Origin of the sequence: Enterobacter sp. Ag1 (assembly GCA_000277545.1) — a bacterium.
Lineage (GTDB): Bacteria > Pseudomonadota > Gammaproteobacteria > Enterobacterales > Enterobacteriaceae > Cedecea.
The window spans coordinates 173,014-219,833 of record AKXM01000005.1 but is presented as its reverse complement, the minus strand read 5'-3'; the positions used below and the strand labels follow the sequence as shown (position 1 = coordinate 219,833).

Annotated in this window: 46 protein-coding genes and 1 other RNA gene (1 of these 47 running past the window's edge); 17 read left to right on the top strand and 30 right to left on the bottom strand. The window is 55.5% G+C overall.

Features of this window, described 5'->3' with window-relative positions; translation table 11 throughout:
- The 3 genes from A936_RS03565 to A936_RS03555 form a co-directional block, all read left to right on the top strand.
- On the top strand, positions 1-695 hold a 695-nt coding region (locus A936_RS03565; RefSeq protein WP_008454707.1), incomplete at its 5' end, for an MbnB/TglH/ChrH family RiPP precursor modification enzyme.
- Complete coding sequence (locus tag A936_RS03560; protein ID WP_008454706.1) at positions 692-1,438, top strand: HvfC/BufC N-terminal domain-containing protein; 747 nt, start codon at positions 692-694, stop codon at positions 1,436-1,438. The genes A936_RS03565 and A936_RS03560, both read left to right, overlap by 4 nt.
- 19 nt (positions 1,439-1,457) lie before the next feature.
- Positions 1,458-1,928, top strand: coding sequence for a DoxX family protein (locus A936_RS03555; RefSeq protein WP_034807620.1), 471 nt, complete (start codon positions 1,458-1,460; stop codon positions 1,926-1,928).
- A 251-nt stretch (positions 1,929-2,179) separates the two neighbouring features.
- Here the strand turns inward: A936_RS03555 and A936_RS03550 are convergent, their stop codons facing one another.
- Positions 2,180-3,073, bottom strand: coding sequence for a LysR family transcriptional regulator (locus A936_RS03550; protein WP_008454704.1), 894 nt, complete (start codon positions 3,071-3,073; stop codon positions 2,180-2,182).
- Positions 3,074-3,230: 157 nt separating this feature from the next.
- Between A936_RS03550 and A936_RS03545 the strand changes: the two genes are divergently transcribed.
- The 4 genes from A936_RS03545 (at position 3,231) to lldD (ending at position 7,463) form a co-directional block, all read left to right on the top strand.
- On the top strand, positions 3,231-3,626 hold the full coding sequence (locus A936_RS03545; RefSeq protein ID WP_008454703.1) for a (R)-mandelonitrile lyase: 396 nt from the start codon (positions 3,231-3,233) through the stop codon (positions 3,624-3,626).
- Positions 3,627-3,883: 257 nt separating this feature from the next.
- Positions 3,884-5,539 carry an L-lactate permease gene (gene lldP / locus A936_RS03540; protein WP_008454702.1) on the top strand — a complete coding sequence of 552 codons (1,656 nt, stop codon included), beginning with the start codon at positions 3,884-3,886 and terminating at the stop codon, positions 5,537-5,539.
- A complete protein-coding gene (lldR, locus tag A936_RS03535; protein WP_008454701.1) occupies positions 5,536-6,324 on the top strand; it encodes a transcriptional regulator LldR in 789 nt (262 codons plus the stop codon). Before lldP ends, lldR begins: the two co-directional genes overlap by 4 nt.
- Positions 6,321-7,463 carry an FMN-dependent L-lactate dehydrogenase LldD gene (lldD, locus tag A936_RS03530; RefSeq protein ID WP_008454700.1) on the top strand — a complete coding sequence of 381 codons (1,143 nt, stop codon included), beginning with the start codon at positions 6,321-6,323 and terminating at the stop codon, positions 7,461-7,463. The genes lldR and lldD overlap by 4 nt, the downstream gene beginning before the upstream one ends.
- Positions 7,464-7,470: 7 nt before the next feature.
- On the opposite strand, the gene A936_RS03525 is transcribed toward lldD, so the two are convergent.
- From A936_RS03525 to cstA, 7 genes are all read right to left on the bottom strand, one after another.
- Complete coding sequence (locus A936_RS03525; RefSeq protein WP_008454699.1) at positions 7,471-7,773, bottom strand: addiction module antidote protein; 303 nt, start codon at positions 7,771-7,773, stop codon at positions 7,471-7,473.
- Positions 7,763-8,092 (bottom strand): type II toxin-antitoxin system RelE/ParE family toxin, encoded by a 330-nt coding sequence (locus tag A936_RS03520; protein ID WP_008454698.1) that lies wholly within the window; start codon positions 8,090-8,092, stop codon positions 7,763-7,765. Before A936_RS03520 ends, A936_RS03525 begins: the two co-directional genes overlap by 11 nt.
- A gap of 208 nt (positions 8,093-8,300) precedes the next feature.
- Positions 8,301-8,597, bottom strand: coding sequence for an acetolactate synthase small subunit (ilvN, locus tag A936_RS03515; RefSeq protein ID WP_008454697.1), 297 nt, complete (start codon positions 8,595-8,597; stop codon positions 8,301-8,303).
- 3 nt (positions 8,598-8,600) lie between these two features.
- Positions 8,601-10,289, bottom strand: coding sequence for an acetolactate synthase large subunit (gene ilvB, locus A936_RS03510; protein WP_008454696.1), 1,689 nt, complete (start codon positions 10,287-10,289; stop codon positions 8,601-8,603).
- Positions 10,290-10,397: 108 nt separating this feature from the next.
- A complete protein-coding gene (gene ivbL, locus A936_RS23385; protein ID WP_157141368.1) occupies positions 10,398-10,496 on the bottom strand; it encodes an ilvB operon leader peptide IvbL in 99 nt (32 codons plus the stop codon).
- Positions 10,497-10,621: 125 nt separating this feature from the next.
- Positions 10,622-10,819, bottom strand: coding sequence for a YbdD/YjiX family protein (locus tag A936_RS03505; RefSeq protein ID WP_008454694.1), 198 nt, complete (start codon positions 10,817-10,819; stop codon positions 10,622-10,624).
- Positions 10,820-10,972: 153 nt separating this feature from the next.
- Entirely contained in the window at positions 10,973-13,078 is a 2,106-nt protein-coding gene (gene cstA, locus A936_RS03500) for a pyruvate/proton symporter CstA (RefSeq protein WP_008454692.1), read from the bottom strand.
- A gap of 391 nt (positions 13,079-13,469) precedes the next feature.
- On the opposite strand from cstA, the gene A936_RS03495 reads away from it, so the two are divergent.
- Together A936_RS03495 and gdhA are read left to right on the top strand one after the other, a co-directional pair.
- Positions 13,470-15,698 carry a TonB-dependent siderophore receptor gene (locus tag A936_RS03495; RefSeq protein ID WP_008454682.1) on the top strand — a complete coding sequence of 743 codons (2,229 nt, stop codon included), beginning with the start codon at positions 13,470-13,472 and terminating at the stop codon, positions 15,696-15,698.
- A gap of 252 nt (positions 15,699-15,950) precedes the next feature.
- Positions 15,951-17,294 carry an NADP-specific glutamate dehydrogenase gene (gdhA, locus tag A936_RS03490; protein WP_008454680.1) on the top strand — a complete coding sequence of 448 codons (1,344 nt, stop codon included), beginning with the start codon at positions 15,951-15,953 and terminating at the stop codon, positions 17,292-17,294.
- 37 nt (positions 17,295-17,331) lie between these two features.
- Here gdhA and A936_RS03485 read toward each other — a convergent pair whose 3' ends face one another.
- The gene (locus tag A936_RS03485; RefSeq protein WP_008454677.1) at positions 17,332-18,150 is read right to left on the bottom strand and encodes a GNAT family N-acetyltransferase; all 819 of its coding nucleotides are present in this window, start codon (positions 18,148-18,150) and stop codon (positions 17,332-17,334) included.
- Between the two features lie 62 nt (positions 18,151-18,212).
- The gene (gene yczE, locus A936_RS03480; RefSeq protein ID WP_008454672.1) at positions 18,213-18,827 is read right to left on the bottom strand and encodes a membrane protein YczE; all 615 of its coding nucleotides are present in this window, start codon (positions 18,825-18,827) and stop codon (positions 18,213-18,215) included.
- A gap of 91 nt (positions 18,828-18,918) precedes the next feature.
- Here yczE and yczR point away from each other — a divergent pair, with 91 nt between their 5' ends.
- A complete protein-coding gene (yczR, locus tag A936_RS03475) occupies positions 18,919-20,346 on the top strand; it encodes a MocR-like transcription factor YczR (RefSeq protein WP_008454668.1) in 1,428 nt (475 codons plus the stop codon).
- A gap of 76 nt (positions 20,347-20,422) precedes the next feature.
- On the opposite strand, the gene A936_RS03470 is transcribed toward yczR, so the two are convergent.
- From A936_RS03470 to A936_RS03460, 3 genes are all read right to left on the bottom strand, one after another.
- Positions 20,423-20,647: a hypothetical protein gene (locus tag A936_RS03470; RefSeq protein WP_008454666.1), complete on the bottom strand. Its 225-nt coding sequence runs from the start codon at positions 20,645-20,647 to the stop codon at positions 20,423-20,425.
- Positions 20,644-20,898, bottom strand: coding sequence for a hypothetical protein (locus A936_RS03465; protein WP_008454659.1), 255 nt, complete (start codon positions 20,896-20,898; stop codon positions 20,644-20,646). Before A936_RS03465 ends, A936_RS03470 begins: the two co-directional genes overlap by 4 nt.
- Positions 20,899-21,029: 131 nt before the next feature.
- Positions 21,030-21,476, bottom strand: coding sequence for an Lrp/AsnC family transcriptional regulator (locus tag A936_RS03460; RefSeq protein ID WP_008454658.1), 447 nt, complete (start codon positions 21,474-21,476; stop codon positions 21,030-21,032).
- Positions 21,477-21,581: 105 nt separating this feature from the next.
- Here A936_RS03460 and A936_RS03455 point away from each other — a divergent pair, with 105 nt between their 5' ends.
- Positions 21,582-22,475: a DMT family transporter gene (locus A936_RS03455; RefSeq protein ID WP_008454657.1), complete on the top strand. Its 894-nt coding sequence runs from the start codon at positions 21,582-21,584 to the stop codon at positions 22,473-22,475.
- A 17-nt stretch (positions 22,476-22,492) separates the two neighbouring features.
- On the opposite strand, the gene ffs is transcribed toward A936_RS03455, so the two are convergent.
- Positions 22,493-22,589: signal recognition particle sRNA small type (ffs, locus tag A936_RS22555), an RNA gene on the bottom strand.
- Positions 22,590-22,760: 171 nt separating this feature from the next.
- Here ffs and A936_RS03450 point away from each other — a divergent pair.
- Positions 22,761-23,072, top strand: a complete 312-nt coding sequence (locus A936_RS03450) for an MGMT family protein (RefSeq protein WP_008454656.1) — start codon at positions 22,761-22,763, stop codon at positions 23,070-23,072.
- 28 nt (positions 23,073-23,100) lie between these two features.
- On the opposite strand, the gene A936_RS03445 is transcribed toward A936_RS03450, so the two are convergent.
- A complete protein-coding gene (locus A936_RS03445) occupies positions 23,101-23,673 on the bottom strand; it encodes a YbaY family lipoprotein (RefSeq protein ID WP_034807615.1) in 573 nt (190 codons plus the stop codon).
- 200 nt (positions 23,674-23,873) lie between these two features.
- On the opposite strand from A936_RS03445, the gene tesB reads away from it, so the two are divergent.
- The gene (gene tesB / locus A936_RS03440; protein ID WP_008454654.1) at positions 23,874-24,734 is read left to right on the top strand and encodes an acyl-CoA thioesterase II; all 861 of its coding nucleotides are present in this window, start codon (positions 23,874-23,876) and stop codon (positions 24,732-24,734) included.
- Between the two features lie 91 nt (positions 24,735-24,825).
- On the opposite strand, the gene amtB is transcribed toward tesB, so the two are convergent.
- From amtB to A936_RS03415, 5 genes are all read right to left on the bottom strand, one after another.
- The gene (gene amtB / locus A936_RS03435; protein WP_008454653.1) at positions 24,826-26,118 is read right to left on the bottom strand and encodes an ammonium transporter AmtB; all 1,293 of its coding nucleotides are present in this window, start codon (positions 26,116-26,118) and stop codon (positions 24,826-24,828) included.
- Between the two features lie 31 nt (positions 26,119-26,149).
- Positions 26,150-26,488, bottom strand: coding sequence for a P-II family nitrogen regulator (gene glnK / locus A936_RS03430; RefSeq protein ID WP_002891893.1), 339 nt, complete (start codon positions 26,486-26,488; stop codon positions 26,150-26,152).
- Between the two features lie 260 nt (positions 26,489-26,748).
- Positions 26,749-28,524: a SmdB family multidrug efflux ABC transporter permease/ATP-binding protein gene (locus A936_RS03425; RefSeq protein WP_008454652.1), complete on the bottom strand. Its 1,776-nt coding sequence runs from the start codon at positions 28,522-28,524 to the stop codon at positions 26,749-26,751.
- Complete coding sequence (locus A936_RS03420; protein WP_008454651.1) at positions 28,514-30,295, bottom strand: SmdA family multidrug ABC transporter permease/ATP-binding protein; 1,782 nt, start codon at positions 30,293-30,295, stop codon at positions 28,514-28,516. The genes A936_RS03425 and A936_RS03420 overlap by 11 nt, the downstream gene beginning before the upstream one ends.
- Positions 30,296-30,369: 74 nt before the next feature.
- On the bottom strand, positions 30,370-30,831 hold the full coding sequence (locus tag A936_RS03415; RefSeq protein ID WP_008454648.1) for an Lrp/AsnC family transcriptional regulator: 462 nt from the start codon (positions 30,829-30,831) through the stop codon (positions 30,370-30,372).
- A gap of 115 nt (positions 30,832-30,946) precedes the next feature.
- Here A936_RS03415 and A936_RS03410 point away from each other — a divergent pair, with 115 nt between their 5' ends.
- Positions 30,947-31,993, top strand: coding sequence for a PLP-dependent cysteine synthase family protein (locus A936_RS03410; RefSeq protein WP_008454645.1), 1,047 nt, complete (start codon positions 30,947-30,949; stop codon positions 31,991-31,993).
- 34 nt (positions 31,994-32,027) lie between these two features.
- Here the strand turns inward: A936_RS03410 and cof are convergent, their stop codons facing one another.
- The gene (gene cof / locus A936_RS03405; protein ID WP_008454644.1) at positions 32,028-32,852 is read right to left on the bottom strand and encodes an HMP-PP phosphatase; all 825 of its coding nucleotides are present in this window, start codon (positions 32,850-32,852) and stop codon (positions 32,028-32,030) included.
- 94 nt (positions 32,853-32,946) lie between these two features.
- Between cof and A936_RS03400 the strand changes: the two genes are divergently transcribed.
- Both A936_RS03400 and queC read left to right on the top strand, forming a co-directional pair.
- Entirely contained in the window at positions 32,947-34,650 is a 1,704-nt protein-coding gene (locus A936_RS03400) for an SgrR family transcriptional regulator (RefSeq protein ID WP_008454642.1), read from the top strand.
- A 74-nt stretch (positions 34,651-34,724) separates the two neighbouring features.
- Positions 34,725-35,420 (top strand): 7-cyano-7-deazaguanine synthase QueC, encoded by a 696-nt coding sequence (queC, locus tag A936_RS03395; protein ID WP_008454640.1) that lies wholly within the window; start codon positions 34,725-34,727, stop codon positions 35,418-35,420.
- A gap of 141 nt (positions 35,421-35,561) precedes the next feature.
- Here queC and A936_RS03390 read toward each other — a convergent pair whose 3' ends face one another.
- The 9 genes from A936_RS03390 to bolA all read right to left on the bottom strand — a co-directional run bounded on the left by A936_RS03390 (position 35,562) and on the right by bolA (position 46,004).
- On the bottom strand, positions 35,562-35,963 hold the full coding sequence (locus A936_RS03390; RefSeq protein WP_008454627.1) for a YbgC/FadM family acyl-CoA thioesterase: 402 nt from the start codon (positions 35,961-35,963) through the stop codon (positions 35,562-35,564).
- Between the two features lie 131 nt (positions 35,964-36,094).
- Entirely contained in the window at positions 36,095-36,451 is a 357-nt protein-coding gene (locus tag A936_RS03385) for a ComEA family DNA-binding protein (RefSeq protein ID WP_008454624.1), read from the bottom strand.
- A 139-nt stretch (positions 36,452-36,590) separates the two neighbouring features.
- Positions 36,591-38,465 carry a peptidylprolyl isomerase gene (gene ppiD / locus A936_RS03380; protein ID WP_008454622.1) on the bottom strand — a complete coding sequence of 625 codons (1,875 nt, stop codon included), beginning with the start codon at positions 38,463-38,465 and terminating at the stop codon, positions 36,591-36,593.
- 236 nt (positions 38,466-38,701) lie between these two features.
- Positions 38,702-38,974, bottom strand: coding sequence for a nucleoid-associated protein HU-beta (hupB, locus tag A936_RS03375; protein ID WP_008454620.1), 273 nt, complete (start codon positions 38,972-38,974; stop codon positions 38,702-38,704).
- A 209-nt stretch (positions 38,975-39,183) separates the two neighbouring features.
- Complete coding sequence (lon, locus tag A936_RS03370) at positions 39,184-41,538, bottom strand: endopeptidase La (RefSeq protein ID WP_008454618.1); 2,355 nt, start codon at positions 41,536-41,538, stop codon at positions 39,184-39,186.
- A 176-nt stretch (positions 41,539-41,714) separates the two neighbouring features.
- Positions 41,715-42,989, bottom strand: a complete 1,275-nt coding sequence (gene clpX, locus A936_RS03365; protein WP_008454617.1) for an ATP-dependent protease ATP-binding subunit ClpX — start codon at positions 42,987-42,989, stop codon at positions 41,715-41,717.
- Between the two features lie 132 nt (positions 42,990-43,121).
- Complete coding sequence (gene clpP / locus A936_RS03360) at positions 43,122-43,745, bottom strand: ATP-dependent Clp endopeptidase proteolytic subunit ClpP (protein ID WP_008454616.1); 624 nt, start codon at positions 43,743-43,745, stop codon at positions 43,122-43,124.
- A 294-nt stretch (positions 43,746-44,039) separates the two neighbouring features.
- On the bottom strand, positions 44,040-45,338 hold the full coding sequence (gene tig / locus A936_RS03355; RefSeq protein ID WP_008454615.1) for a trigger factor: 1,299 nt from the start codon (positions 45,336-45,338) through the stop codon (positions 44,040-44,042).
- Between the two features lie 348 nt (positions 45,339-45,686).
- Complete coding sequence (bolA, locus tag A936_RS03350) at positions 45,687-46,004, bottom strand: transcriptional regulator BolA (RefSeq protein ID WP_008454607.1); 318 nt, start codon at positions 46,002-46,004, stop codon at positions 45,687-45,689.
- 304 nt (positions 46,005-46,308) lie between these two features.
- Between bolA and A936_RS03345 the strand changes: the two genes are divergently transcribed.
- Positions 46,309-46,820 carry the 5' portion of a lipoprotein gene (locus tag A936_RS03345; protein WP_008454604.1) on the top strand. 67 nt of this gene lie beyond the right edge of the window, so the window shows 512 of its 579 coding nt (coding positions 1-512); the start codon lies at positions 46,309-46,311; its stop codon lies beyond the right edge, outside the window.

Genomic DNA, 46,820 nt, shown 5'->3' with positions numbered 1-46,820 from the left:
TGGCGGCCATCCGCCAGCAACACCCGATCTCGCTGCACGGCGTTTCGCTTTCACTGGCCGGTGACGAGCCACCGGACGCCCAACTGCTCGCGCAGCTAAAAGCGCTAGTGACTGACATCAAGCCAGCGCTTGTTTCCGAGCACCTCGCCTGGTCGCGCTGGAACGGGATTTATTATCCTGACCTGCTGCCGGTGCCGAGGACAACGCGGGTGATGCACCGCGTTATTGACAACATTAACCGCACGCAGGACACGCTGGGCTGCCAGATTTCACTGGAAAATCCCACGCACTATTTGCAGATGCCGGAACACGAATGGGATGAAATCGAATTTCTCGACGAAGTCAGCCGCCGGAGTGGGTGTGGCCTACTGCTGGATCTGAACAACGTCTGGCTCAGCGCCCACAACCTCGGCTTTGAGGCCGCAGCCTGGCTGAGCTGTTTCCCGGTCGAACGTGTGACTGAGATCCACCTGGCGGGCTTTAGCCCCGACGATGGGGGCAGCGATTTGCTGATCGACAGCCACGATCAGTCAATATCCGAGGAGGTCTGGCGGCTGTATACGCAACTGATTCAGCGGGCGGGAGCAAAACCCACGCTTATTGAACGGGATGACAACCTGCCTGTGTTTAACGTGTTGCTGGCCGAACAGCAGCGTGCCCAGCGCATCCTCGACACAATGGGAGCCGCCGTATGAGCACTCAGTTAAGCCGCTACCACGAGGCATTTATTGGCCTGTTATACGGTGAGGCTAGATCCGAGCTAAGCCATCTTCAGCATCAGCCCGGTATTGCCGTTTATCGCAACAGCGTGATCAAAGCCTGCGTTGACGCCCTGGACGCTAACTTCCCCAGCGTATCCAGGCTTACCGGAACCGATTTTTTCCGTGAAATGGCGCGCGGCTATGCGCTTGAACGCCCCCCATACGAAGGTGAACTGGTTCGCTATGGCGACGCCTTCCCCGCCTTTATTAGCGCTTATCCTCCGGCCAGAGAACTGACTTATTCAAGCGCCGTGGCCGAGCTGGACAAGCTGTGGCTGGAGGTGTTTTGTGCCCCGGCCTCGGCCCCGCTGGACGTGCATGCACTGGCAAGCACCACGGCGGATACCCTGGGCACCACATCATTACGGCTGCGGGACAGCGTTCGCTGGTACTGGCACCCCACGCTGCCGGTGTTCACGCTCTGGGCGTTCAACCGCGAACAAACCGCCGCGCCGGAGACGATTCACTGGCAGGGCGAAGGCGCTCTGCTGGTTCGCTGCCAGCAGCGCATTTTTGCCGAACCCTTAAGCCAGGGCGGATCGGTCTTCCTGACTGCCTGCCGCTTGGGGGCAACCCTCGATCAGGCTAGCGAACAGGCCCTGGCTGCCGAGCCAGCCCTCGCCCTCGGCCCTTTTTTCAGCAACCTGCTTAGTCGCGGCGTGTTCGCCGCATTTTAATCACACCTTTTGAGGCTAAATGATGAAAGTATCTGAACAACACCTGACAGAACAAGGCGTGAGAGCGCTATGGAATAGACTCTGGGATCGCATCGAGAGAGGCGTCGGCGACAACTTGCTGTTGCTGATAGCCCGCGTGGGCGTTGCCGCCGTGTTCTTCCTTTCTGGCCGCACAAAAGTCACGGGGTTTATGACGCTAAAACCGTCCACCTACGAGCTGTTCCGCACCGAATATGCGCTGCCGCTTATCCCCTATGATATCGCCGCGCACCTGGCCACGCTGGCCGAACATACTTTCCCTGTTCTGCTGGTGCTGGGATTATTTTCACGCTTCGCTGCAACGGGATTGCTGTTTATGACCCTGGTGATTGAAATTTTTGTCTACCCGGACGCATGGCCCACGCACCTGATCTGGGGCGGATTACTGCTGCTGGTTATCGCCCGTGGCGCTGGCCGCTGGTCGCTGGACAGGGTTCTGAGGCTGGTATGAGAAAAACAGGCGAGGCACTTCATCTATCGCGCCTCGCCTGCTGCCTGTACGGCAGTGAGCAAGAGCTTTTCACAGCTAACGCCTTGTTGAAACTGATAAAGCTGTCTCTTTTCTCCTTCCTGTCCTTTTTGGGACACGACTCTGCTGAATGGATAAATCAATGAGTTACGAAGTGGGCCAGGAAAAGGGTCTGCGCGTCTTCGGGCTTTGATGTCGCTGAACCAGAATAAAATCCGCTTATCACCAACGGCTCAGGAAGAGTATCTCAGCGCATCCACCAGCAGGGAGAACGCGGTCGTGTGCTGCTTACGGCTGGGGTAGTAAAGGTAATAACCTGGGAACGGTTTGCACCAGGACTCCAGAACCCGGACCAGCCGCCCTTCGGCAAGCTCATCGGAAACCGTGTCGCTCGGCACAAATGCCAGGCCGAGACCTTGCAGCGCGGCATCAATGCGCTGGCTCAGGCTGTTGAACGTTAGTTGCCCATCCACGCGAATTTTCAGCTCACGCCCGTCCTTTTCGAATTCCCACGCATACAGTCCTCCCAGGGTAGGCAGCCGCATATTGATGCAATTATGCTGCTGGAGATCCTGCGGCGTCGCCGGGTAGCCATGTTTCGCAAAATAGGTCGGAGAACCAATGACCGACATAGTAAGCTCCGGGCCAACGCGCACGGCCACCATATCTTTTGCCACCTGCTCGCCGAGACGAATCCCGGCGTCGAACTGCCCGCTGACAATATCGGTCAGGGCGTTATCCACGCTGATTTCTACATTGATGTCCGGGTAGTCGACCAGGAAAGTTTTCAACACCGGCCATAAAACCGACTGCAAGCTGTGTTCGGCCGCATTGAGTCGAATATTGCCCGCCGGCCGCGCACGCATTTCACTCAACGCAACCAGCTCGTTTTCAAGATCGGCAAAGCGAGGCGACAGGCTGGCAAGCAGCTTTTCACCGGCTTCAGTGGGCGCGACGCTGCGCGTGGTGCGGGTCAGTAAGCGCAGTTGAAGACGCTCCTCAAGACCACGAATCGCGTGGCTGAGCGCGGACTGGGACACGCCAAGCTTTGCCGCTGCTCGGGTAAAGCTGCGCTCGCGTGCCACTTCGATAAATGACATTAGATCGTTGAAGTTTTCTTTCAGCATGGCCGAAACAAGCCTCACTAAGGAACAGAATATTCCCAGTATAGCGAGATTAATGAACTGGATTCATAAGCTCTTGTACTTTTCCCTGGCTAGTTCTCTACAGCATTCGGGACTACCGTATGAGAACGAACGATGACCTTCTCGACTGGAGCATTTGATGAAAATTATCCACAGCGGTTCACAACCTTCACAGCAGGGCCCGGAAAGTTATTTCACCGGCACAGTACGCATTGATTCACCTTTTAGTGGCACTGAAAACGCCCGCGTTGGCGGAGCAATTGTCACCTTTGAGCCGGGGGCACGCACGGCCTGGCATACTCATCCCCTCGGCCAGACGCTGATAGTCACCCAGGGGCGAGGCTGGCTTCAGGCATGGGGCGAAGAAATTCAGGAGCTGAATCAGGGCGATATCGCATGGATACCTGAAGGCGTTAAACACTGGCATGGCGCATCGCCGGAGACGGCAATGACGCATATCGCCATAGCGGAGTCCTTAAACGGCAGCCCCGTTGAGTGGCTGGAAAAAGTCAGTGACGAGCAATACAAAAAATAAGCCGCAAAACCTGCGTTGTCATCCCCCCGGCAATCGCTTTCTCCCTTCACTGCTCTCCCGCCAGGAGAGCCGTTTTTTGGTCCTACCAATCTGACTAAAAACGTGCCCTTTTCTACAAAACGCTGATAAACACTCGTCGGGCCGTTGCCTTTCATTAACACAAGATTAACCATTAGCCATCATTTGCTCTACAAAGCAAAATTGGTCCTACCAATCTAATAAAAAACGATAAACGCCTCACCCTGGAGAACACCTGCATGCAAGTCTGGCCCCAACTCTACGACCCGCTCGGGAATATCTGGCTGTCGAGCCTGATTGCCGCGCTCCCTATTCTGTTTTTCTTCTTCGCGCTGATTAAGCTGCGGATGAAGGGCTACAAAGCGGCAACGATCACGGTATTTCTCGCCCTGCTGGTTGCCCTGTTTTTATACCGCATGCCGGTGGATCGCGCGCTTGCCTCGGTGGTGTACGGCTTCTTCTACGGCCTGTGGCCCATCGCCTGGATTATTGTGGCCGCGGTGTTTGTCTACAAAATTTCGGTCAAAACCGGGCAGTTCGACATTATTCGCTCCTCTATCCTGTCGATCACGCCGGACCAGCGCCTGCAAATGCTGATCGTCGGTTTCTCTTTCGGCGCCTTTCTGGAAGGGGCTGCCGGGTTTGGGGCGCCGGTTGCCATTACCGCAGCCTTGCTGGTCGGCCTCGGGTTTAAGCCGCTGTACGCCGCAGGTTTGTGCCTGATAGTGAACACCGCGCCGGTGGCCTTCGGCGCGATGGGGATCCCCATTATCGTTGCCGGGCAGGTTACCGGCCTGGACAGCTTCGAAATCGGCCAGATGGTAGGCCGCCAGCTGCCGTTCCTGACGATCATTGTGCTGTTCTGGATCATGGCGATTATGGACGGCTGGCGCGGAATCAAAGAGACCTGGCCGGCGGTAATCGTAGCAGGCGGCTCGTTTGCTATCGCCCAGTATCTCAGCTCTAACTTTATCGGCCCCGAGCTGCCGGACATTATCTCTTCGCTGGTGTCGCTGGTGTGCCTGACGGCGTTCCTGCGGGTCTGGAAGCCGGTGCGCATTTTCCGCTTTGATAGCGAGAACGCGGCTGCAACCGTGCAGGCGCAGACTGCGCAGAAATACACGACCGGGCAGATTGTCAAAGCCTGGATGCCGTTCCTGTTTTTAACGGCCACGGTTACGCTGTGGAGCATTCCGCCGTTTAAAGCGCTGTTCGCCAAAGGCGGCACGATGGCGGACTGGGTCTATAATTTCTCCGTGCCGTTCCTGGATAACCTTGTCGCCAAAATGCCGCCGGTCGTTACCGCCAGTGCGCCTTACGCCGCGGTGTTTAAGTTCGACTGGCTGTCAGCCACCGGCACGGCAATCCTGGTCGCGGCGCTGATCTCAATTGTTTACCTGCGCATGAAACCGAAAGCGGCGCTGGTTACTTTCGGTGAAACGCTCAAGGAGCTGGCGCTGCCGATTTACTCCATTGGCATGGTGCTGGCGTTTGCTTTTATCTCCAACTATTCCGGGCTGTCGGCGACGCTGGCCCTGGCGCTGGCGCATACCGGCCACGCCTTTACTTTCTTCTCGCCGTTCCTTGGCTGGCTGGGCGTGTTCCTCACCGGGTCGGACACCTCGTCTAACGCGCTGTTTGCCGCGCTGCAGGCCACGACCGCCCAGCAGATTGGCGTGTCGGACCTTCTGCTGGTGGCGGCCAATACTACCGGCGGCGTGACCGGGAAGATGATTTCACCGCAGTCGATAGCCATTGCCTGTGCGGCGGTGGGGCTGGTCGGGAAAGAGTCAGACCTGTTCCGCTTCACCGTGAAGCACAGCCTGATTTTCACCTGCATGGTGGGAGTGATTACCACGCTGCAGGCCTATGTTTTAACCTGGATGATCCCATGACCCAAGCTGTGCCGCGCCTTGCCGACCAGATGGTTGAGCGTGTTAAGGCGCTGATTGAAGAACGTAATCTGGAGGCGGGCATGCGGTTGCCCGCCGAACGCCAGCTGGCCGCCGAACTGGGCTGTTCGCGCTCGATTTTACGCGAGGCGATTCAAAAGCTGATTGGCGAAGGCGTGCTGGCCAGCCGGCGCGGCGGCGGCACTTATCTGCGCTACCAGACCGAACAATGGTCGGAACAGCGCATCGTACAGCCGCTGAAAACGCTGGTTGAGGGCGATCCCAATTACCAGTTGGATATCCTCGAAGCGAGGCACTCCATTGAAGGCAGTACGGCCTGGTACGCCGCCATGCGGGCGACGCAGGCCGACAAAGAAAAGCTGATCGCCTGCTTCGATGCCACGCTCAAATTTAAAGAGAGCGATGACCCGGATTTAGCCGCCCAGGCCGACGTCAGGTTTCACCTGGCGATTGCCGAAGCCTCCCACAATATCGTGCTGCTGCAGACCATGCGCGGGTTCTTCGACCTGCTGCAATCTTCGGTGCTGCACAGCCGCCAGCACATGTACACCGTCCCGGCCATTTTTGCCGGGCTAACCGAGCAGCATGACGAATTATTGCAGGCGATTCTGGCCGGAGACGCCGAGCGCGCAAGGCGAGCCGCCCAGTCGCACCTCGGCTACGTCCACACCACTATCAAAACTCTGCAGGAAGACGAAGCCCGTCAGGCACGCATTACCCGCCTCCCGGACGAAGCAAGTGATGAAATAAGGGAAAAGAAACGATGATTATTTCCGCAGCAACCGACTACCGTGCCGCCGCCGAGCGCATTCTGCCGCCTTTTTTATTCCACTACATTGACGGAGGAGCCTATGCCGAGCATACGCTGAAGCGCAACGTGGAAGATCTGGCGCAGGTGGCGCTGAAGCAGCGCGTGCTGAAAAACATGTCAGCGCTGAGCCTGGAAACCCGGTTGTTTAACGAAACGCTGTCTATGCCCGTCGCCCTCGGCCCTGTGGGGCTTTGCGGGATGTACGCCCGCCGGGGAGAAGTTCAGGCCGCAAAAGCTGCCGCAGCAAAAGGCATTCCTTTTACCCTGTCGACGGTGTCCGTTTGCCCGATTGAAGAAGTCGCACCGGCGATTAACCGCCCGATGTGGTTCCAGCTTTATGTTTTGAAAGATCGCGGTTTTATGCGCAACGCGCTGGAGAGAGCGAAAGCCGCTGGGTGCTCCACGCTGGTATTTACCGTCGATATGCCGACCCCTGGGGCGCGCTATCGTGACGCTCACTCAGGCATGAGCGGCCCTAATGCCGCGATGCGCCGCTATTTCCAGGCGATGACGCACCCGCAGTGGGCATGGGACGTTGGCCTAAATGGCCGCCCTCACGATTTGGGCAATATTTCCACCTATCTCGGTAAACCAACCGGGCTGGAGGATTATATTGGCTGGCTGGCCAATAACTTCGATCCGTCCATTTCATGGAAAGATCTGGAGTGGATCCGCGAATTCTGGGACGGCCCGATGGTGATTAAAGGGATCCTCGACCCGGAAGATGCTCGCGATGCGGTGCGCTTCGGCGCCGACGGGATCGTGGTGTCTAACCACGGTGGCCGCCAGTTGGACGGCGTGCTCTCTTCCGCCCGCGCCCTGCCCGCCATTGCCGACGCGGTAAAAGGCGATCTTACCATTCTGGCGGACAGCGGCATCCGCAATGGCCTGGACGTGGTACGTATGATTGCGCTTGGCGCTGACACTGTGCTGCTGGGGCGCGCTTTCCTGTATGCACTCGCCACTCATGGTGAGGCTGGCGTTAGCAATCTGCTGAACTTAATGGAGAAAGAGATGCGCGTGGCGATGACGCTCACCGGCGCGAAGTCCATTGCCGAAATCACCCCTGACCTGCTGGTTCGCCAGGGTTTATAGCGTACGGTCAGCCCGCAATCTCTGAAAAATGAATCCCCACCGCGTGCAGAACCTTTTTGGTGGTTTTGATGGTGGGGTTTCCACGCTCCGACAGCGTGCGGTACAGCGTTTCACGGTTTAGGTTTGCCGCTCTGGCAATCTCCGTAAAGCCACCTCTGGCTTCTACCAGCCGACGCATGGCAATGAGAAACACCGCTTCGCCGTCGTCACCGTCCAGCCCAATAAAAGCTTCTTTCAGGTACTCCACGGCGAAGGCACGATCGTCGCGGAGCATATCAATAACCGTTTGATCAAATTCGCTAAATTTCATTTTTTCTCCCTTGATGTTCAAGCCACCATTCTTTTGCACGTTCGATATCCGCCTGTTGATTGCGTTTATCTCCTCCCGCCAGTAGCAGCCAGACTGCTTTGCCGTCCTGGGCGTAGTACACCCTATAGCCAGGCCCTTCATCGATGCGCATTTCCCATACGCCCTGTCCACAGGGTTTATGATCGCCAGGGTTACCAAAGGAAAGTCGGTCGATCCTCATGACTATTTTGGTTTTTGCCCTCGCATCTTTTAACGCCTTTAGCCAGGCTTTGAACGGCGTTTTTCCTTCTGTCGTTTTGAAGAACGTAATCATGTACATCCTTGACTCCCTGAGTGTAGCTTTAAAGCAACGGGCAAGCACGAACAAAATTTAATCGCGCTTATTTTTCTCAGGGCAGGCTAACGAATTCTTGCTTGAGGTTGGTTGAAATCGTTCTTTGGTATGCAGGGTTTGCGGCACGGCTTCCGGGGAGTTATTCATCCTGGCGCGGGGCTTTCAAAAATATGCCTGAAAGCCCCTGGTTTATTTACTGCACAAATGCGGTCAGGCGGTTAAAGATACCTGGGTCATCGGCGTGGCGAATGATCTGCACCACATCCTCCAGCTTATCGACCTGACTGACCATCTGCTCCAGCCGCTGATCGTCTGCTACCTGCAGCCAGATGCGGCTCTGATCGCCTTCCGGCAGCGGTAAACAGAGAATGCCTTCCACGTTAAATGCGCGGCGGGCAAACAGGCCGCAGATATGTGACATCACGCCCGGGTGGTTGCGCACCGTGAGTTCCAGAATGACGGTGGATTGTTTAGTGATAGATTGCTGCATGACTTACTCTCCAATCATCTGAGTGTTGGCGGCACCCGGCGGCACCATTGGGTAGACTTTTTCATCGGCGTCGATACGCACGTGGATCAGGCAAGGCCCAGGGCGAGAAATCGCTTCCTGCAGCGCGGCCTGCGGATCTTCCGCCTGGTTCAGGTCGCAGGTTGCCAGGCCAAAGCCACGGGCGATGGTCAGGAAATCCGTCATGCCGGGGTAAGTCGCGGCGAAGATATTCTGCTGATAGAACAGCGTCTGCTGCTGGTGTACCAGCCCCAGCGCCTGGTTGTTCATCAGGATGATTTTTACATCCAGATTATTTTCCGCCGCCGTCGCCATCTCCTGGATATTCATCATCAGGCTGCCGTCGCCGGAGAAGCACAGCACTTTACGGCCAGGTTCGGCCAGCGCCGCGCCAACCGCAGCCGGTAAGCCAAAGCCCATGGTGCCCAGGCCGCCGGACGTCAGCCACTGGCGCGGACGGTTGAGCGGATAAGCCTGAGCCACCCACATCTGGTGCTGGCCTACGTCGGTGGTAACAATAGCCTCATCGTCTACGCAGGCCGCTGCGGCTTTGATCAGTCCATAAGGCATCAGCGGATTATCTGCTCCCGGCGTGGCAAATGGGAACTCACGCTGCAACTCGCTCACCGTCTGCAGCCACTCGCTGCGCCGGGCGTTTTTGGTCTGCGGAATAAGCTGACTCAGCACTTCACGTACGTCACCGCGAATCGCCACGTTGGCCTGCTTAATTTTGCCCAGCTCGGCACGATCGATGTCAACGTGGATAATTTTGGCATTCGGGCAAAACTCCTCGGTTTTACCAATGGCACGGTCGTCAAAGCGTGCGCCCAACACGATCAACAGATCGGCTTCGTGCAGAATAAAGTTGGTGCTCCGCGCGCCATGCATTCCCAGCATTCCCAGAGAGAGCGGATGTCGGGCGGGGATCGTCCCCAGTGCCATCAACGTCATGGTTGTCGGCAGCCCGGCACGCTCCGCCAGCTCTCGCGCCTGCTCCGCTGCACCCGCGCTGATAATGCCGCCGCCCAGATAAAGCACCGGGCGTTTGGCTTCGTTGATCATCGCTGCCGCACGGGCGATGTCCTGATGGTCAAAGGCCGGGGCAGCGGAAGGCGCGGCTACCGCAGGCAGTTCGGCAATGTCGATTTCAGCGGTCTGAATGTCTTTAGGAATATCGATCCAGACGGGCCCTGGGCGACCGGACTGTGCGATACGAAAAGCGTCGGTAATCACCTGCGGCAGCTCGTCAATGCTGCGCACCAGGTAGTTATGCTTGGTGATAGGAATCGAAATACCGTAGGTGTCCACTTCCTGGAAAGCATCGGCGCCAATCATTGAAGTGGGGACCTGGCCGGTGATACAAACCAGCGGAATAGAGTCGAGACGTGCGTCGGCAATGGCGGTGACAAGGTTTGTGGCCCCCGGCCCGCTGCAGGCGATGCAGACCGCCGGTTTGCCGCTGGTACGCGCCATGCCCTGCGCCATAAATCCCGCGCCCTGCTCGTGGCGAGCCAGAACGTGGCGAATGCGGGGGCTTTGGCTCAAGGCATTGTAGAGCGGCAGTACGGTGCCACCGGGAATGCCGCTAACCGTTGTAATGCCATGATGCTCCAACATTTTTACAATCAGCTGGGCGCCGGTGATGCGTTGTGCGGGTGTGTCCGAAATTGCCATGCTCCAGTCCTTCTAATTAGCCGGTTCGCTTCTGGGCAGGCACTTAAAACAAGAAACCCCGCCCGGTTTGCGCCGGCGGGGTTTGGAATCGATGCGTTGATTCAGTCCCTACGGCGTATTGCCGACGACCACCACCACACGCACGACGACCACCGCGGCTGGTAGCGCGGTAACTAGTAGGGTCGAAGTCTGCAGGGAATGAGTCATGGGTTTCCTGAATCAAGATTAAAAGTCGATATTGATAAAATCATACTCGCTGGTTTCGCACAACAGGATTTTTACCGTCAGCTAAAAAACGAGCTAAATGTCACATTTTTGTTAAATGCTAAGTCTCAGCAGCAGCGTCCGCCGCCTTTACCGCTGTAGCGGGCATCCTGCCGCTCGCGGAAAAATTCTTCATAGCTCATTGGCGTCTGCTCAGGGTGCGTCAGGCGCATGTGCTGCACGTAGTTGTCGTAGTCGGGTACGCCAATCATCAGCTTCGCGGCCTGACCGAGGTATTTCCCGGCTTTGGCTAGACTATCGAACATGGTACCTCCAGTGGGTTGCCCCTCGCCCCAGCCCTCTCCCCAAAGGGCAGAGGGGAAAAGATAAAAAAATGCGCCCTTCTCCGCTCAGAGCTAAGGTAAAACCCAATTTATCCCCTCTCCCTTTCAGGGAGAGGGTTAGGATGAGGGTAAAAATCAATGTACGCTCTTCGCCTGCGCCACGATCTGTTCGTAATTCTCAGGCATCGGCTCATACGGCGTTTCGCTCGACGTCGGTTGCTCAGACTTCAGCGCCTTAAGCGCAGTTTTCAGCGAGAACCAGCCGAGCACCACAACCACCACCATAAAGAAGATGGTCAGCCCCGCATCCAGGCGGTTGTTAAACACCAACTGGCTGAGCTGCGACTGCGTGTACTGCGCCGGAATATTACCGCTGTCGATCATCGCCTGGAACTTATTGGCGATGGCGAGGAAGCCCACTTTTGCATCCGAGCTGAACGCTTTCTGCCAGCCTGCGGTTAACGTGCACACCAGCAGCCAGGCGGTCGGCATCAGCGCCACCCAGGCATAGCGCTGCTTCTTCATTTTGAACAGCACAACGGCGCACAGCATGAGCGCCATGCCCGCCAGCATCTGGTTGGCGATACCGAACAGCGGCCACAGCGTGTTAATGCCGCCCAGCGGATCGACCACGCCCTGATGCAGGAAGTAACCCCAGGCGAGCACACAAAGCCCGGTGGCAAGCAGGTTGGCCGGCAGCGAATCCGTCCGTTTCAGTCCCGGAGAGATTACGCCCAGCAGATCCTGCAGCATAAAACGTGCCGCACGAGTCCCGGCATCCACCGCCGTCAGGATAAACAGCGCTTCAAACAGGATGGCAAAGTGGTACCAGAACGAGACGTCCATCAGCCCGCCGAGCGCGCCGTGCAGAATATATGCCATGCCAACGGCCAGCGTTGGTGCCCCACCGGCACGGGAGATGATGCTCTGTTCGCCCACTTCGTTGGCGATGTTGGTCAGCGTTTCCGGAGTGATATGGAAGCCCCACCCGCTCACCACCTGCGCGGCAGAAGCGACAACATCCGCCGTGCCAGCGGGCGCCAATACAGCCATCGGGCTGTTCATCGCGAAGTACACGCCCGGATCGATGATACAGGCTGCCACCAGCGCCATGATCGCGACGAAGGACTCCATCAACATGCCGCCGTAGCCAATGAAGCAGGCCTGATTTTCGTTCGCCAGCATTTTTGGCGTGGTGCCGGAAGCAATCAGCGCGTGGAAGCCGGAAACGGCCCCACAGGCGATGGTGATAAACAGGAACGGGAACAGATCCCCACTCCAGACCGGGCCGGTGCCATCAATGAATTTTGTTAATGATGGCATTTGCAGCGTCGGACGCATGATCAAAATGCCGATAGCCAGCCCGATGATGGTGCCGATTTTCAGGAAGGTGGAGAGGTAATCACGCGGGGCCAGCAGCAGCCACACCGGCAGCACCGAGGCCACAAAACCGTACCCTACCAGCATCCAGGTGAGCTGCACACCCGTAAAATCAAAGTACGGCGCCCAGGTCGGGCTCTCCGCTACCCAGCCGCCGGAAATAATGGCAAACACCAGCATCACCAGGCCAATCACCGACACTTCGCCGATACGCCCCGGGCGCAAATAGCGAATGTAGACGCCCATAAACAGCGCCAGCGGGATGGTAAAGGCCACGGTGTAAGTCCCCCACGGGCTATGGGTTAACGCCTTCACCACGATCATTGCCAGCACGGCCAGGATAATCACCATGATCATAAAGCAGGCGACCAGTGCGATAACCCCCGCAGTGTTGCCCATTTCTTCTTTAACTAACTCCCCCAGCGAACGCCCGTTGCGACGCGTGGAGACAAACAACACCATAAAGTCCTGCACGGCGCCCGCCAGCACCACGCCTGCCAGCAGCCAAAGCATGCCCGGCAGGTAACCCATTTGCGCGGCAAGCACCGGTCCCACCAGCGGCCCCGCCCCGGCGATGGCGGCAAAATGGTGGCCAAACAGCACTTTTTTATCCGTTGGGACGTAATCAAGGCCGTCATTGTTTCGCACGGCCGGCGTCATGCGCGTGGCATCCACCGTTAGCACGCGTTTAGCGATAAACAAACCGTAGTAACGATAGGCAATCAGGTAGATACAAACTGAGGCAATAACAATCCACAGCGCATTTATCTGTTCACCGCGATTCAGTGCGATGTAGCCGAGGGCGAATGCGCCGATCAAAGCGAGCACGACCCAGACGAGGTGTTTCCCAAATCTATCCATCAATTTTGTCCGTTTTCTAAGTGGATACCGAGAGTTGTTACATTTTGTTTCTAGCCTGGAATAGCGATTCTCACAATCGGAAGGGGGCAAAACACGGGGCATTTACCTCAGTTTGTTAATGAGATCACCTAAATATGTATCGGAACCGTAACAGCGGAAGGTCAATTGTGGAGCATCAGGTTAATGAATGATTGATACGGGGAGTAATAACCCAGGCTGATTAATTAGCGGCTTTAATAGATTGCAAAAATGCAATTGATAAAGACATTGATAATTGTTTTCATTTGCAATAGCGTGTTTCCGCACTTTCAACTCCAGGCACTTTTGCCGCGTCCCTCCTCGTTTGGGAAAGGAACTTAAGGGACGCAGGCGGTGACACTCAGGATAAATAATGAACAATACATTATCGTACTCCCTCGCCACACTGGTGAGTCTGGGCCTCTACGGCACCGCTTTTTCAGCGGCAGCAGCAGAGGTAACCCCCGCTGAAAACGAAGACACGCTCGTCGTCACCGCAGCCCAGCAAACGCTGCAGGCACCCGGCGTGTCGGTGATTACTTCCGAGGAATTAAAGAAGCACCCGGTCGCGCGCGATGTCTCTGAAATCATTCGTACCATGCCGGGAGTTAACCTGACCGGCAACTCCACCAGCGGGCAGCGCGGCAACGGCCGCCAGATCGACATTCGCGGTATGGGGCCAGAAAACACGCTGATCCTGGTTGACGGTAAACCCGTCACCAGCCGCAATTCAGTGCGCCTGGGCTGGCGCGGCGAGCGTGATACCCGCGGCGATGCCTCCTGGGTTCCACCGGAAATGATCGAACGCATTGAGGTCCTGCGCGGCCCGGCAGCAGCCCGCTACGGCAATGGGGCGGCTGGCGGCGTGGTGAACATCATCACCAAACGCAGCAGCAACGAATTCCACGGCAGCTGGAACACCTATTTCAATGCCCCGGAGCACAAAGATGAAGGCGCAACGAAACGCACCAACTTCAGCCTGACCGGGCCGCTCGGTGACGACGTGAGTTTCCGTCTCTACGGCAACCTCGATAAAACGCAGGCGGACGCCTGGGACATCAACCAGGGGCACCAGTCACTGCGCACCGGGTCTTACGCCAACACGCTGCCAGCGGGCCGAGAAGGCGTAATCCATAAAGACCTGAACGGAATGATCCGCTGGGAATTTGCCCCGATGCAGGCGCTGGAGTTTGAAACCGGCTACAGTCGCCAGGGGAATCTCTATTCAGGTGATACACAGAATACGAATACCAGCCAGTTGGTGAAGGACAACTACGGCAAAGAGACCAATCGTCTCTACCGCCAGACCTATTCCGTGACCTGGACCGGCGGCTGGGATAACGGCGTCACCACCAACACTTATGCGCAATACGAACACACCCGTAACTCGCGCATGAATGAGGGCCTGGCGGGCGGCACGGAGGGGATTTTCTCCAACAACCAGTTCTCAGATATCGATCTCAGCGATGTCATGCTGCACAGCGAAGCAAGCATTCCGTTTACCCTGCTGGTGAATCAAAACCTCACCGTCGGTAGCGAATGGAATCAGCAGCGCATGAAAGACGGCACCTCCAACACCCAGTCGTTAAGCGAAGGCGGGCCGATTCCGGGGCTCTCATCCACCGGCCGAAGCCCTTATTCCAAAGCGGAGATCTTCTCTCTGTTTGCCGAAAACAATATGGAGCTAACCAGCAGCACCATGCTGACGCCGGGTCTTCGGTTCGATCATCACTCCATCGTGGGGGATAACTGGAGCCCGTCGCTGAATCTGAGCCAGGAATTGGTGGAAGACTTGACGCTGAAGCTCGGTATTGCCCGGGCTTATAAAGCGCCAAGTCTGTATCAGACCAACCCGAACTACATCCTTTACAGCCGCGGTCAGGGCTGTGCAGCCAGCGGCGGGGCGTGTTATCTGATGGGGAATGAGGATCTGAAAGCCGAAACCAGCGTCAACAAAGAAATTGGCCTGGAGTTCAAGCGTGACGGCTATCAGGCAGGGATCACCTGGTTCCGGAACGACTATCGCAACAAAATTGAATCCGGCTATTCACCTATTGCCTCTAACAGCAAGAAAACCGACATCTACCAGTGGGGCAACGTGCCTAAAGCGGTGGTGGAAGGTCTTGAAGGTACGATTAATCTGCCGCTGACGGAGACCGTAAGCTGGAATAACAACCTGACTTACATGCTGCAAAGTAAAAATAAGGAAACCGGCGATCGCCTGTCGATCATCCCTGAATACACGCTTAACTCCACGCTTAGCTGGCAGGTTCGCCCGGACATTTCGCTGCAAAGCACCCTGACGTGGTACGGCAAACAGGCACCGAAGAAGTACAACTATAAGGGAGTTCCTGTCACCGGCAGCGACACCAACGAGGTCAGCCCTTATAGCATCCTTGGCATGAGCGCGACCTGGGACGCGACCAAAAACGTCAGCTTCACCGCCGGGATCGACAACCTGCTGGATAAGCGCCACTGGCGCGCAGGTAACGCCCAGACCACCGGGAATGACACGACCAAATCCTACATGTACGGCGCTGGCGCGGAGACCTACAACGAGCCTGGCCGCACGTACTACATGAGCGTCAATACACACTTCTAAGCTCGGTTCGGGAGGCTAATAAGCCTCCCAAATTGATCGCCAACGGCCGAAAAACAGAGAAGACAATTTATTGTCTGTTATTAGACCGAAATTTAGATTTTTTTAGGGTTAATAGCCCGACTAAACGCTTCCCTTCTTTATTGCCTTTCCGGTGAAAAAATCGCTTGATGCCCGTTCATAAGAAAATGTTATAGTCGAAAAATCACCCAAAAAAAGACAGACAACATAATTTTCAACAAGGAGTTACCTCTGATGGCTCAAGCATTATCCCTCGAAGGCTTTTTAACCTCAGTACAGTCCCGCGATCCGCACCAGGTAGAATTCGCTCAGGCGGTTCGCGAAGTGATGAGCACGCTGTGGCCGTTTCTGGAAAACAATCCGCAATACCGCCAGCAGGCGCTGCTCGAACGTCTGGTTGAGCCAGAGCGCGTGATTCAGTTCCGCGTCGCCTGGGTGGACGACAACAATCAGGTGCAGGTGAACCGGGCCTGGCGCGTGCAGTTCAACTCGGCCATTGGCCCGTTCAAAGGCGGCATGCGCTTCCACCCTTCCGTTAATCTGTCGATCCTCAAATTTCTCGGCTTTGAGCAGACCTTTAAAAACGCCCTCACCACGCTACCAATGGGCGGCGGCAAAGGCGGCAGCGACTTTAATCCGAAGGGCAAAAGCGAAGGCGAAATCATGCGCTTTTGCCAGGCGCTGATGCTGGAGCTTTATCGCCACCTTGGCCCGGACACCGATGTTCCGGCAGGGGATATCGGCGTTGGTGGCCGCGAAGTCGGCTACATGGCGGGGATGATGAAAAAGCTCTCCAACAACACCGCCTGCGTGTTTACCGGCAAAGGGCTGTCGTTCGGCGGCAGTCTGATCCGCCCTGAAGCGACCGGCTACGGCCTGATCTACTTCACCGATGCCATGCTGCAGCGCCACGGCCTGGGCTTTGAAGGCCTGCGCGTGGCGGTTTCCGGCTCCGGGAACGTCGCTCAGTATGCGATTGAAAAAGCCATGTCGCTCGGCGCTCGCGTGGTCACGGCGTCTGACTCCAACGGCACCGTGGTAGATGAAGCAGGCTTTAACGCAGAGAAACTGGCCCGCCTGTGCAAAATCAAAGCCAGCCGCGATGGCCGCGTCGCCGACTATGCCCGAGAGTTTGGCCTGACTTATCTGGAAGGCCAGCAGCCGTGGAGCGTGCCGGTCGATATCGCTCTGCCTTGTGCTACACAGAACGAGCTGGACGTCGATGCTGCCCAAACGCTTATCGCCAACGGCGTGAAAGCGGTAGCCGAAGGGGCAAATATGCCAACCACGATTGCTGCGACGGACCTGTTTGTGGAAGCTGGCGTGCTGTTCGCGCCGGGTAAAGCGGCAAACGCAGGCGGTGTAGCAACGTCCGGGCTGGAAATGGCGCAGAATGCGGCCCGTCTGAGCTGGAAGGCCGAAAAAGTAGATATTCGCCTGCACCACATCATGCTTGATATTCATCAGGCCTGCGTGGATTACGGTGGCGAAGGAAAACAAACCCAGTACGTTCGAGGCGCGAACATCGCCGGGTTCGTAAAAGTTGCGGACGCGATGCTGGCTCAGGGCGTGCTGTAACTTGCAGGGTGAGGGCCTTCGCCCTCACCTTCTCTGCCTACAAGGTAAGCTTCATCTCGTATTGCCGAATCTTATCCAGGGTAAAGCCGCTCCCTAAAAACACCGGCGAAACGGTTTCGGGCAGGCTGGGAATAGCCACTAATCGGGGGAACTGGCGCTGAAGTAAAGCCAGCAGCTTTTTTGCCTTACCGGATCGTCGCGCAGACGGCTCAACAAACAGCCCTCTGAGCTTCGGTATTTCGCCGGGAACGACCATCGCATAAGCCACTTCATCCAGTACAAAAGCCTTACCGGGCAGCTTATACAGCGTTTCAGCCGCGCAAAGCCACGGCAGCGGCGCATCGTTAGCGGCCATCATTCTATGGGTCATTTGCAGCGGATCGATTTCCAGCAGTTCGCCGTCGGCCTCGCCTTCAGGAACACCTGCAGACTGGAAGCCCACCAGCGTTTGCTGGGGCACAAAGCCCATTCGCTCATAGAGCGCCAGCCCGCCTTCGTTGCCTAAAATCACTTCCAGATAAAATTGCTTATCCCCGCGCTCGCGCGCGGCATCAATAAGCTGCTGAATGAAGATCTTGCCTAAACCCTGCCCGCGCAGTTCCGGGCGAATCGCAAACGCGGCCAGGCGGCAGGTTTGCCCGCGTCGGGTCACCAGCGCCATTGCTTTGGGCTCTCCACGGTAAAGCCAGATAGGGCTGTCGCCTGGGAAAAGATCTTCTGAGGCAAAACGCCAGCCGAACGTTTCCCCTTCCAGACGAAAAGGCACCACGTACTGTTCAAAACAGTGGGTTAATATCTCTGCCAGCTGAAAGCTGTTCCAGTTCAGCGCGGGTTTACTCACAATCTCGTGCCGCATACTCTCTCCCGTTTTAAGCAATTATTATTCTCCGGAAGATAATGTTTAGCACAGCTACGGCATCAGAATGTAGCTTCCTGTGCAGGAGTCGCTGTGTTATTCAACGGCTTAACGCGAAACCACGGCAGGCAAAGCTGAATGAGAGGCCCGATAGCTAACGCATAAAGCACGGTGCCCACGCCAAAACTACCGCCCATCAGCCAGCCGGAGATCAGTACGGTCACTTCGATGGCGGTACGTACGCTGCGCACCGACCAGCCCGTTCTGGCATGGATCCCGGTCATCAGCCCATCTCGCGGCCCGGCACCAAAACCAGCGCCGATATACATGCCTGTCGCAAGGGCATTCACTATCAAAGCACCGACCAGCAAAACGGATCGCGCAAAAAGCGATTCCAGCAGCGGCATTAGCGCCAGCGTGGCATCCGCCGCCAGCCCCAACACAATCACGTTGCTAATGGTGCCAAGGCCTGGACGCTGACGCAGCGGGATCCACAGCAGCAACACCAGCGCCCCCACAATAATCATCACCAGCCCGAGGTTGAGCGAAAAAAGCCTGGCCACGCCGAGGTGGAAAACGTTCCACGGGTCCGCGCCCAGATCGGCACGCACGAACATAGCGGTTGAAATGCCGTAAAAGACCAGGCCGGTATAAAGCTGCAGCAGGCGACGAGCCATCATGACAAAGATCCTCAGTGTGTTTTTATGGCTATACCCTCTCGCAAAATGGACCTAGTATTAAGGTCCAGTTATCAGAAAGTGGACTGCTATGACGCTGCGCAGAATCGGAATTTCATCTTTAACACGCCTGCTGGGCCACTGGCATCAGGCCTCATCCCGCTCGCCTGTCTATCGGCAACTGGCGGACGGGCTACGGCTGCTGATCCTGGATGGCCGCTTACCACTCGACAGCAGGCTGCCAGGGGAAAGAGAGCTTTCTGGCGCGCTGGGCGTGAGCCGCACCACGGTGGCCTCTGCGCTGGCGCAGCTCCGGGAGGAAGGGTATCTGCTGAGCCGCCAGGGCTCAGGCTCTGTCACCATGCTGCCCGAAAGCAGCCCGGCCATTTCCCCCTTGCCCGGCAATGCTCCGGTACTGGATCTCTCCACCGCCGCCCTCAGCGCCGGGCCGGAAATTCATCGGGCATACTCCACCGCGCTCACTTTCCTGCCGGAACATTTGTCCTCAACCGGCTATGACAGCCAGGGCTTGCCGGAGCTGAGAGAAGCAATTGCGCGGCATTATGCGTCACGGGGATTACCCACGACGCCTGACCAAATCATGGTGGTCAACGGTGCCGTCAGCGGACTGGGGCTAATACTTAGACTGTTCACCGGCCCGGGCGATCGCGTAGTCGTAGACCATCCCACTTACCCGATGGCGTTGGCGGCGATTCGCGGCGCCTCCTGCCGCCCCGTGCCGGTCAGCCTGCCCGCAAGCGGTTGGGATGTTGACGGTTTAGCGGCGACTATCGCCCAGACTTCTCCCCGGCTAGCTTACTTGATTCCAGATTTCCATAACCCAACTGGCCGCTGTATGGATGCGGCCACGCGCCAAAGGGTGAACGAGATAGCCGCCCGCAGCCACACCACGCTGGTTGTGGACGAAACGATGGCCGATCTCTGGTTTGATGCCCCTCCTCCTCCTCCCCTGGCGGCTTTTGGCCCGGAAGAACACACTATCTCGCTCGGCTCCGCCGGGAAAAGTTTCTGGGGCGGGCTGCGCCTCGGCTGGATAAGGGCTTCAGGCAAAACCATCAGTTCGCTGATACAAATCCGCAATACCTTTGATTTAGGGACACCTCTGCTGGAGCAACTGGCTGCCACGCAGTTGTTTGCCGACGCGGCGCAGTTCTTGCCACAGCGCAGAGAGATGCTGCGCCAACGCTGCGAAACCAGCTTCGCCGCGATGCAAGCGCTGTTCCCGGACTGGCAAACATCGCCCCCGGAAGGCGGCCTGTCGTGGTGGGTGGAATTACCGAAACCGCTGGCCACGATTTTTGCCGCCGCCGCCGAGAGTCAGGGCATTCGGATCGGTGCCGGGCCAAGGTTTGGGGTCGATGGGGCTTTTGAGCGCTTTTTACGCCTTCCCTTCAGCCTTGAACCCGCAGAGATGCAGCTTGCCCTGCAGCGGCTACAGCCGCTTTGGCATCACCTGGCGGCAACAAGAAATGAAAGTCTGCGGGGAATGGTATTTTAGAAAGCGAAATATTTCCCTCTAAAATAAAAGAGGGAAATATTATTCTGCAAGCACAGCAATAAGGCGATGCAATAAATTAGTTTTGTGAAATTCTGGGAATAGCGAACCCTTTTAGGGTGATGGTGAAATGTTCACCCTCTTTTTTAATACTGGCCCCGGTATCGCACCAGTCTGAAGCAATGCGGAAAAACTCATCGCTGCCAATATTCCAGCCAAGCTTCACTTTTTTCAGGTAACCTGAACGCAATAACTCACAGGCTTGCTGATAGCTGTAGGCGGTACTGTCCGTACCGGCGTTCATTTTTTCTTCTTCAACAGTTTACGCAATGCCTTGATCTCACGATCGTTTAATGGCGTCACGCGGGCCTCAGAAGTATGCTGACTGTCCACATCATCTTCATCGACGCCCACGTCGCTGTCGAGCTCGTCAAAGGCTTTGGACAGAAGTCGTTCCGTTACGCTTGCCAGGGTTTCACTATTCTCTTCCGCATAGTGACGAATCTTCTCTTTTAACTCGATGCTTATTTTTACGTTCAGCGTAGCCGTCGTCATTGCAAATCCTTAGTGCTTAAACAGAGGTTGGTGTTTAATACTATAGAGAATAAATAAGATCCAGCCAGTGAGATAAATTTAATATTTCTGTCATAATTCAAATACCCGGAAAATATATCAGGTTTATTTATTTACAAAGGCGGCAGCCTGCGTTTCACCGGCGTGCTTTTGACGATAGACGTATTGCACTGGGCAAACTCAGCCAGCTCATCAAGAATTTCATCAAGTTGCTCAATAGAGCGGATCACCAGCCGGATGATGAAGCAATCTTCACCGGTGATTTTGTCGCATTCTATACACTCGGGAATCGCCTGAATCATCTTCTCCACTTTATGCAGCATGCCCGGTAACGGTTTCATGCGAACCAGTCCCTGCAGGGTGTAACCCAGAGCCGTGAGATTGGCGTTCATGGTGTAGCCGTTAATCACGCCGCGTTCCTCCAGCCGCTTTACTCGTTCTGCCGTGCTCGGTGAAGAGAGACCAATTTTTCCACTAAGCACTTTCAGGGAGATACGCGCATCCGCCGCAAGAATAGTCAGAATATGCCTGTCGATATCATCGGGAAGGTAATCACTCATTTTTATCTCATTTATAAAGGCAAAAGTATCTTATAACCTAATTTTTACACTTCAACGAGTTCGCCGCAGTGCGCAGAATAAAGTTCTTTATTCTGGAGAGACAAAATGATTCGCGAGATAAGAACCGGCAGCCTGCAAATGATTGTGGCGATGCTCATCTCCGGCACCATCGGCGCCCTCGTAGTAATATCTCAGCAGCCTATCGCCAACGTCGTTTTCTGGCGCTGCGTGTTTGCGACTATTACGCTGTTCATATTGGGCCTGATGAGCGGTAACTGGCGCAGCCATCTGACCCGCAGGGTCGTTGCGATATCCGCCCTCGGCGGCGTGGCGCTGGTCGTCAACTGGCTGCTGCTGTTCGCCGCCTATTCACGAACGTCCATTGGGCTTGCCACGGTCCTGTACAATACGCAGCCGCTGATGCTGGTCGGGATGGGCGTTTTTATCCTGAAAGAGAAAGTCAGCCGCAGCAAGTGGCTTTGGCTGGGAGCATCCTTTATCGGCATGCTGCTTGTGCTCTCAAGCGGGCTAAATCATGACGGGAATGGTGGCTGGCTTTTGGGCATCGTGCTGGCGCTGGGCGCAGCGTTCTTTTATGCCCTGACGGCGCTTATCACACGCCAGTTGAGGGGCATTCCTCCACAGCAAATCGCACTCGTTCAGGTGGCCGTCGGCACGCTGCTACTGCTGCCACTGGTAGATTTCCAGTCGCATATGACATTCACGCATTGGGGAATTGTCGCCACGCTGGGCATAGTGCATACCGGCATTATGTACCAGTTGCTGTATGGCGCGATCCAAAAGCTGCCGACGTCGATTACCGCCTCACTCTCGTTTATCTACCCCATCGTGGCGGTGATCGTGGATCGCTTCGTCTTCCATCACAGTCTGAGCCCGATTCAGTTTATCGGTGGCGTGATGATTTTGCTGGCAGCGGCTGGGATCAACTTAGGATGGGGAGAAAAGCGCATGACTAAAACATTGCTGGCTAAGGGGTAGCCAGAATTGGGTGGGGGCCCTGCCAGCTACATCCCGGCACACACGTCGCCTGCTGCGGCTGCTTCCTTCCGGACCTGACCGAGTTCACAAGTTAGTGTTGCGGGAGAACCAACAGGGCCCCCATTGAGAGCGTTGTTATCCAACGCGCTGGCGCATTATCCACATCCCCCCCGCGAATTGCAAGCCAGCGGCGGTCAGGTGTTGGTTTATTGCGCACCAACGGTTTAACTTGGTGCTTTCTCCGTCGCCGATTATCCTTAGAAGCGATTTTTCCAGGAGTTCTCTATGGATAAGCACGATTCCTTTCCACAGCGCGTTTACCAAATTGTTGCCGCCATTCCCGAAGGTTGCGTGACCACCTACGGCGAAATTGCCGCGCTTGCCGGGTCGCCCCGGGCTGCCCGCCAGGTGGGTGGCGTACTCAAGCGTCTGCCCGAAGGCAGCCGTTTACCGTGGCATCGGGTGGTGAACCGGCAGGGTGTGATTTCATTGACAGGACCCGATCTCCAGCGTCAGCGGCAGGCGCTGCTTTCTGAAGGAGTGATGGTGTCAGGCGACGGTCATATTGATATGCTGCGTTACCGCTGGAAATATTAAAACGCCCCCAATTTGGGGGCGTTTCGCTTTAGTAAGTTGTTGGCGCAGGCACCGCTGAAGATGGCGTCACCTGAGTCGGCGAGGTGGATGGCACCGTTGTTGCCGCCCCACCGCCTTGCTGAACTGGAATCGCCGTATTTTGTACCGGCACCAGCGTCAGATCTGCCTTCGTCCCGCCCTGGTTGATCACCGGCTGGAAGGTATCGGTGATAAACATCAGCTTACCGTCCACGGTGATGGCGGCACTCAGCAGGATACGCGCGTTCGGCTGAATGTCAGCCGGGTTGAACGGAATCACGAAGCTGAAAGGCGCCTGTTTACCTTCGGTACGCGTAACTTTCTGGGCAATGACTTTGGAAGGGGCATCGGCCAGCGAAGCGTCGGAGACGGTCACCGTCAGCACGGCATCTGGCGGCAGAGCAACCCGCTGACGGATCCATGCCGTACCGGATACGTTAGGCATTGCGATGTTAGATTGCTGGGCAGATGCGGCCCCGGCGGATGCACTCGGCGCAGGAGTAGGCACATCAGCACTCTTGTGTGCGCAACCTGCAACAGCAACCGCGATAGCCAAAGCACTTAACATAGGCACAAGTTTCATTGATTTTTTCTCCTTATTATCAATGTCGCGCCGGGGACTAACCCCGTTGAAAAACGCGCTTAACGGCTTAAGTGTGGCACAGATCACTGAATTCTGCTGAAAACCAGGAATGTTCCCAGCGGCAGTGCATCAAATACGCTGTTTACGGGCATGTTATAATCGAGAAAATTTGCCGCATTCCCTTTTATTGAGGACATTTTATGAGTCAGGCGCTCAGCAATTTATTGGCGTTACTTAACCTGGAAAAAATTGAAGAGGGATTGTTCCGTGGCCAAAGCGAGGATTTAGGCCTGCGTCAGGTGTTTGGTGGGCAAGTGGTCGGCCAGGCGCTTTACGCAGCTAAAGAAACCGTACCGGAAGAGCGCCTTGTTCACTCTTTCCACAGCTATTTTTTACGCCCGGGCGACAGCCAAAAGCCCATTGTTTATGACGTAGAAACCCTGCGCGACGGCAACAGTTTTAGCGCCCGCCGCGTTGCTGCGGTGCAGAACGGCAAGCCGATTTTCTATATGACCGCGTCATTCCAGGCCCCTGAATCTGGCTATGAGCACCAGAAAGAGATGCCCCCAGCGCCAAAACCGGATGGCCTACCGTCCGAAACGGACATCGCCCGCTCGCTGGAAAAATTCCTCCCGCCGCATGCGAAAGAGAAGTTTCTTAGCGAAAAGCCGCTGGAAATTCGCCCGGCCGTATTCCACAACCCGCTGAAAGGCCATGTCGATCAACCTTCCCGCCAGGTCTGGATCCGCGCGAACGGCAACATGCCGCAGGATCTGCGCGTGCATCAGTATCTGCTCGGCTATGCCTCAGATTTCAATTTCTTGCCAGTCGCCCTACAGCCGCATGGCGTAGGTTTCCTGGAACCGGGGATGCAGGTCGCGACTATCGATCACTCAATGTGGTTCCATCGTCCGTTCGACATGAACGAATGGCTGCTGTACAGCGTGGAAAGCACCTCCGCGTCGAGCGCTCGCGGCTTTGTCCGTGGAGAGTTTTATACGCAGGATGGCGTGCTGGTCGCGTCGACGGTTCAGGAAGGCGTCATGCGCCATCGCGGGTAGTTAACGCTGAAATAAAAAAACCACCTGCGTGACAGGTGGCATTCTGAGAGAAGTAAAACCTCGTCCAACCGGGCGAGGTTTTGATAACGAATCAGTTGTTGTACGCGTTTTCGCCGTGGCTGTTCACATCCAGGCCTTCGCGTTCCTGCTCTTCTGGAACACGCAGACCTACGGTCAGGTCAGCAATCTTGAACGCGATGAACGCCACCACGCCGGACCAGACAATGGTAATTGCCACGCTTTCAAGCTGAACCAGAAGCTGATGCCCCATAGTCACGCCTTCTGCATAACCCACGCCGCCCAGAGAAGTTGCCGCAAAGATACCGGTCATGATGCACCCGATGATGCCGCAGACGCCGTGCACGCCGAACACATCACATGGGTCATCCACGTTCAGCCATTTTTTCAGCGTCGTCACGCCCCACAGCCCAGCCAGACCAACAACCAGACCAATCAGCAGCGCACCGCCCACGCCAACGTAGCCACACGCCGGGGTAATACCCACCAGACCCGCGATAGCACCGGAACAGGCACCCAGCAGAGAAGGTTTACCGCGCAGCGCCCACTCGCCAAAGACCCAGGAGAGAATCGCCGCCGCAGTGGCGACAACGGTGTTCACGAACGCCAGTGCAGCGATTTCGTTGGCCGCACTTGCAGAACCGGCGTTGAAACCGAACCAGCCGAAGTAGAGGATTGCGGTGCCGATAAACACCATTGGCAGGTTGTGCGGCTTGAACGCTTCTTTGCCGAAGCCAACGCGTTTACCCACCAGGTAAGCACCTACTAAACCAGCAACAGCGGCGTTAATGTGCACCACGGTACCGCCCGCGAAGTCCAGCGCGCCGTGCGTAGCCAGAATACCGCCGCCCCAGACCATGTGCGCAATCGGCACATAAGAGAGCGTCAGCCAGACGGCAGCAAAAATTACCACTGCAGAGAAGCGCACGCGTTCGGAGAGAGACCCTACCACCAGTCCAACGGTAATACAGGCGAAAGAACCCTGGAACGCCACATGAATATACTGATAGAAAGTGCCCATCAGCGCTTTCAGCTGGATATTTTTCAGCATCACCCAGTCAAAGCTGCCGAAGAAGTTATTGCCGGTGCCAAACGCCAGGCTATAGCCATACACGACCCACAGCACGCAAACCAGGGCGAAGGTGACGGAGATTTGCGTCAGCATCGACAGCACGTTTTTAGAGCGAATCAGACCGCCGTAAAACAGCGCAAGGCCAGGGATGGTCATAAACAGCACCAGCGCGGTGCATATCATCATAAAGGCGTTGTCGGCTTTGTCCGCGACCGCAGGCGCGTCCGCAGCGAAGGCGAGCGTCGGCAGTAATGCCAGGGCGCCTAAACCAAGGAGTGCAGCTAATTTTTTCATTTTTCCCATCCCAATCAAGGCTTGCCAGCAGTTACAGAGCGGCTTCGTCGGCTTCGCCGGTACGAATACGAATAACGCGTTGCAGTTCTGCAACGAAGATTTTCCCATCACCGATTTTGCCGGTGTAGGCGGCTTTGCTGATCACGTCGATAACTTCATCGAGCTGGTCGTCAGCAATAGCAACATCGATTTTTACTTTCGGCAGAAAGTTGACGCTGTACTCGGCGCCACGGTAAAGCTCCGCATGGCCTTTCTGGCGGCCGAAACCTTTCACTTCGGTCACGGTAAGCCCCTGAATACCGATTGAAGAGAGCGCTTCACGCACGTCTTCAAGCTTGAACGGTTTGATTACCACGGTTACCAGCTTCATAAATTCTCTCCACTCAGAATTAGGTCGTTACCTGCACGTAGAGAGCAAAGCAAAGCCCATGCCAGGAATAAAAAAACAGGGTTATTCAGCACGTTTTCAGGCTTCAGGCGGGTTACCGGAAAGCCAGATGAAGGCGTCGGATCGGGCGGGATTAGTCTGAAAAGAAAAAACGCACCACTGCAGTGCAGGATGCGTTTTTGTTTTGCACCAACGCGGAGAAGCGAAGGTTTTTATGCGACGCGTTGCATGGTTGTGGTGCATCAGGCCGTGAGCGATTCTTCCTGCGCGGCGGCGGCCAGTTCCTCACCGGCTAACTGAAGCTGATACATCTGCCAGTAGCGGCCCTGCTGCGCCAGAAGTTCACTGTGCGTACCGCGCTCCACGGCCTGCCCGCGATGCAGCACCAGAATCGTGTCGGCATCGGTGATGGTAGACAAACGGTGGGCAATCACCACCAGGGTTGTGTGCTGACGAACTGCCGCCAGCGCCCGCTGAATAGCCTGCTCGGTGCCGGAGTCGATATTCGCCGTGGCTTCGTCGAGGATCAGGATCTGCGGGGCTTCAACCAGCACGCGCGCCAGAGCAAGCAGCTGCTTCTGGCCAACGGAGAGATTGTTCCCCTGCTCGCCCAGGCGGGTATGGATACCTTCCGGCAGCGCTCGCGCCAGTTCGGCCAACTGAACCGTCTCCAGCGCCTGCCAGACCCTCTCTTCGCTGATGTCCCGCCCCAGGGTTACGTTGGCAAAGAACGAATCGGCCATCACTACCGGATCCTGCTGCACCATCGCCACGCCGCGGCGCAGCGTTTCATGGCTGAGGGAGTCCAGCGGCCGGCCATCGAGGCGTATTTCGCCTTTCATTAACGGGTAATAGCCCATCAGCAGGTTGGCCAGGGTGCTTTTTCCGCTGCCGGTATGCCCGACCAGGGCAATAAAGCTCCGCGAAGGCACTTCCAGATTAATGTCCTGCAGCACCAGGCGATCGCCACGGTAGGCAAATGAGACGTTGTCGACGCTGATCGCGCCGCTGGCGAGGGGCCGGTTGTCATTGCCGTAATCCTGACGTTTGCCGTCCATCAGCTCAAACACGCGTTCCCCGGCCACCACCGCCTGTTGCAGAATGGATTGCTGGGTGGTCAGCTCAATCAGCGGTTCGTTCAGGCGGCCAAGGTAGTTAATAAAGGCATATAGCACGCCAACTTCGATGGTGCCGCGCGAGGTAAAGCCGAACAGCATCAGCAGGCCACACAGAATCATCGCCGAAAACAGGCTAAGCAGCGGCCGCAGAAGCCAGCCATCAAGCCGCAGGGTTTGCATCCGCGCCAGGTAGTGAGAGCGGCTTGCCTGCCCCATGCGTTCGCCGAAGCGGGCCTGCTGTCGGAACTGCTGAATCACGCTCATGCCGTTGATGACTTCATTAAAACCGTCGTTGATGTCCGCCAGATAGCTGCGCACCCGGCGCACAATCGGCGTGCTGTAGCGCTGGTAGATAAACATCACGGCGATAACCGCTGGGAAGATGGTGATCGCCACCAGCGCCATGCGCCAGTCGAGCGTGAACATCGCCACCAGCATAGCGCCGATCAGTGCCGCGCTGCGCAGCACCGTTGCCACAACGGTGACATACAGGTCCCGGATCACTTCGGTGTCGTTTGTTACGCGCGAGATCAATTGCCCTACCGGCTGCGTGTCAAACGCACTCAGCGGCTGGCGCAGCGCAGCGTCCATGACATCGGTACGCAGTTTTTGCACCACACCTACCGCCGCGCGGTTAAACAGCAGCGCCTGAAGGTAGTGCAGCCCGGCAGCGCTAATCGACAACAGGATATAAGCCACCGCCAGTCCGGCCGCCAGGCCAAGCGGCATCTGGTTTTTCGCCACCAGGTTATCAATAAAATAGCTCACCAGCACCGGGCCACAAACCTCAGCGGCAGCCGCAACCCAGAGCATCAGCATCGCCCCACCCAGCGGTTTGCGCCACGGCGATCCGTAAGCCAGCAGGCGTTTAATGGTAGGCCACTGTTGTTTACGACTCATTGGCGCTCTCCCTGACATCTTCCTGCTCCGGGGCTTCGTCCAGCGCGGCCTCCAGCTGTTGATAGCGGTACATATCCCGATACCAGCCCGGCTGAGACGCGAGCGCATCATGGCTGCCACGCTGGGCGATATGCCCGTGCTGCATCACCAGGATCTCGCTAGCTTCCGTTAATGCAGACAGGCGGTGGGCGCTGATAATGACCGTGCGGTGTTCACCCCACTCGCGCAGGTTGTGCAGAATTTGGTGCTCGGTGCGGCCATCTACTGCGGAAAGCGCGTCATCCAGAATCAGGATTTCGGCATCAAGCAGCAGCGCCCTCGCAATAGAGATACGCTGTTTTTGCCCGCCGGAAAGCATGACCCCACGCTCACCCACTTCGGTGTCGTACCCTTGCGGCAAGCGCAGGATATCCTCATGAACGCTGGCCAGGCGAGCGACACGCTCAATGTCCTCCTGGGTGGCACCCGGTTTACCCAGCGCAATGTTGCTGGCCACGGTGTCAGAAAACAGGAACGGCGTCTGGTTCACGATAGCCAGACGGCTTCTCCAGCCGTCAATTTTCAGCGCCGTGAGCGGAATATCGTGGTAGCGAATATCGCCCTCTTCCACGTCGAAATGACGCTGGATCAGCGCGAGAATCGTGCTTTTACCGGACCCCGTTGGCCCGCACAGGCCAAGCATTTCACCCGGCTTAAGGGTGAAGTTGACGTTTTGCAGCGTCGGCTGAGCGGTCTGCGGGTAGTGGAACTGGCGAATCGAAGCCACCAGTTCAGCCCGCCCTTCCGGCAGCATTTTATCACCGTCGACCACGCCCGGCTCTTCTTCCAGCATCGCGCGGATACGGCTGTAGGCCGCACTTCCTCGTTCGACAATATTGAACATCCAGGCCAGCGCCAGCATCGGCCAGATCATCAGGCCGAGGTACATCACAAAACTGGTGAGCTGCCCCAGGGTAAGCGAGCCCTCGATAACCATCCAGCTTCCGCCGCCGATGGCTAAAAGGTTTGCGGCCCCAATTGCCACATAAATGATGGGGTCAAAGCGGGCATCAATGCGCGCGACGCGCATGTTTTTCGCCCCGGCATCCTGAGCTTCTGCGGCAAACAGCGCCGACTGCCTGTCTTCAAGGCCGAACGCCTTGATCATGCGGATGCTGGTCATGCTTTCCTGAGTACGATCGTTTAAGGCTGAGAATGCCGCCTGCGCCACTTTGAAGCGATCGTGCAAACGCGCGCCGTCACGTTTAATCACCACGGCCATAATCGGCATCGGCAGAAGCGCCAGCAATGTGAGCTCCCAGCTGATTTGGGTGGACATGACTATCAGCACCGCCAACCCCATGACCAGCGAGTCCACCAGCGTTAGCACCCCTTCCCCCGCGGCGAATACCACGCGATCGACATCGTTAGTCGCGCGCGCCATGAGGTCGCCGGTACGGTGACGGAGATAAAATTCAGGATGGTGGCGGCTTAGCTGGCGGTAATAGTTTTCCCGCAACTCAACCGCAAGCTGGTAAGACGCCCCGAACAGCAGGACGCGCCAGACGTAGCGCACCAGATAAACTACCACAGCAATAAGCAGCATCAGGCCAATCCACATCAGCACCTGCTGAGAGGAGAGACTCTGCTGCACCACGCCATCCACAATCACGCCCACCACTTTTGGCGGCACGAGCTGCAAAATAGCGATGATAATAAGCAATGCCACCGCGCCGAGGTAGCGTCGCCACTCGCGGGTGAAGTACCAGCTTAATTGAGCAAATAATCGCACGAAGTTTAGATCCTGAAATGCTGCCTGCCGGCCAGGGCAAAAGAGTAGAGGCTACTGTTCCGCACATTGCGGAATCAGGAAGTTAGAGGTAATGCTGTGGTGTATTTTATCTGTTCCATGGCAAAACTCGAAGTGACATCGCTTAATCCCGGGATGCCGTTCACCAGCCGCTTATAAAAGTCGTCGTACCGCTTCATGTCGGCGACCTGAACCCGAATCAGATAGTCATATTCGCCGGCCATGCGCCAGAACCCCAGAACTTCGGGCATGGCTTCCACCACCGAAACAAATTTGCAGTACCACTCGCTGCTGTGCTGCTGGGTTTTAATCAGCACAAACGCCGTCAGGCCCAGGCCGAGTTTTTCCGGGTCCAGCAGCGCCACTTTGCCGCGAATATAGCCTTCGTCTTCCAGACGTTTTAAGCGTTTCCAGCACGGGGTGGTGGTCAGATTAACGGCATCCGCCAGCGCCTGCAAAGACAGGGTACAGTCCTGCTGCAGCATCTCAAGCAGCTTTTGGTCAATTTTATCTATCATGAGACCACCGGAGAGAATTATTTTCTCTAATGGAAGCGCTAAACAGGCAAAATGGCAACTTTTTTATCCTGACTTTGGATTACGCTAAGCACAAATTGATAAATGAGAATTTTCCATGACCAGTACCTGGGTGACCAACGCCATCAGCGAGATCAACGCCGATTATCAACGCTCTGCGGATACGCATCTGATCCGCCTGGCTTTGCCCGCATTTCCGGGTATTCAGCTGTATCTGAAGGATGAGAGCACTCACCCGACCGGCAGCCTGAAGCACCGCCTCGCGCGCTCCCTGTTCCTGTACGGGCTGTGTAACGGCTGGATTAAAGAAGGCACCACGATTATCGAAGCCTCCTCTGGCTCAACGGCGGTGTCAGAAGCCTATTTTGCTCGTCTGCTTGGCCTGCCGTTTATTGCCGTAATGCCCGCCAGCACCGCAAAACGCAAAATTGAACAGATCGAATTCTACGGCGGCCGCTGCCACTTTGTAGACAGCGCCTGCGAAATTTACGCCGCTTCGGAAATGCTTGCCCGCGAGCTGAACGGCCATTATATGGATCAGTTCACCTACGCTGAGCGGGCAACCGACTGGCGCGGGAACAACAATATCGCCGACAGTATTTTCCGCCAGATGACCCATGAGCCGAATCCGGTACCGGATTACATTGTGATGAGCGCGGGGACCGGCGGCACCTCAGCCACCATTGGTCGTTATCTTCGCTTCCAGGGCCACGACACAAAGCTGGTCGTCGTCGATCCGCAGAACTCAGTATTTCTTGAATACTGGCAGCAGCGCGACTGTGGCCTGAAAAGCGCAGTGGGCAGCAAAATCGAAGGAATTGGTCGCCCGCGCTGCGAGCCTTCGTTTATTCCCGATGTGATTGACGAGATGATGCGCGTGCCGGACGCCGCCAGCGTCGCCACCATGCAATGGCTGGAATCCCAGCTTGGCCGCAAAGTGGGGGCCTCAACCGGCACCAATATGTGGGGCGTATTGCAGCTTGCCGCGAGAATGCGTGAGGAAGGCCGGAGTGGTTCTATCGTGACGCTGCTTTGCGACAGCGGCGAACGCTACCTTGAGTCCTACTACAATTCAGCCTGGGTCAACGATCATATCGGCGATCTCTCACCGTTTAAGGCTGAGATTGGCCGTCTGATTAAATAAAAAAACCGGGCGAAATGCCCGGCGCTGTAAGGTCTCAATATTCGGGGGAATAGGTGAGATGTGGAGTGTCCAGCCAGTGCGTCAAATAGTGCGAGACCGCCTGGTTACGGCAGTGGCCGATAACCGGCAGATGGGGTAAATCCGCTTTTAGCTGCGGCATGGCGTTGCCCATAATCAGGCCGTGCCCAACCGCCGAGAGCATTTCGCGGTCGTTCATCGCGTCGCCAAATGCCATGCAATCCTGCAGAGTCAAACCTAAGTGGGCGCTCAGTACATCAAGCGCTGCGCCCTTGTTGCTGCCCACCGGCAGCACTTCCAGGCAGTCCATTGCCGAGAAGCAAAGAAAGGCGCGATCGCCCAGCGCTTCATTGAGCTGAATGCGCAGGCGGCACAGATCGTCATGATCGCCGCAGAAGCAGATCTTGGTGACCTCGTGAGCCGGTAAACGACGAAGATCGACGATATGTGGCCGGAAACCGCTGTATACGTGTGCATGAAGCATTTCCGGGATTTCATGGCTGGTTAGCCAACCTGAATCGTTAAAGGCATGCATGCTCGCTTCGGTATCCCAGTGGCCGTGTAGCACCGTCTCTACCGCCCACGGCGAGAGATCGTTGCGGTGCATTAGCTCACCTTCCATGCTGTGAATGCGCGTGCCGTTGCCGGTGATCAGGAAAGCGTCGAGATCGATCTTGCCGAGAATATGGCGCATCTCCAGCTCGTGGCGGCCGGTTGCAAAAGCCAGGGTTATCTGGCGCTCTTCACGCAGGCGCTTCAGCGTATTCAGGGTTGCTTCCCCAAGGTTATGGTCGGGCAGCAGCAGCGTGCCGTCCATATCAAATGCAGCCAGACGAGCCATGGTTACTCCAGAAGTGATCGTGACAGGCAAAAGTATCCTCTGGAATATGCGGAACTAATAGTGAATACTTGGAAAAAAATGTTCCGAGTTTATTATGCGACTTCTGAATCGGCTCAATCAATTCCAGCGTTTATGGCAGCCTTCCGGCGGGGAACCGCAGCAGGTGACCGTTGCCGAGCTGGCCGAGCGCTGTTTTTGTAGCGATCGCCACGTCAGGACGCTGCTTAATCAGCTTGAAGACGCGGGCTGGCTGCGCTGGCGTGCACAGTCTGGCCGCGGTAAACGCGGTGACCTGACGTTTCTGGTTTCGCCGGAAAACGTGCGTTCCGGCATGATGGAGCAGGTTCTGGATAAGGGCCAGCATCAGAATGCGCTGGAGCTGGCTCAGCTTGCGCCGGAACAGCTTCGCCAGTTATTACAGCCGTTCCTCGGCGGCCAGTGGCAAAATGACGTCCCCACGCTGCGTATTCCTTATTATCGACCTCTCGATCCCGTTGCCCCTGGTTTTCTGCCGGGTAGAGCCGAGCAGCATCTCGCCGGGCAGGTGTTTTCCGGCCTCACGCGCTTTACCCGTGAAAGCCCGGAGCCCCAGCCTGACCTCGCCCACCACTGGCAAATATCAAACAATGGCCTGTGCTGGGACTTTTTTATTCGCTCAACCCTGCACTGGCACAACGGTGAGCCCGTAGAAACCCATCAGCTTCAACAGCGGCTGATGATGCTGCTCGAGCTGCCCGCCCTGCGGCGGCTGTTTATCAGCGTCAAGCGTATTGAGATCCCTCACGCGCAGTGCCTGCGCTTTATTTTGCATCGGCCGGACTATTGGCTCGCGCATCGCCTGGCGAGCTACTGCAGCCGCCTGGCCCATCCGCAGGATACACAACTGGGCTGCGGCCCATTCCGCATTGTCAGCTTCAAGCCGAACCTGGTGCGGCTGGAAAGCTTTGAAAGTTATCATCTGAAACACCCGCTGCTGAAAGCCATCGAATACTGGATAACCCCGCAGCTCTTCGAAACCACGCTCGGCACAAGCTGCCTGCATCCGGTGCAAATCGCCATCGGCCAGCAGGATGAGCTGGAGAACCTGCGCCCGGTCAGTAATAGCATCAGCCTGGGCTTTTGCTATTTAGGCATCAGGCCACAGGGAAGGCTCAGCGCAGAGCAGGCCAGAACAATCATGCAGATTGTCCGGGAGCCAGAGATGATAGGCTCGCTGCCGCTTAACAGTGAGCTGATCACGCCCAATAGGGAGATGATCCCTGGCTGGCAGATTCCAGGCTGGGATGCGCACACAGCCGTCACGTTACCGAAAAAACTGACCCTGGTTTACCATTTGCCGGTCGAGCTTCATGCGATGGCTCTTCAGCTCAGGCACTATCTGGCAGAGCGCGGCTGCGAACTGACGGTCATTTTTCACGACGCTAAAACCTGGGCTGGCTGCGAAAATTTAGCCCAGGCCGATATCGTGATGGGCGACAGGCTGATTGGCGAAGCGCCGGAATACACCCTGGAACAATGGCTGCGCAGCGATGTATTGTGGCCCAATTTATTGAGCGCCGGCCATTATGCCCATCTGCAGGCCACGCTGGATGCCGTGCAGGCTTCCCCTCCTTCTTATGAACGCAATGAAGGGCTGAAAGACGTTTTTCATGGCCTGATGCGGGATGCCGTGGTCACACCGCTGTTTAATTATCGCTACCAGATAAGCGCCCCACCCGGCGTGAACGGCATTGAACTGAATGCCTGGGGCTGGTTTGATTTTTGCGAAGCCTGGCTCCCGCCGCCGGGAATGACGTGAAGAAGCTGGCTCACGCCCTGGCGGGACGTTACCATAGCCTTTTCCAGACACCCTAATGAACGACAGGATAGAGAATGAAACGTACAGTCGTGGTTTTCAGCGGCGGACAGGACTCCACCACTTGCCTGATTCAGGCCTTACAGCAATACGATGAAGTCCACTGTGTGACCTTTGATTATGGTCAGCGCCATCGGGCAGAAATTGAGGTGGCCCAAAAGCTCTCGCTGAAGCTTGGCGCCCGTGCGCATAAAGTCCTGGACGTTACCCTGCTGAACGAACTGGCGGTGAGCAGCCTGACGCGAGACAGCATTCCGGTGCCGGGTTACAACCCGGAGGACAAAGGCATCCCAAGCACTTTCGTCCCAGGCCGCAATATCCTGTTCCTGACCCTGGCGGCGATTTACGCTTATCAGGTTGAAGCAGAATCCGTGATAACCGGCGTCTGCGAAACGGACTTCTCTGGCTACCCGGACTGCCGCGACGAGTTTGTCAAAGCACTTAACCATGCGGTAAGCCTCGGGATGGCAAGAGATATCCGGTTTGAAACGCCGCTGATGTGGCTGGACAAAGCGGAAACCTGGGCGCTGGCCGATTACTGGCAGAGCCTGGAAACGGTCCGCCTGGAGACGCTGACCTGCTACAACGGCATCCAGGGCGACGGCTGTGGCGAATGCGCCGCCTGTAATCTGCGAGCTAAGGGCCTGAACCACTATCTGGCCAATAAACCCGCAGTCATGGCCGCAATGAAGCAAAAAACAGGCCTCAAATAAAACATAACGGCGTGGTCACAAGCCTCTGTCGATAGAAGAAATACCGGACAGTTCGTAAAAAGACCGGAAAATCAATTCATTGATTTTCTGCTGATGATAACAAAGAGGGAAAACCAGGCTTTTCCCTCTTTGTCGGCGATTTTAGGCACTCATCATCTGTTCCAGTTTCTCACGCAGTTCACCTTCCAGCGGAACGGCCTTTTGCGTCTTTAAATCAATGCAGACGAAGGTCAGCAGCGCGTCGGCCACGGCTTCGCCTTCAGGCTCCAGCGTCACCACCTGGCTCAACACACCGCTTTTACCGTTAATCTGCTGGAGTTTGCTGTCAATGCGCAGCAGATCCCCAAGTACCGCCGGACGGCGGTAGCTAATATTGATGTTAACCACGATAAAAGCGATGTTGTGTTCCGTCATCCACTGGAAGCCCGTCGTTTTTTCCAGCCCTTCCCAGCGGGCCTCCTCGAGGAACTCAAGATAACGGGCGTTGTTAACGTGTTGATAGACGTCCATGTGGTATCCACGAACTTTGATATGTGTCTGCATAGCGCGAAGCCCTTGTTCTGTTCTTGTTGTCATCAGGTGAAGGTAAGCGAGGCCATACCCCGACAACTGGTATGACCTCTAACTCAGCGTAGCAAACTTTTCTCTTCAGGTGGAAGCCTGAGCACGTAAACTCAAAGTTTTATGCGAGCCAGATTACGTTCTACCAGCGATGCGCCAATGCCCGGGACCTCCTGCAGCTGATCTAGCGTTTTAAACGGGCCGAACTCGTCACGGTAGCTGACGATGGCCTGCGCCTTTTTCAATCCCACGCCATTCATTTTCTGGGCAAGTTCTTCCGCCGGGGCGCTATTGATACTCACCAGCCCCTCCCCTTGCTCTGCCGTTTTGGCGGAGGCGGCTTTAGGCTGCGTCGCTGCCGAGCTGACCGAGGCCGAACCGGCTTTTTCTGCGGCGGCATGTGCCGGGGCGCAGCCAAGTAAACCAGCCAGAACGAGGGAAAGTGAAAATGCTTTAATGCCTGATGTCATGCTGTGTCCTCCATGTATGTTGACAGCCCGGTCACCATAGCGAGGATAAAAATCAGGAACAAACGCCGGATTTAAAATGTGGAAAAGGCCGCGAAAGCGGCCTTCAGGTATTACACTGCGTTGCAAAAATTTGCGAGGATTACTGCTGTTGGTCGATGCTATCGCCCAGTTTGATCTTCGCTTCTTTGCGCAGGTTGGACATCAGCGCTTCGAAAGCAATCTGGGCATTGTTCTGGGTGATCCCCTGCACCATCGCTTTTTTCTGCTCGTCCGGCATAGAGCCTGCTTTCACTTCATCCAGAGACAGCAGCACAACGTTGCCCTGCATATCATTGGCGACGCCATAGCTCGGCTTGTCTTTCGCCGGCAGAGGCAGCCCAAAGGCGGCCTGGCTGATCGGATCCTGCCCGGTACGGCTCAGGGTTTTCGCTTCGCCGAAGCTCAGGCCCGCTGCTTTCAGTTCGTCACTGCCTTTGCCCAGTTTCAGCGCGTTCAGCAGTTTGTCAGCATCCAGCTTCGCCTGCTGCTCCGCTTTCTGCTGCTTCACGGCGGCAATCACCTGGTCACGCACTTCGGTGAGTGGTTTAACCGCTTCAGCTTTGTGCTCGGAAACACGCAGGACGAAAGCGCGATCGCCATCGACGGTGATAATGTCTGAGTTGCTGCCCGGCGAACCGTTTTCACCCACCAGACCACCGCTGAAGATAGCGTCGGCAACCGGTTTGAAGTTCAGCTCTTCCGGCAGGTTGTCGTGGCCGAACCAGCCAGTTTCAACCGCTTTAACCCCGGCGACTTTCTCAGCGCTTGCCAGAGATTCGTTGTCGTTGCTCGCGGCATCGCTCACTTTCTGCTGCAGCGCATAGTAAGCATCAACGGCTTTTTCCTGCTTCACTTTAGCCACGATGCCATCGCGAACTTCCGCCAGCGGCTTCACAACGGCAGGCTGGATGTCATCCAGGCGAACGATCAGGAAACCAACGGAAGATTTAACGACGCCGGACAGCTGACCTTTTTCTTTCAGGCCGGCATTTTTCAGTTCGTCAGGCGTGGTAGAGGCTTCCAGCCAGCCCATATCACCGCCGTTGCGGGCAGAGATGATGTCAGCAGACTTAGCCTTCGCCAGTGCAGCAAAATCGCCGCCCTTGTTCAGCTCGTCGAGAATCGCTTTCGCTTCATCTTCGGTTTTCGTCTGAATCACGCTGTAGCGGTTACGCTGCGGCTGGGTGAATTCGTCTTTGTGCTGGTCGTAGTAAGCCTGAACGTCCGCATCACTGGCCTCTTCCTGCATGGAAGCCGCATCCAGCTTGATGTAGCTAACCTTAAACTGTTCAGGGGTGATGTAGCGGTTTTTGTTCTGCTCGTAGTTGGCGTTGATTTCCTGCTCGGAAGCGTTTTGCTTCGCGGCCAGCGCTTTCACGTCGATTGTGGCTTCACGCACGACGCGCTGCTGGGAGACCAATGCCGCCAGCTCGTCGGTTTCACCGGTGAGCATAAAGTCGGTGCCGACCACGGCTTTGATCAGCTGGTCGGTGGTGAGCTGATTGCGCAGCGCCTGTGCATATTGGTCGGCAGTTAATCCCATGTTGCCGATGATGGCGTTATAGCGAGCGTTATCGAACTTACCGTTAGTCTGGAAGGCAGGCTGGCTGAAGATAGCCATTTTTACCTGCTCGTCGCTGATACCGAGGCCCAGATGTTTGGCGTACTGGTCAAGCAGCGATTCATCAATCAGCTGGTTGAGAACCTGCTGGCGCATTTGCTTCATATAGCCTTCGTTACCGGCAAGAACGGAAAACTGGTCGCCCAGCTGCTGCTGCTGACGATTACGTTCGTTCGCTACGGCATTTTCGAACTGGCCACGGCCAATCTCCTGGCCATTTACTTTTGCGGCATAATTATTGTTACCGCCAGTCAGGTAGCTACCCACGCCAGTCAGAACGAATGACAAGATAATCAAACCCAGAATGATCTTGAGCACGACATGGTTAGCCGCCGCTCGTAAATTGTCCATCATGGTGTAACAACACTCCGCTGTAGTATGACTTGGTAAACCTGCGCAGGCGCTAAGCTGGCATCCTTAATGACTCAAGCTGCCCTGTGCTGCGCGCAAGGGCGTATTGTGACAAGAAACCCGCTGCAAATCATCAACACCTGCGTAAAATTCGGCTTCAGGCAATAAAAAAGGCACATCAAATGATGCGCCCCTGCGATACCTGACACCATCTACCCCAGTCAGTCGGGGCCAATAAATCAGTTAACAGCGTCTTTCAGCGCTTTACCAGCACGGAAGCCTGGTACTTTTGCTGCGGCGATGGTGATTTCTTTACCGGTTTGAGGGTTGCGGCCAGTACGGGCAGCACGCTCTTTAACAGCAAAGGTACCAAAACCTACCAGTGCTACGTCTTCCCCGGACTGCAGAGATTCAGTAACAGAAGCAATAACAGCATCTAATGCACGTCCAGCCGCGGCTTTAGAAATATCAGCACCTGCGGCAATTTTGTCTATCAGTTGAGATTTATTCACTCTTCTCTTCCTCTCTTTATAATTTATATCGCACCTGATATCCCTCAGGCGCGACCGCGCAGCAGTTATAACAGGCTCGTCATGCCCTTACAACAGGAGTTGTGGACGATAAGCTCAGCCAGCAACTAAATTAGCGACACAAAAAAAAGCTGGCAAGTGACAATTCACTTACCAGCCCTAATTTTATTGACTGTATTTGCGTCAGGTCACTATTTTGCGGTGACCACCTGCATGCCGGAAGGCTCATTCTGCAGCGCGAGGGCCAGAACTTCCTCAATACGCTTCACAGGATGAATCGTCAGGTCTGCAATCACGTTGTCCGGAATTTCTTCCAGATCGCGCTTGTTGTCGTCCGGGATCAGCACGGTTTTGATGCCGCCACGATGCGCTGCCAGCAGTTTCTCTTTCAGGCCACCAATCGGCAATACCTGGCCACGCAGGGTAATTTCACCGGTCATTGCCACATCGGCACGAACCGGGTTCCCTGTCAGGCAGGAAACCAGCGCGGTACACATTGCGATACCGGCGCTTGGGCCGTCTTTTGGCGTTGCCCCTTCCGGCACGTGAACGTGAATATCACGTTTTTCGTAGAAGTCACCGTTGATACCCAGTTTTTCAGCACGAGCACGGACAACGGTCAGCGCCGCCTGGATAGACTCCTGCATAACTTCACCGAGGGAGCCGGTATAAGTCAGCTTGCCTTTACCCGGTACGCAGGCGGTTTCGATGGTCAGCAAATCGCCGCCCACTTCCGTCCACGCCAGCCCGGTCACCTGGCCTACGCGGTTTTCGCTGTCGGCACGGCCGTAATCAAAGCGTTGCACCCCAAGGTAATCCTTCAGGTTGTCGCCGTTGATTTCGATGTGCTTGAGCGATTTATCCAGCAGCAGCTGCTTCACCGCTTTACGGCACAGTTTGGAGATTTCACGCTCCAGGCTACGGACGCCCGCTTCACGAGTGTAGTAGCGAATAATGCCCACAATGGCGCTGTCATCCACTTTCAGCTCGCCTTTTTTCAGGGCGTTGCGCTCAATTTGCTTCGGGAGCAGGTGCTGTTTGGCAATGTTCAGTTTTTCGTCTTCGGTATAGCCAGACAGGCGAATCACTTCCATACGATCCAGCAGCGGCGCCGGAATGTTCATGGAGTTAGAGGTCGCCACAAACATCACGTCGCTGAGATCGTAGTCCACTTCCAGGTAATGATCGTTAAACGTCACGTTCTGTTCTGGATCAAGGACTTCCAGCAGCGCAGATGCAGGATCGCCGCGCATGTCGGAAGACATTTTGTCGATTTCATCCAGCAGGAACAGCGGGTTTTTGACGCCGACTTTGGCCATCTTCTGAATCAGTTTACCCGGCATAGAGCCGATGTAGGTCCGGCGGTGACCACGGATTTCCGCTTCGTCACGCACCCCGCCCAGCGCCATACGCACGTATTTACGACCCGTGGCTTTAGCGATGGACTGGCCCAGAGAGGTTTTACCTACCCCCGGCGGCCCAACCAGGCAAAGAATTGGCCCTTTCAGCTTGTTGACACGGCTTTGGACTGCGAGGTATTCCAGAATGCGATCTTTCACACGTTCCAGACCGTAATGGTCGGTATCGAGGATTTCCTGCGCCTGACGCAGATCTTTTTTGACCTTGCTACGCGCGTTCCAAGGAACCTGAACCATCCAGTCGATATAGCCGCGCACGACGGTAGCTTCCGCAGACATCGGCGACATCATTTTCAGCTTCTGCAGCTCGGCTTCGGTTTTCTCGCGCGCTTCTTTCGGCATTTTTGCCGCGTCAATTTTGCGCTTCAGCGCTTCATTTTCATCAGGCGCGTCGTCCATTTCGCCCAGTTCTTTCTGAATCGCCTTCATTTGCTCATTCAGATAGTACTCGCGCTGGCTTTTTTCCATCTGCTTTTTAACGCGGTTGCGAATGCGTTTCTCCACCTGCAGCAGATCGATTTCCGACTCCATCATCGCCATCAGGTATTCCAGACGCTCGTTGATATCGGACATCTCAAGCACAGATTGCTTGTCCGACAGCTTAAGCGGCATATGGGCGGCAATGGTATCGGCCAGACGTGCAGGATCGTCGATGCTGTTCAGCGACGTCAGCACTTCTGGTGGAATTTTTTTGTTCAGCTTGATGTAGCCTTCAAACTGATTAATTGCGGTGCGAACCAGCACTTCCTGCTCGCGCTCTTCAATCGCCGGCGAGTTCAGGTACTCCGCCTGCGCAGAGAAGTGGTCGCCGTTGTCAGACAGCGTGGTGATACGCGCGCGCTGAAGCCCTTCTACCAGTACTTTTACCGTACCGTCGGGCAGTTTCAGCATCTGCAGAATTGAAGCAACGGTACCTACAGTGAACAGGTCGTTAACACCTGGCTCATCCGTCGAAGCCTCTTTCTGCGCCACCAGCATGATTTTCTTATCATGGTCCATTGCAGCTTCCAGGCAGCGAATGGATTTTTCACGCCCGACAAACAGTGGAATAACCATGTGCGGATAAACCACCACATCGCGCAGCGGCAATACGGGGATTTCAATGCGTTCAGAACGCTCAGGATTCATAGAGCTCTCTCTTAGTTTAATGTCCGCCAGGTGATTTGGTGAACGCTTCCGCTCCACCAACAAGTAAATCAGTATATGGGGCTGTTTCCCGGACATTCAACTGTGGGAATGCAGGAAAAATAAATGGGGGATAAAATCCCCCATTTTCTTATTAACTGACTGGTTATTCTGGCGAATTATTCACCGGATGCCTGCTGAGCTTCCGGCTTACCATAAATTAATAGCGGCTTGGACTGGCCAGCGATGACGGACTCGTCAATCACCACTTTTTCCACGTCGTCCAGAGATGGCAGATCGTACATGGTGTCCAGCAGCGCGCCTTCCACGATGGAACGCAAGCCACGAGCACCGGTTTTACGGATCATCGCTTTCTTCGCAATCGCGTCGAGCGCTTCATCACGGAATTCCAGCTCTACGCCTTCCAGGTTGAACAATGCCTGATACTGTTTGGTAAGCGCATTTTTCGGCTCTTTCAGGATCTGGATCAGCGCGTCTTCGCTCAGTTCGCTTAAGGTTGCGACCACCGGCAGACGACCGATAAACTCAGGGATCAAACCAAATTTGATCAGATCTTCTGGTTCTACCTGGCCAAGCAGTTGGCCTTCGCTGGCTTTCTCAGACTTCGCTTTTACCGTTGCGCCAAAGCCGATACCAGAACCCGTTTCCACGCGGTTGGCGATCACTTTATCCAGGCCTGCAAATGCGCCGCCGCAGATAAACAGAATCTTGGAGGTATCAACCTGCAGGAATTCCTGCTGCGGATGCTTACGGCCACCCTGAGGTGGAACGGCAGCCACGGTGCCTTCAATCAGCTTCAGCAGCGCCTGCTGTACACCTTCACCGGACACGTCACGGGTGATGGACGGGTTATCAGATTTGCGGGAGATTTTATCGATCTCATCGATATACACGATGCCGCGCTGGGCTTTCTGTACGTCGTAGTCGCATTTCTGCAGCAGCTTCTGAATGATGTTTTCAACGTCTTCGCCCACGTAACCTGCTTCGGTCAGCGTGGTTGCATCGGCCATGGTAAATGGCACATCCAGCAGGCGAGCCAGCGTTTCTGCCAGCAGCGTTTTACCGCTACCTGTCGGGCCGATCAGCAGGATGTTGCTTTTACCCAGCTCAACGCCGTTGGACGTGTCGCTGTTGCGCAGACGTTTGTAGTGGTTGTAAACCGCAACCGCCAGCACTTTCTTCGCCTGCTCCTGGCCGATAACATAATCGTCAAGATGGTGGCGAATTTCGTGCGGCGTTGGCAACGCACTGCGTTCACGGTGCGGCGCAACTTCTTTAATCTCTTCGCGAATGATGTCGTTACATAAATCGACACACTCATCGCAGATATACACTGACGGCCCGGCAATCAGCTTGCGCACTTCATGCTGGCTTTTGCCGCAAAAAGAGCAGTACAGCAGTTTGCCTGAACCGTCTTTGCGCTTATCTGTCATCAGTAAAACCTCTTCTCTGTTTCTGTGTGCTACCACCGGTAGCACAAGTGCCATTCTACGGCGCAGCCGATAGTGAAGCGTTAAGTCAGGCCGCGACGTTGACTATAGTATAGCGGCCTAAAGCTTCGGGCATTAGTTACGGTGAGTCAGGATCGAATCGACTAAACCGTACTCTACCGCTTCGCTTGCGGAGAGGAAACGATCGCGCTCGGTGTCTTTCTCGATTTGTTCAAGCGATTTGCCCGTATGTTCCGCCATCAGCTCGTTCATACGTGCTTTCACTTTCAGGATCTCTTTAGCGTGGATTTCGATATCCGTCGCCTGGCCCTGATAGCCGCCCAGCGGCTGGTGAATCATGACGCGGGAGTTCGGCAGGCAGAAACGCTTACCTTTTGCCCCAGCGGTCAGCAGGAATGCGCCCATCGAGCAAGCCTGGCCCATACAAATGGTGCTGACGTCAGGCTTAATAAACTTCATGGTGTCGTAAATCGACATCCCGGCCGTAATTACGCCACCCGGAGAGTTGATGTAAAGATAGATATCTTTTTCCGGGTTTTCTGCTTCCAGAAACAGCATCTGCGCCACAATCAGGTTAGCCATATGATCTTCTACCTGACCGGTCAGGAAGATGACGCGCTCCTTAAGCAGACGAGAATAGATATCGTATGAACGTTCGCCGCGGGATGTTTGTTCAACAACCATCGGCACCAGGGCCATATGGGGTGCTAATTGATCTCGTTCGCCACTGTATGACATGTCCGTCTCCTGGAGTAATTAAGCCTACTGTACTGATTCTACTTGAGACGCAGGATATTGACTATGTTCCTTGCGCCGATTCTGGACGGAGTCAGTCAGGGATTGTTAATGGAACCTCACCCGAATAATGGGGATGATTTGCCCTGTTTCAAGCATAACAACCTTTTGTTGTTACGCTAACCCTGAAATGGGGTTTTATTGATGGCTTATCGTGTGATTTAGCAATAAAAAAGCCCGTCACCAAAAGGTGACGGGCCCGATGCTGCGTTTTTTGGCTAATCAGCCAAAAAGCACTTACGCCTGCTGGTTCATCAGCTCGCTGAAAGTGGTCGCTTTTTCGGACACTTTCGCTTTAGCCAGAACGGCTTCAACAGCCTGCTCTTCCAGCGCAACGTTGCGCATGTTGTCCATCAGCTCTTTGTTTTTACCGTAGAACTCGATGACTTCAGTCGGATCTTCGTAGGCAGAAGCCATTTCTTCGATCAGACCTTTAACACGCTCTTCGTCAGCTTTCAGCTCGTGGGTACGAATCACTTCGCCCAGCAGCAGACCAACAACAACGCGACGTTTAGCCTGCTCTTCGAACAGTTCACGCGGCAGTTCCAGAGCCTGTTTCTCGTTGCCACCGAAACGCTGTGCAGCCTGGCGACGCAGAACGTCGATTTCGCCGTCGATCAGCGCAGCTGGCACGTCGATGTTGTTAGCGTTAACCAGACCGTCGATTGCCTGAGACTTGATGCGGTTACGCACGGCGCCTTTCAGTTCGCGATCCATGTTTTTACGCACTTCGGTACGCAGGCCAGCCACGGAACCATCTTCAACGCCGAAACGCTTGATGAACTCTTCGGTGAATTCTGGCAGCTCGCGCGCTTCAACTTTCTTCAGCACGATGTCGAACTTCGCCGCTTTCCCTTTCAGGTTTTCAGCGTGATATTCTTCCGGGAAGGTTACTTCGATAGTGAACTCTTCGCCCGCTTTGTGGCCAACGATGCCGTCTTCGAAGCCAGGGATCATACGACCCTGACCCATTGCCAGCACGAAGTCAGAGGCTTTGCCGCCTTCGAACACTTCGCCGTCAACGGAACCGGTGAAATCGATGGTAACGCGATCTTCTGCAGTCGCTGCAGCGTCGCTGTCTTTCCAGGTCGCCTGCTGCTTGCGCAGGGTGTCCAGCATCGCATCAACGTCTTCGTCGGTCACATCAACAACCGGTTTTTCAACTTCGATGGCTTCCAGACCCTGCAGCTCAACTTCTGGGTACACTTCAAACTCTACCGCGTAGGTGAAGTCTTCGCCCAGTTTGTATTCGCCCGGCACATAGTTAGGTGCGCCAGCCGGATTGATCTTCTCTTTGATGATCGCATCAATAAAGTTGCGGCTCATCAGCTCGCCCAGCACGTCCTGACGAACGGAAGCACCGTAGCGCTGCTCAACGACGGTCATCGGCACTTTGCCTTTACGGAAGCCATCGATACGTACTTTTTTAGCTACGTTGACCAGCTCGCTTTTTACAGCGGTTTCGATGCTGTCTGCAGCGATAGTAATCGTGAGACGGCGGCCAAGGCCCTGAGTGGTTTCAACTGAAACTTGCATCTTGTTACCTCAAAAAATCACAGTGCTCGGTCAACTCTGGAAGCCCTGGTGGCTTCACAGAACCAGGATGTTCTCTGAATCAGAAACACATTCCCTGTCGTCAGAATCATCCCGAAGACATTCAAAAAATAAGACGCAGCATTATAGCGGCATCACAGGGGTGAGTCGAGAACGGCAATAGCGCTCGGCTGCGGCCTTTTTCACACTTCTTTGTCATTTATTCTTCTTTGCCCGCTCCCTTAAAGAGACGGACAAAACAAAACGGCCCGCAGGCCGTTTTGGGAAACGCAGTATACATACCGCAACATAACGGAAAAGTTCCCTTAGTTGCAAACGCTTAGCGGTTAATCAGGCAATGCTGCCCGCGCCACGGCAGTTCGGGGAGGCAAACACCGTGTCCTGCAGCCCTTCCCACTCTTTGACGGTGTAAGTGTGCAGCGCCAGCGCGTGTACCGGGCCTGCCAGTTCCTCGCTTAATGTGCCATAAATCATGCGGTGGCGGTTTAAAAAACGCTCGCCGGTAAAACGATCGCTAACCAGCACCACCTTAAAATGGCTTTCGGAGCCCGCCGGGACATTGTGACGATAGCTTTCATCCACGACTTCCAGGTACGCGGGGGTAAAGGCGGCTTTTAACTTCTCTTCTATCTGCTCGCGTATCAGCATGAACTTTCTCCTCGACAACGTAGAGATGCCACTCATCCCTTTAAATGTTAGCCGCTTTTAGCCAGATTTTACTTTGAACACAACAAAAATTTAACTTTCTCGGGCCTTTCTTCACCCGGTTATCAGAACGTTCATAGGGTTAAGGCACTAAACCGAATGAAAAGTGTCAGAAGGTTTTGCTGAAGCCCAGAAAAATGGCAACGCGATGAAATTCCGTGCGTTAAGCACTTCCCCTGCACGACCGCAGTGTTATGATGGCGTGATTTTTATCAGCCTGCCCTTTGAGTACATTGAGAAAGCGAACATGTTAAAAAAATTACTTTTCCCGCTGGTTGCCATGTTTATGCTGGCCAGCTGCGCAACACCGCCAACCACCATTGAAGTGTCACCAAAGATCACCCTGCCACAGCAGGATCCAAGCCTGATGGGCGTGACGCTAAGCATCAACGGTGCCGATCAGCGTACCAGCCAGGCGCTGGCGAAGGTGACCCGCGACAATCAGCTAGTCACGCTGACGCCATCCCGCGATCTGCGCTTCCTGCTGCAGGAAGTGCTGGAGAAACAGATGACCGCCCGCGGTTATATGATTGGGCCAAACAGCCCGGTTGATCTGCAGATCATCGTTAACCAGCTGTATGCAGACGTTTCCCAGGGTAACGTGCGCTACAACATCGCCACTAAAGCGGATATCTCCATCATTGCTACCGCGAAGAACGGTAACAAGATGACCAAGAACTACCGCTCCAGCTATAACGTTGAAGGCGCGTTCCAGGCTACCAATAAAAATATCGCTGACGCGGTTAACTCCGTGCTGAC

Coding starts and splice junctions, on each gene's coding strand:
- A936_RS03560 (WP_008454706.1), top strand. CDS start 692: ATGAGCACTCAGTTAAGCCGCTACCACGAGGCATTTATTGGCCTGTTA.
- A936_RS03555 (WP_034807620.1), top strand. CDS start 1,458: ATGATGAAAGTATCTGAACAACACCTGACAGAACAAGGCGTGAGAGCG.
- A936_RS03550 (WP_008454704.1), bottom strand. CDS start 3,073: ATGCTGAAAGAAAACTTCAACGATCTAATGTCATTTATCGAAGTGGCA.
- A936_RS03545 (WP_008454703.1), top strand. CDS start 3,231: ATGAAAATTATCCACAGCGGTTCACAACCTTCACAGCAGGGCCCGGAA.
- lldP (WP_008454702.1), top strand. CDS start 3,884: ATGCAAGTCTGGCCCCAACTCTACGACCCGCTCGGGAATATCTGGCTG.
- lldR (WP_008454701.1), top strand. CDS start 5,536: ATGACCCAAGCTGTGCCGCGCCTTGCCGACCAGATGGTTGAGCGTGTT.
- lldD (WP_008454700.1), top strand. CDS start 6,321: ATGATTATTTCCGCAGCAACCGACTACCGTGCCGCCGCCGAGCGCATT.
- A936_RS03525 (WP_008454699.1), bottom strand. CDS start 7,773: ATGAAATTTAGCGAATTTGATCAAACGGTTATTGATATGCTCCGCGAC.
- A936_RS03520 (WP_008454698.1), bottom strand. CDS start 8,092: ATGTACATGATTACGTTCTTCAAAACGACAGAAGGAAAAACGCCGTTC.
- ilvN (WP_008454697.1), bottom strand. CDS start 8,597: ATGCAGCAATCTATCACTAAACAATCCACCGTCATTCTGGAACTCACG.
- ilvB (WP_008454696.1), bottom strand. CDS start 10,289: ATGGCAATTTCGGACACACCCGCACAACGCATCACCGGCGCCCAGCTG.
- ivbL (WP_157141368.1), bottom strand. CDS start 10,496: ATGACTCATTCCCTGCAGACTTCGACCCTACTAGTTACCGCGCTACCA.
- A936_RS03505 (WP_008454694.1), bottom strand. CDS start 10,819: ATGTTCGATAGTCTAGCCAAAGCCGGGAAATACCTCGGTCAGGCCGCG.
- cstA (WP_008454692.1), bottom strand. CDS start 13,078: ATGGATAGATTTGGGAAACACCTCGTCTGGGTCGTGCTCGCTTTGATC.
- A936_RS03495 (WP_008454682.1), top strand. CDS start 13,470: ATGAACAATACATTATCGTACTCCCTCGCCACACTGGTGAGTCTGGGC.
- gdhA (WP_008454680.1), top strand. CDS start 15,951: ATGGCTCAAGCATTATCCCTCGAAGGCTTTTTAACCTCAGTACAGTCC.
- A936_RS03485 (WP_008454677.1), bottom strand. CDS start 18,150: ATGCGGCACGAGATTGTGAGTAAACCCGCGCTGAACTGGAACAGCTTT.
- yczE (WP_008454672.1), bottom strand. CDS start 18,827: ATGGCTCGTCGCCTGCTGCAGCTTTATACCGGCCTGGTCTTTTACGGC.
- yczR (WP_008454668.1), top strand. CDS start 18,919: ATGACGCTGCGCAGAATCGGAATTTCATCTTTAACACGCCTGCTGGGC.
- A936_RS03470 (WP_008454666.1), bottom strand. CDS start 20,647: ATGAACGCCGGTACGGACAGTACCGCCTACAGCTATCAGCAAGCCTGT.
- A936_RS03465 (WP_008454659.1), bottom strand. CDS start 20,898: ATGACGACGGCTACGCTGAACGTAAAAATAAGCATCGAGTTAAAAGAG.
- A936_RS03460 (WP_008454658.1), bottom strand. CDS start 21,476: ATGAGTGATTACCTTCCCGATGATATCGACAGGCATATTCTGACTATT.
- A936_RS03455 (WP_008454657.1), top strand. CDS start 21,582: ATGATTCGCGAGATAAGAACCGGCAGCCTGCAAATGATTGTGGCGATG.
- A936_RS03450 (WP_008454656.1), top strand. CDS start 22,761: ATGGATAAGCACGATTCCTTTCCACAGCGCGTTTACCAAATTGTTGCC.
- A936_RS03445 (WP_034807615.1), bottom strand. CDS start 23,673: ATGAAACTTGTGCCTATGTTAAGTGCTTTGGCTATCGCGGTTGCTGTT.
- tesB (WP_008454654.1), top strand. CDS start 23,874: ATGAGTCAGGCGCTCAGCAATTTATTGGCGTTACTTAACCTGGAAAAA.
- amtB (WP_008454653.1), bottom strand. CDS start 26,118: ATGAAAAAATTAGCTGCACTCCTTGGTTTAGGCGCCCTGGCATTACTG.
- glnK (WP_002891893.1), bottom strand. CDS start 26,488: ATGAAGCTGGTAACCGTGGTAATCAAACCGTTCAAGCTTGAAGACGTG.
- A936_RS03425 (WP_008454652.1), bottom strand. CDS start 28,524: ATGAGTCGTAAACAACAGTGGCCTACCATTAAACGCCTGCTGGCTTAC.
- A936_RS03415 (WP_008454648.1), bottom strand. CDS start 30,831: ATGATAGATAAAATTGACCAAAAGCTGCTTGAGATGCTGCAGCAGGAC.
- A936_RS03410 (WP_008454645.1), top strand. CDS start 30,947: ATGACCAGTACCTGGGTGACCAACGCCATCAGCGAGATCAACGCCGAT.
- cof (WP_008454644.1), bottom strand. CDS start 32,852: ATGGCTCGTCTGGCTGCATTTGATATGGACGGCACGCTGCTGCTGCCC.
- A936_RS03400 (WP_008454642.1), top strand. CDS start 32,947: ATGCGACTTCTGAATCGGCTCAATCAATTCCAGCGTTTATGGCAGCCT.
- queC (WP_008454640.1), top strand. CDS start 34,725: ATGAAACGTACAGTCGTGGTTTTCAGCGGCGGACAGGACTCCACCACT.
- A936_RS03390 (WP_008454627.1), bottom strand. CDS start 35,963: ATGCAGACACATATCAAAGTTCGTGGATACCACATGGACGTCTATCAA.
- A936_RS03385 (WP_008454624.1), bottom strand. CDS start 36,451: ATGACATCAGGCATTAAAGCATTTTCACTTTCCCTCGTTCTGGCTGGT.
- ppiD (WP_008454622.1), bottom strand. CDS start 38,465: ATGATGGACAATTTACGAGCGGCGGCTAACCATGTCGTGCTCAAGATC.
- lon (WP_008454618.1), bottom strand. CDS start 41,538: ATGAATCCTGAGCGTTCTGAACGCATTGAAATCCCCGTATTGCCGCTG.
- clpX (WP_008454617.1), bottom strand. CDS start 42,989: ATGACAGATAAGCGCAAAGACGGTTCAGGCAAACTGCTGTACTGCTCT.
- clpP (WP_008454616.1), bottom strand. CDS start 43,745: ATGTCATACAGTGGCGAACGAGATCAATTAGCACCCCATATGGCCCTG.
- tig (WP_008454615.1), bottom strand. CDS start 45,338: ATGCAAGTTTCAGTTGAAACCACTCAGGGCCTTGGCCGCCGTCTCACG.
- bolA (WP_008454607.1), bottom strand. CDS start 46,004: ATGCTGATACGCGAGCAGATAGAAGAGAAGTTAAAAGCCGCCTTTACC.